At 69.1% G+C, this 56,348-nt stretch carries 53 protein-coding genes, 7 tRNA genes and 1 other RNA gene (1 of these 61 running past the window's edge); 49 read left to right on the forward strand and 12 right to left on the reverse strand.

The features are described from left to right. The first annotated feature begins 124 nt into the window (after window positions 1–124). The 19 genes from J2Z79_RS12530 to J2Z79_RS12620 all read left to right on the forward strand — a co-directional run bounded on the left by J2Z79_RS12530 (window position 125) and on the right by J2Z79_RS12620 (window position 12,171). A complete protein-coding gene (locus J2Z79_RS12530; protein ID WP_209467241.1) occupies window positions 125–520 on the forward strand; it encodes an ATP-binding protein DrrA1-3 family domain-containing protein in 396 nt (131 codons plus the stop codon). Then, window positions 517–1,275, forward strand: coding sequence for an ABC transporter permease (locus J2Z79_RS12535; RefSeq protein ID WP_209467242.1), 759 nt, complete (start codon window positions 517–519; stop codon window positions 1,273–1,275). Before J2Z79_RS12530 ends, J2Z79_RS12535 begins: the two co-directional genes overlap by 4 nt. A 194-nt stretch (window positions 1,276–1,469) precedes the next feature. Then, window positions 1,470–2,711 (forward strand): sporulation integral membrane protein YlbJ, encoded by a 1,242-nt coding sequence (gene ylbJ, locus J2Z79_RS12540; protein ID WP_209467243.1) that lies wholly within the window; start codon window positions 1,470–1,472, stop codon window positions 2,709–2,711. A 221-nt stretch (window positions 2,712–2,932) separates the two neighbouring features. Then, complete coding sequence (locus J2Z79_RS12545) at window positions 2,933–3,436, forward strand: inorganic diphosphatase (RefSeq protein ID WP_342589483.1); 504 nt, start codon at window positions 2,933–2,935, stop codon at window positions 3,434–3,436. Between the two features lie 138 nt (window positions 3,437–3,574). Then, window positions 3,575–6,187 carry a ribonuclease R gene (rnr, locus tag J2Z79_RS12550; protein ID WP_209467245.1) on the forward strand — a complete coding sequence of 871 codons (2,613 nt, stop codon included), beginning with the start codon at window positions 3,575–3,577 and terminating at the stop codon, window positions 6,185–6,187. Window positions 6,188–6,316: 129 nt separating this feature from the next. Further along, window positions 6,317–6,796 carry an SsrA-binding protein SmpB gene (smpB, locus tag J2Z79_RS12555; RefSeq protein ID WP_209467246.1) on the forward strand — a complete coding sequence of 160 codons (480 nt, stop codon included), beginning with the start codon at window positions 6,317–6,319 and terminating at the stop codon, window positions 6,794–6,796. 43 nt (window positions 6,797–6,839) lie between these two features. Next, window positions 6,840–7,217, forward strand: a transfer-messenger RNA (tmRNA) gene (gene ssrA / locus J2Z79_RS12560). A gap of 288 nt (window positions 7,218–7,505) precedes the next feature. After that, entirely contained in the window at window positions 7,506–7,961 is a 456-nt protein-coding gene (locus J2Z79_RS18945) for a MarR family winged helix-turn-helix transcriptional regulator (RefSeq protein ID WP_209467247.1), read from the forward strand. A 156-nt stretch (window positions 7,962–8,117) separates the two neighbouring features. Further along, complete coding sequence (murI, locus tag J2Z79_RS12570; protein WP_209467248.1) at window positions 8,118–8,930, forward strand: glutamate racemase; 813 nt, start codon at window positions 8,118–8,120, stop codon at window positions 8,928–8,930. A 30-nt stretch (window positions 8,931–8,960) separates the two neighbouring features. After that, complete coding sequence (gene rph, locus J2Z79_RS12575; protein WP_209467249.1) at window positions 8,961–9,728, forward strand: ribonuclease PH; 768 nt, start codon at window positions 8,961–8,963, stop codon at window positions 9,726–9,728. Continuing rightward, a complete protein-coding gene (gene rdgB / locus J2Z79_RS12580; protein ID WP_209467250.1) occupies window positions 9,697–10,290 on the forward strand; it encodes an RdgB/HAM1 family non-canonical purine NTP pyrophosphatase in 594 nt (197 codons plus the stop codon). The genes rph and rdgB overlap by 32 nt, the downstream gene beginning before the upstream one ends. 1 nt (window position 10,291) lies before the next feature. Further along, window positions 10,292–10,795: a YfcE family phosphodiesterase gene (locus J2Z79_RS12585; protein WP_209467251.1), complete on the forward strand. Its 504-nt coding sequence runs from the start codon at window positions 10,292–10,294 to the stop codon at window positions 10,793–10,795. Window positions 10,796–10,845: 50 nt separating this feature from the next. Continuing rightward, window positions 10,846–10,922 (forward strand) — tRNA-Pro (locus tag J2Z79_RS12590). A gap of 27 nt (window positions 10,923–10,949) precedes the next feature. Next, window positions 10,950–11,023, forward strand: a tRNA-Gly gene (locus J2Z79_RS12595). Window positions 11,024–11,153: 130 nt separating this feature from the next. After that, window positions 11,154–11,229 (forward strand) — tRNA-Arg (locus J2Z79_RS12600). A gap of 31 nt (window positions 11,230–11,260) precedes the next feature. Next, window positions 11,261–11,337, forward strand: a tRNA-His gene (locus tag J2Z79_RS12605). 5 nt (window positions 11,338–11,342) lie between these two features. Further along, window positions 11,343–11,418: transfer RNA gene (locus tag J2Z79_RS12610), tRNA-Gln, on the forward strand. 40 nt (window positions 11,419–11,458) lie between these two features. After that, window positions 11,459–11,533: transfer RNA gene (locus tag J2Z79_RS12615), tRNA-Lys, on the forward strand. A gap of 446 nt (window positions 11,534–11,979) precedes the next feature. Then, a complete protein-coding gene (locus J2Z79_RS12620; RefSeq protein WP_209467252.1) occupies window positions 11,980–12,171 on the forward strand; it encodes a DUF378 domain-containing protein in 192 nt (63 codons plus the stop codon). A 146-nt stretch (window positions 12,172–12,317) separates the two neighbouring features. Here J2Z79_RS12620 and J2Z79_RS12625 read toward each other — a convergent pair. After that, window positions 12,318–12,402: transfer RNA gene (locus J2Z79_RS12625), tRNA-Leu, on the reverse strand. 156 nt (window positions 12,403–12,558) lie between these two features. Here J2Z79_RS12625 and J2Z79_RS12630 point away from each other — a divergent pair. Next, window positions 12,559–13,824, forward strand: a complete 1,266-nt coding sequence (locus J2Z79_RS12630) for a nickel pincer cofactor-dependent isomerase, group 22 (RefSeq protein WP_209467253.1) — start codon at window positions 12,559–12,561, stop codon at window positions 13,822–13,824. Here J2Z79_RS12630 and J2Z79_RS12635 read toward each other — a convergent pair. Beyond that, the gene (locus J2Z79_RS12635; RefSeq protein WP_209467254.1) at window positions 13,821–15,026 is read right to left on the reverse strand and encodes a threonine synthase; all 1,206 of its coding nucleotides are present in this window, start codon (window positions 15,024–15,026) and stop codon (window positions 13,821–13,823) included. The two genes, J2Z79_RS12630 and J2Z79_RS12635, sit on opposite strands and share 4 nt — an antisense overlap. A 112-nt stretch (window positions 15,027–15,138) precedes the next feature. Then, window positions 15,139–15,462: a rhodanese-like domain-containing protein gene (locus J2Z79_RS12640; RefSeq protein ID WP_209467255.1), complete on the reverse strand. Its 324-nt coding sequence runs from the start codon at window positions 15,460–15,462 to the stop codon at window positions 15,139–15,141. A 143-nt stretch (window positions 15,463–15,605) separates the two neighbouring features. On the opposite strand from J2Z79_RS12640, the gene J2Z79_RS12645 reads away from it, so the two are divergent. After that, window positions 15,606–17,291, forward strand: coding sequence for an FAD-dependent oxidoreductase (locus J2Z79_RS12645; RefSeq protein ID WP_209467256.1), 1,686 nt, complete (start codon window positions 15,606–15,608; stop codon window positions 17,289–17,291). Between the two features lie 49 nt (window positions 17,292–17,340). On the opposite strand, the gene J2Z79_RS12650 is transcribed toward J2Z79_RS12645, so the two are convergent. Further along, window positions 17,341–17,997 (reverse strand): cytochrome b/b6 domain-containing protein, encoded by a 657-nt coding sequence (locus tag J2Z79_RS12650; RefSeq protein ID WP_209467257.1) that lies wholly within the window; start codon window positions 17,995–17,997, stop codon window positions 17,341–17,343. Next, window positions 17,998–19,005: a 4Fe-4S dicluster domain-containing protein gene (locus tag J2Z79_RS12655; protein ID WP_209467258.1), complete on the reverse strand. Its 1,008-nt coding sequence runs from the start codon at window positions 19,003–19,005 to the stop codon at window positions 17,998–18,000. A gap of 340 nt (window positions 19,006–19,345) precedes the next feature. Between J2Z79_RS12655 and tig the strand changes: the two genes are divergently transcribed. From tig to J2Z79_RS12690, 7 genes are all read left to right on the forward strand, one after another. Further along, complete coding sequence (gene tig, locus J2Z79_RS12660) at window positions 19,346–20,635, forward strand: trigger factor (RefSeq protein ID WP_209467259.1); 1,290 nt, start codon at window positions 19,346–19,348, stop codon at window positions 20,633–20,635. 44 nt (window positions 20,636–20,679) lie between these two features. Next, window positions 20,680–21,288: an ATP-dependent Clp protease proteolytic subunit gene (locus J2Z79_RS12665; RefSeq protein ID WP_209467260.1), complete on the forward strand. Its 609-nt coding sequence runs from the start codon at window positions 20,680–20,682 to the stop codon at window positions 21,286–21,288. Window positions 21,289–21,305: 17 nt separating this feature from the next. Next, window positions 21,306–22,580, forward strand: coding sequence for an ATP-dependent Clp protease ATP-binding subunit ClpX (gene clpX / locus J2Z79_RS12670; protein ID WP_209467261.1), 1,275 nt, complete (start codon window positions 21,306–21,308; stop codon window positions 22,578–22,580). Between the two features lie 225 nt (window positions 22,581–22,805). Then, complete coding sequence (lonB, locus tag J2Z79_RS12675; protein WP_209467262.1) at window positions 22,806–24,542, forward strand: ATP-dependent protease LonB; 1,737 nt, start codon at window positions 22,806–22,808, stop codon at window positions 24,540–24,542. A 220-nt stretch (window positions 24,543–24,762) separates the two neighbouring features. Then, window positions 24,763–27,171 carry an endopeptidase La gene (gene lon, locus J2Z79_RS12680; RefSeq protein WP_209467263.1) on the forward strand — a complete coding sequence of 803 codons (2,409 nt, stop codon included), beginning with the start codon at window positions 24,763–24,765 and terminating at the stop codon, window positions 27,169–27,171. A gap of 86 nt (window positions 27,172–27,257) precedes the next feature. After that, a complete protein-coding gene (locus J2Z79_RS12685; RefSeq protein WP_209467264.1) occupies window positions 27,258–27,944 on the forward strand; it encodes a GTP-binding protein in 687 nt (228 codons plus the stop codon). Window positions 27,945–28,051: 107 nt separating this feature from the next. Next, on the forward strand, window positions 28,052–29,554 hold the full coding sequence (locus J2Z79_RS12690) for a methyl-accepting chemotaxis protein (RefSeq protein WP_209467265.1): 1,503 nt from the start codon (window positions 28,052–28,054) through the stop codon (window positions 29,552–29,554). 47 nt (window positions 29,555–29,601) lie between these two features. Here J2Z79_RS12690 and J2Z79_RS12695 read toward each other — a convergent pair whose 3' ends face one another. Continuing rightward, window positions 29,602–30,510, reverse strand: a complete 909-nt coding sequence (locus J2Z79_RS12695) for a DMT family transporter (protein WP_209467266.1) — start codon at window positions 30,508–30,510, stop codon at window positions 29,602–29,604. Window positions 30,511–30,729: 219 nt separating this feature from the next. Between J2Z79_RS12695 and J2Z79_RS12700 the strand changes: the two genes are divergently transcribed. From J2Z79_RS12700 to minE, 13 genes are all read left to right on the forward strand, one after another. Continuing rightward, window positions 30,730–31,284 (forward strand): GNAT family N-acetyltransferase, encoded by a 555-nt coding sequence (locus J2Z79_RS12700; protein WP_209467267.1) that lies wholly within the window; start codon window positions 30,730–30,732, stop codon window positions 31,282–31,284. Window positions 31,285–31,633: 349 nt separating this feature from the next. Beyond that, window positions 31,634–34,363, forward strand: a complete 2,730-nt coding sequence (locus J2Z79_RS12705; protein ID WP_209467268.1) for a valine--tRNA ligase — start codon at window positions 31,634–31,636, stop codon at window positions 34,361–34,363. A gap of 8 nt (window positions 34,364–34,371) precedes the next feature. After that, entirely contained in the window at window positions 34,372–35,685 is a 1,314-nt protein-coding gene (locus tag J2Z79_RS12710) for a bifunctional folylpolyglutamate synthase/dihydrofolate synthase (RefSeq protein WP_245302711.1), read from the forward strand. Window positions 35,686–35,797: 112 nt separating this feature from the next. Further along, on the forward strand, window positions 35,798–36,643 hold the full coding sequence (locus tag J2Z79_RS12715) for an SPOR domain-containing protein (RefSeq protein WP_209467270.1): 846 nt from the start codon (window positions 35,798–35,800) through the stop codon (window positions 36,641–36,643). Between the two features lie 221 nt (window positions 36,644–36,864). Beyond that, on the forward strand, window positions 36,865–37,098 hold the full coding sequence (locus J2Z79_RS18950) for a DUF4321 domain-containing protein (protein ID WP_209467271.1): 234 nt from the start codon (window positions 36,865–36,867) through the stop codon (window positions 37,096–37,098). A 16-nt stretch (window positions 37,099–37,114) separates the two neighbouring features. Then, window positions 37,115–37,708: a Maf family protein gene (locus J2Z79_RS12725; RefSeq protein WP_209467272.1), complete on the forward strand. Its 594-nt coding sequence runs from the start codon at window positions 37,115–37,117 to the stop codon at window positions 37,706–37,708. A gap of 6 nt (window positions 37,709–37,714) precedes the next feature. Continuing rightward, window positions 37,715–38,419, forward strand: a complete 705-nt coding sequence (gene radC / locus J2Z79_RS12730; RefSeq protein ID WP_209467273.1) for a RadC family protein — start codon at window positions 37,715–37,717, stop codon at window positions 38,417–38,419. Window positions 38,420–38,467: 48 nt separating this feature from the next. Beyond that, window positions 38,468–39,487 carry a rod shape-determining protein gene (locus J2Z79_RS12735; RefSeq protein WP_209467274.1) on the forward strand — a complete coding sequence of 340 codons (1,020 nt, stop codon included), beginning with the start codon at window positions 38,468–38,470 and terminating at the stop codon, window positions 39,485–39,487. 25 nt (window positions 39,488–39,512) lie between these two features. Then, on the forward strand, window positions 39,513–40,373 hold the full coding sequence (gene mreC / locus J2Z79_RS12740) for a rod shape-determining protein MreC (protein ID WP_209467275.1): 861 nt from the start codon (window positions 39,513–39,515) through the stop codon (window positions 40,371–40,373). Beyond that, a complete protein-coding gene (gene mreD / locus J2Z79_RS12745) occupies window positions 40,370–40,885 on the forward strand; it encodes a rod shape-determining protein MreD (protein WP_209467276.1) in 516 nt (171 codons plus the stop codon). The genes mreC and mreD overlap by 4 nt, the downstream gene beginning before the upstream one ends. Before the next feature lie 144 nt (window positions 40,886–41,029). Continuing rightward, window positions 41,030–41,710, forward strand: coding sequence for a septum site-determining protein MinC (gene minC, locus J2Z79_RS12750; protein ID WP_280953717.1), 681 nt, complete (start codon window positions 41,030–41,032; stop codon window positions 41,708–41,710). Then, window positions 41,710–42,516, forward strand: coding sequence for a septum site-determining protein MinD (gene minD / locus J2Z79_RS12755; RefSeq protein ID WP_209467278.1), 807 nt, complete (start codon window positions 41,710–41,712; stop codon window positions 42,514–42,516). The genes minC and minD overlap by 1 nt, the downstream gene beginning before the upstream one ends. A gap of 15 nt (window positions 42,517–42,531) precedes the next feature. After that, window positions 42,532–42,804, forward strand: a complete 273-nt coding sequence (gene minE, locus J2Z79_RS12760) for a cell division topological specificity factor MinE (protein ID WP_209467279.1) — start codon at window positions 42,532–42,534, stop codon at window positions 42,802–42,804. 92 nt (window positions 42,805–42,896) lie between these two features. Here the strand turns inward: minE and pxpB are convergent, their stop codons facing one another. From pxpB to J2Z79_RS12790, 6 genes are all read right to left on the reverse strand, one after another. Continuing rightward, window positions 42,897–44,783, reverse strand: a complete 1,887-nt coding sequence (gene pxpB, locus J2Z79_RS12765; RefSeq protein ID WP_245302712.1) for a 5-oxoprolinase subunit PxpB — start codon at window positions 44,781–44,783, stop codon at window positions 42,897–42,899. A gap of 86 nt (window positions 44,784–44,869) precedes the next feature. Further along, window positions 44,870–45,391, reverse strand: coding sequence for a signal peptidase I (lepB, locus tag J2Z79_RS12770; protein ID WP_209467281.1), 522 nt, complete (start codon window positions 45,389–45,391; stop codon window positions 44,870–44,872). Between the two features lie 46 nt (window positions 45,392–45,437). After that, window positions 45,438–46,208 (reverse strand): ABC transporter ATP-binding protein, encoded by a 771-nt coding sequence (locus tag J2Z79_RS12775; RefSeq protein ID WP_209467282.1) that lies wholly within the window; start codon window positions 46,206–46,208, stop codon window positions 45,438–45,440. Further along, entirely contained in the window at window positions 46,205–46,903 is a 699-nt protein-coding gene (locus tag J2Z79_RS12780) for an ABC transporter permease (protein ID WP_209467283.1), read from the reverse strand. Before J2Z79_RS12780 ends, J2Z79_RS12775 begins: the two co-directional genes overlap by 4 nt. A 9-nt stretch (window positions 46,904–46,912) precedes the next feature. Beyond that, window positions 46,913–47,881 carry an ABC transporter substrate-binding protein gene (locus J2Z79_RS12785; RefSeq protein WP_209467284.1) on the reverse strand — a complete coding sequence of 323 codons (969 nt, stop codon included), beginning with the start codon at window positions 47,879–47,881 and terminating at the stop codon, window positions 46,913–46,915. A gap of 144 nt (window positions 47,882–48,025) precedes the next feature. Then, on the reverse strand, window positions 48,026–49,087 hold the full coding sequence (locus tag J2Z79_RS12790) for a substrate-binding domain-containing protein (RefSeq protein WP_209467285.1): 1,062 nt from the start codon (window positions 49,085–49,087) through the stop codon (window positions 48,026–48,028). A 158-nt stretch (window positions 49,088–49,245) separates the two neighbouring features. Between J2Z79_RS12790 and J2Z79_RS12795 the strand changes: the two genes are divergently transcribed. The 8 genes in view from J2Z79_RS12795 to J2Z79_RS12830 are tightly spaced (at most 17 nt apart) and all read left to right on the forward strand, a layout consistent with a single transcriptional unit that may run on beyond the window. After that, the gene (locus J2Z79_RS12795; protein WP_209467286.1) at window positions 49,246–49,767 is read left to right on the forward strand and encodes a hypothetical protein; all 522 of its coding nucleotides are present in this window, start codon (window positions 49,246–49,248) and stop codon (window positions 49,765–49,767) included. Then, window positions 49,736–51,244, forward strand: a complete 1,509-nt coding sequence (locus tag J2Z79_RS12800; RefSeq protein WP_209467287.1) for a CpaE/TadZ family protein — start codon at window positions 49,736–49,738, stop codon at window positions 51,242–51,244. Before J2Z79_RS12795 ends, J2Z79_RS12800 begins: the two co-directional genes overlap by 32 nt. Window positions 51,245–51,261: 17 nt before the next feature. Next, window positions 51,262–52,089, forward strand: a complete 828-nt coding sequence (cpaB, locus tag J2Z79_RS12805; RefSeq protein WP_209467288.1) for a Flp pilus assembly protein CpaB — start codon at window positions 51,262–51,264, stop codon at window positions 52,087–52,089. After that, window positions 52,071–52,865 (forward strand): CpaE/TadZ family protein, encoded by a 795-nt coding sequence (locus tag J2Z79_RS12810; protein WP_209467289.1) that lies wholly within the window; start codon window positions 52,071–52,073, stop codon window positions 52,863–52,865. The genes cpaB and J2Z79_RS12810 overlap by 19 nt, the downstream gene beginning before the upstream one ends. Beyond that, window positions 52,866–54,140: a TadA family conjugal transfer-associated ATPase gene (locus tag J2Z79_RS12815; protein ID WP_209467290.1), complete on the forward strand. Its 1,275-nt coding sequence runs from the start codon at window positions 52,866–52,868 to the stop codon at window positions 54,138–54,140. A gap of 3 nt (window positions 54,141–54,143) precedes the next feature. Beyond that, a complete protein-coding gene (locus tag J2Z79_RS19190; protein WP_209467291.1) occupies window positions 54,144–55,043 on the forward strand; it encodes a type II secretion system F family protein in 900 nt (299 codons plus the stop codon). A gap of 12 nt (window positions 55,044–55,055) precedes the next feature. Beyond that, window positions 55,056–55,919: a type II secretion system F family protein gene (locus tag J2Z79_RS19195; RefSeq protein WP_209467292.1), complete on the forward strand. Its 864-nt coding sequence runs from the start codon at window positions 55,056–55,058 to the stop codon at window positions 55,917–55,919. 3 nt (window positions 55,920–55,922) lie between these two features. Next, on the forward strand, window positions 55,923–56,348 hold the 5' portion of the coding sequence (locus tag J2Z79_RS12830) for a TadE/TadG family type IV pilus assembly protein (RefSeq protein WP_209467293.1). Its footprint extends 30 nt past the window's final position; 426 of the gene's 456 nt are visible here — the first part of the coding sequence; the start codon lies at window positions 55,923–55,925; its stop codon lies off the right edge, out of view.

Genomic DNA, 56,348 nt, shown 5'->3' on the forward strand with positions numbered 1-56,348 from the left:
AAACCGCAATGGAAACCAAATCGGCCCCGTAGGGTTGGCAGGTGGCTCACTATTTGATGATCAAAGTGGCTCCCAATCTCTTGATCAAACACAGACGTGGAACAGCATCCTCGAGGCCAGGCGGATGGGTGCGACGATCTTCCTGACAACTCAGGTGATGGAGGAGGCGGAGGCGCTCTGCAACCGGGTTGCGCTGCTGTTCAACGGCGAGCTCGCACTCGACAGCCCCCTGCACGAGCTGAAGGCGCGCCTCGGCATCACTCGGGTGGAGATGTCCGTCACGGGCCTCACGCCTGAAGCCGTCGAGGCGATCCTGGGCAGGTGGAAGGACGAGAACCTGATCGCAGAGGGAACGCAGAGCCTTCCGCGGGTGACGGTGCTCGTCAGGGGTGACCGGGCGCCGCTGCCGGAGCTGGTTCAGGCGGTCATGAACCAGGGGGGCCGGCTCACCCACATCGATATCCGCCCGCCCTCCCTGGAGGATATCTACCTGCACGTCGTAAAGGGGGGTCAGGCATGAGCCCCGTCCTGGTGGCGCTCCTGCGCGAGTGGCACGTCGGGCTGAAGTCCCCGCGGGCCATCATCAACCACCTGCTGTCGCCGGTCATATACCTCCTGATCTTCGCCCCCTCCATGGCCGCGACGCTGCCGGCCATCGCGTGGCGCGGCGAGTCGATGCCCTACCTGGCCTACGTCGTGCCGGGGCTGATGGCCGTGACCTCGGTCTCCATCGGCAACGGAGTGGGCGTCTCCATCTATATCGACAAGCTGACCGGCGAGCTCGAGATGCTGTTCGGCCTGCCGATTCACCGGTTCGTGCTCATCGTCGGCCTGTGCGGGAATGCCGCCCTCCGGGCCGGTGCGGTCGGTGCGATCATCTGGGGCATGGTCGCTTTCACCGCGCCGGAGATGCTTGGCGGCGGGCCTGCAGGCGTGGCGGGCAGCCTCCTGGTGGTCATGGTCTCCGCCGTGGCGTGGACGCTCCTGTCGGTCGTCCTGGCGTGCCGGATCCGCAGTCAGGAGAATTTCAACCTGGCGGTCAACCTGCTGGGTCTGCCGATCATGCTCACGTCGTCGGTCTTCTACAACCCGGCCCAGGGCCTGGCGGCGACGCGGTGGCTGGCGCAGGTGAACCCGCTCAGTTTCGCGTCGGATATCATCCGGATGCTCGCGGCCGGCCGCGCCCCGCTGTGGACGGACGTCCTGGGCCTGGCGCTGTTCCTCGTGGTCATGCTCTGTCTGGCCGTCCTCTCCATCAACACGGCCATCGAGTGACGCCCTGCGGCGGCCGCCATACCGCCCCGACTTGAGCCGGTCCGCAATCGGCTGGCGGCGCTGTTCTTTCCCGGGGAGCGCTGAAGCAGACCGTATGGCTGAAGCCCCCGGGGGCCGCATGGGAACCGCATCAGGCACATAAGTATGTGGCACGTCCCAGGTGGGACGTGCCACTCTGATTCCGGAGGTGCCCCATGCGAGGCAAGCTACCCACCCTGGCCCTGGCCGCGGCGGTGGTCATGCTGACCCTGTCACTGGTGATCTACCCCAAGGAGTCGCTCGAGGCGGCCAAGGACGGGATGAACCTCTTCTTCACGGTGGTCTTCCCTTCGCTGCTGCCCTTCTTCATCCTGAGCGAGATGATGCTGGGGCTCGGGGTGGTGCACTTCATCGGGGTTCTCTTCACGCCGCTGATGCGCCCCCTCTTCAACGTTCCGGGCGAGGGTGCGTTCGTGCTCTCCATGGGGCTCGCCGCGGGCTTCCCCATGGACGCGGTGATCACCGCCCGTTTCCGCAGGGGCAACATGTGCACCCGGGTCGAGGGTGAGCGCATGCTGGCCTTCTCCAACACCGCCGACCCCCTCTTCATCTGGGGGGCCGTGGCGGTGGGCATGTTCGGCATGCCCGCGCTCGGCGGCACGATGGCCCTGGCCCACTACATCGCCGCCCTCCTCGTGGGGCTGACTTTCCGCTTCTACGGCCTGAACGAGACCGAGTACACCCCTGAGCCCCGGCGAGAGGGAAGCATGCTGAGCCGGGCGGTGCAGGCGCTCATCAGGGCCCGCCGGGAGGACGGCCGGCCCGTGGGCCAGATGCTGGGCGATGCCATCACCGACTCCGTCAAGACCATGGCGCTCATCTGCGGCTACATCATCCTCTTCTCCACCATCGCCCGCATGATTGACGTGTCCGGCGTCTTCCCGTACCTCGCCGCGCCGTTCGAGTCGCTCTTCCGCCTGTTCGGCATCGACCCCGCCCTGGTCCGGGCCGCGGTGACGGGTCTGCTGGAGGTCGACCTTGGCACGCTCGCCGCCTCCCGGGCCACCGGTGCGCCGCTGGTGCAGCAGGTCGCCGTGGCGGGGGCGATCATCGGCTGGAGCGGGCTGTCCGTCCACGGCCAGGTGGCCAGCGTCCTGACGGGCACCGACATCCGCATGGGCCCGTACGTGGCCGCCCGGCTGCTGCACGCCGTGCTGGCGTTCATCGCCACGCTGGTCCTGCTCCCGACGGCGAGGATCCCCGGTCTCGGGATGGCCCGCGTGCTGCCCGCCCTGGGCGGCCTGCCGGACGGGCTCTGGCGGGTCTCCTTCCTGGATTATCTGGTGCGGGGTGCGGGCTGGTCTCTGGCCGTCCCGCTCGGCCTGGCGCTGGTCGGCGTGACCGCCGCCGCGCTGACCGGCGGGCTGCGCTGGGCGTACTTCTACGCGCGTCGGTGACGCGCTGGTCGGGCACGAGTTGGTTGGGTACATTGCTCGGCACCGAGTTCGTTGGACACCGGAGGGGCCGGGTACCGGGCTGGTCAGGCACAGGGGCAGGGGGGCATGCGAAGCAAGCCGTGGGAGCGCCCGCGCGCACCGGCGGCTTGCTTGCCGTTTGATGCCTTACTATAATGGCAACGTGGAACCAGGCTCCAAATGCTGCGAAAGGGGTCTTACCGGTGTCGCATGGTGAGGTTGAGGCGATTGTCGAGATCCCTGCAGGCAGCCAGAACAAGTACGAGCTTGACAAGGAGCGCGGCCTTCTCCGCCTGGACCGGGTGCTCTATTCCCCCGTCCACTACCCGGCGGACTACGGGTACATCGAGGGTACGCTGGAGGAGGATGGGGACCCGATCGACATCCTCATCCTGGTCTCCAATCCGACCCTGCCGGGCTGCATCGTGGATGCCCGCCTGATCGGCGTCCTGGAGATGGCCGACGACAAGGGGGTCGACAACAAGCTGCTCGGGGTTGCGTCCAGGGATCCCCGCTACGCGCACGTGACCGACCTGGACGGGGTGCCCCCGCACCGGCTGCGGGAGATCGAGCACTTCTTCAGGACGTACAAGGACCTTGAGGGGAAACAGACTGTCATCAACGGCTGGTTCGGCCGTGAAGCGGCCCTGGCCAGACTGAGGGCCGCACAGGAAAACTACGCCCGGGCCTCTGCGCGGAAGAGGTGACCGGGGCACAGCGGATGACAGGGTGCGGCGGCCGGGCTCCGGTGCGGGCAGGATCGCCGCCCTCGCATTCATGAGGCCCCTGAGTTTCGAGCACGATAGACGGTAACGCGGGCGCCCAGATGGCAAGGTGGTAATGACGTGAGAGAACAGATCGCAGAGTTCATCCGGGAGAAGGCGTACAAGCCGCTGGGCTTCACCGAGCTGGCGCAGGCGATGGGCATCCCGGAGAAGCAGCACGAGCAGCTGCGCAAGACCCTGGAACAGATGGAGCGCGCGGGCGAGGTGGTGCGAACGCGGACCGAGCGCTACGGCGCGCCCGAGCGGATGAACCTGGTGGTCGGGCGGCTTCAGGGGCACCCGCGGGGGTTCGGCTTCGTCGTCTCCGACCAGCCCGGCGTGGAGGACCTCTTCATCGGTCGGGAGGCGCTGAACGGCGCCTGGCACAACGACCGGGTCATCGCGCGCATCACCCCGCCCGCGCTGAGCGGCGGCCGCCGGGAGGGCGAGGTGATCCGGATCCTCGAGCGGGCGAACCCCCGGGTCGTGGGCACCTTCGAGGCGACCAAACACCTGGCCTACGTCGTGCCCGACGAGAAGCGCCTGCCGGAGGACATCTACGTCCCCAAGGGCATGACCAACGGCGCCAGGAGCGGCGAGAAGGTCGTCGTGCAGATCGTGCAGTGGCCCGACGCCCGGCGCGGCGCGGAGGGGCGCATCGTCGAGCGGCTGGGGATGAAGGGCGAGGTCGGCGTCGACATCGTGAGCGTCATCCGCAAGTACGGTCTTCCGGAGGCCTTCCCGGCCAACGTGCTGCGGGAGGCCGAGCAGGTGCCCGAGGAGGTCACGCCGGAGGCCGTCCAGGAGAGCAACCGGCGCGACCTGCGCTCCTGGACGATCGTCACCATCGACGGCGAGGACGCCAAGGACCTGGACGACGCGGTCAGCGTGGTCCGGCTCGGCAAGAGCCGCTGGCAGCTGGGCGTGCACATCGCGGACGTGGCCCACTACGTGGCCGAGGGCTCGGCGCTGGACCGGGAGGCCTACAGGCGGGGCACCTCCGTCTACCTCGCCGACCGGGTGGTGCCGATGCTGCCGCCCCGGCTCTCCAACGGCATCTGCTCGCTCAACCCGGGCGTCGACCGGCTCACCCTCTCGTGCGTGATGGAGATCGACGGGGAGGGGAAGGTGCGGTCCTACGAGATCTTCCCCTCGGTGATCCGCACCGCGGCGCGCCTCACCTACACGCGTGTCAACCAGATCCTGGGCGGCGAGCCCGGGGCCGAGAAGGGGCTGGAGGCGCTGGTGCCGCTCTGCCGCGAGATGGCCAGCCTGATGGCCGTTCTGCGCGAGCGGCGCATGCGGCGCGGCGCCCTGGACTTCGACCTGCCGGAGGCGAAGGTGCATCTGAACGACCGCGGCTGGCCCACGGAGGTCCGGCGCGTCGACCGCGGCACGGCGGAGCGCATCATCGAGGAGTTCATGCTCGTGGCCAACGAGACCGTGGCCGAGCACTGCACCACACGGGGCCTTCCGCTGCTCTTCCGCGTCCACGAGGCCCCGGCGGCGGACCGCATCGCCGGGCTGCGGGAGTTCCTGGGCCTGTTCGGCTACAACCTGCGGCTGCCGCGGGACGGCTCCGTCACCCCCGCAGACCTGCAGAAAGTGACTGAGTGGTGCCAGGGCCGCCCGGAGGAGGGCCTGATCGGCTCCGTGCTCCTGCGCACTATGCGCCAGGCCAGGTACAGCGAGGAGCCGGAGGGGCACTTCGGGCTCGCGACCGAGCACTACTGCCACTTCACCTCGCCGATCCGCCGCTACCCTGACCTGGTGGTGCACCGGGTGCTGCGGGCCCACCTCCTGCACCCGCGGGGGCTGCCCGGGAAGCTGCGGGCGCGGTGGGAACGGACGATGCCCGAGGCCGCCAGGCACTGCTCCGAGCGGGAGCGCGTCGCGATGGAGGCCGAGCGGGAGACCATCGAGCTGAAGAAGGCCGAGTTCATGTCCGACAAGATCGGCCAGCAGTTCCCCGGCGTGATCTCCGGCGTGACCCAGTGGGGGTTCTACGTGCAGCTGGAGAACACCGTGGAGGGCCTGGTGCACATCTCCACCCTCACCGACGACTACTACCACTTCTACAGCGAGCACTACGCGCTGATCGGCGAGCGCACCCGGCGCCGCTTCCGCCTGGGCGACCGGGTCGTGGTGCGGGTCCTGAAGGTGGATGTGGACAACCGGCAGATCGATTTCGCGCTGGATGCCGACACCGAGGTCCACACCGTGGTCGCCACGGGCCGCGCGGGGCGGCAGCGGGCCGCCCGCAAGGCGGCGGCCGCCGGCAGGCCCGAGCCCGAGCGGCCGAAGCGCAAGGGGCGGCGGAAGGCGTCGGGCAAGGCGAAGGCAGCCGAGTCCCGCGAGGCGCCTGCGGCCCGTGCTGAGGCGGCCGGTTCAGCCGAGACAGCGCTGAGGCGGCAGGAGCGGTCGGATCAGCCCGAGCGCGAGCACAAGGTGGTCAAGCTCCACGCCCAGGCGAAGGGCAGTGGCCGGTTCGACATGTGGGGCCTTCCTGTTCCCGAGCACAGGCTCCGGGCGCGGGATGCCGCGGATCCCACGGTGAACAACCCTTTCTCGCTGAGCCGGCCCGCGGCAGACGACGATGACGCCCCCCACGGCGAGGCCCAGCGGCCGGTCCGGCTGGCGCGCCGACCGCGGCGGCGGGCGGAGGCCCGCAAGCGGAACGGTGACAACGGGTGATGGCAGAGGCTCCCGGCTGCGTTTCAGACCGGGAGCCTTTTCCTGGGTGCGCTGACGAAGTGGAAAAATACGGAGCTTGACGTAACATGCGGTACGTGGCATAATTAAGCTTCCGGGCGGGGTGAGAACATGGCCAAGGGAAAGACCGGTGACGAGATTCAGCCGATCGCGGAGAACCGCAAGGCCCGCCACGACTATTTCGTGGAGGAGACCTACGAGGCCGGGATCGTTCTCGTCGGTTCCGAGGTCAAGTCCTGCCGCGCCGGACGGGTCAACCTGCGTGACAGCTACGCGCAGATCAAGGACGGCGAGATTTTCCTCCACAACTGCCACATCAGCCCGTTCGAGCAGGCCAACCGGTTCAACCACGAGCCGCTCCGGCCGCGCAAGTTGCTGATGCACAAGCGGGAGATCCAGCGCCTCTTCGGAAAGGTCCGTGAGAAGGGTTTCACGCTGGTCCCGCTGCGGTTATACTTTAAGAAAGGCAGAGTGAAGGTCGAGCTTGCGCTGGCGAAGGGCAAGCGCTCCTACGACAAGCGCGAGGACATCGCCGCCCGCGACGTGAAGCAGGAGATGGCCCGTGCCCTGCGGGGCAAGTACGACGACTGATCCTGTCCGGTTGGCACACGCTGGGGCGGCCCAGCCAACACACGGGGGCGAATCAGGTTCGACGGGGGAGGATTCATCCAGGACAGCGAGCCGAGGTGGCGGCAGGCCTCGTTAAACAGGCCGCAAGGCTTAAGTGCCAACGACGATCTTGCTCTCGCTGCGTAAGCAGCACGCGGCGTAACGCCGCGATCGCTCCTCCGGACTGTGGGCGCCGTGCGCCGGGGTTGTAGCGTCAAAGCAACGGGCTGTTCCTCCCGGGGTGACCGCGGACCCGGGAGGCGAGGAACCTGCTGCGGTTGGTCCGGGCTGCAGCCCGCCGTCAGGCGGCATCCCGGGCGAGACGCAAAGTGACGGCTGCGCTCGGAGACGTCCTGTTTGAAGCTCTTTCGGACGCGGGAGGCAGAGCCCGCCGCCTCCACCAGACATCAGCTGCGCTCCGTGGCCGAAGGCCGCGGGGCGCGTTTTCCTATGCGGACCCTGCGGGCTGCGCAACCTCGTTGGTGCAAACTTTCCACGACAACCTATTTAGATCATGTGAACCAAACTGAATAGGGGCACGTATTAGAGAATAGGGGGGATGAGCAGGAGAATGCGTTCCCCTCCGCCAACATTAGGACCATGGGCTTTTCAGGGCGCTTACGTTCCCGGAACCTGAAATCCCATGGTACATGAAGACCTTGGCGAAGGACTCCAGTGGGGGGGACAGGGTGTGCTTGCAAGGCCTTCGGTGAACCAGCAGGTGGCGGAGATCGATGAGCTCCTCAGAGAGGTGGGGGCACTCCTGCGGAAGCGGGGGCGCGATATCCTGGGGAACTTCGACATCACCAGCCCGCAGTTCGATGCGCTCCTGGTGCTGCGGGAGCACGGGGAGCTGACCATGGGTGAGCTGTGCGCCAAGATGTACCTCGCCTGCAGCACCGCGACCGATCTGATCGACCGCATGGAGCGAAACGGTCTGATCGAGCGGGTGCGCGATACCGCCGACCGCCGGGTGATCCGGCTGCGGGTCCTGCCGAAGGGCAGCGAACTGATCGAGCAGGTTCTCGAGGCTCGTCAGGCGTACCTTTCCACCGCCATGGCAGGCCTGGGCGCAAGCGACAAGGCGCGCATCATCCGAACGCTGGAGGAGCTCAGCGCGCTGCTGGCCCGAGACGTTCAGGGCTAGCGGCACGTAAAGGGGCAGGCGCCGCCCCCGGCGGGGCGGCGCCTGCCGCGCCTTCAACGGGAAACTCGTGGTATGGCGGCAGCGTCCAACCCGTACGATAGCGATGGCAGCTACAGATCCGCAGCGGGATGCAGCAGCACGAGAGGAGACCCCAGCATGACCGGCACCACCGAAGATACCGCAAGGCCCATCGGCTTCTTCGACTCAGGGGAGGGCGGGCTGACCGTCGCACGGGCGGTCGCCGAGCTGCTGCCCCACGAGAACTTGCTCTACGCCTGCGACACCGCGCACTTTCCCTACGGTCCCCGCCCGCTGGCCGAGGTGCGGTCCTTTTTCCTGCGTTTCATGGAATTCTTCGTCGAGCAGAACTGCAAACTGGTGATAGTGGCCTGCAACACGGCCACAGCGGCAGCCATCGACCTGCTGAAGGGCGCGGCGTTCCCGGTGCCCGCGCTGGGGGTCGTGCAGCCCGGCGCCGCCATGGCGGCCCGGGTCTCGACCACCGGCCGCATCGGAGTGGCGGCCACGCAGGGGACCTGCGACTCGGGCATCTACCCGAGCACGATCCGCGCGATTCGCCCGGACGCCCGGGTCATCCAGCAGGCCTGCCCCATCCTCGTCATCCGCGCCGAGGAGGGGGTCATCTCCGGGCCCGAGGTGCGGGCGGAGGTGGAGCGGTGCCTCGCGCCGATTCTCGCCGAGCAGGTCGACACGCTGGTGCTGGGCTGCACCCACTTCCCCCACATGGCGGCCGTGATCGCCGACGTGGTGGGCCCCGGGGTGCGGCTGGTGGACCCCGGCCAGGCCACCGCGGCGCAGGTTGCCGATCTCCTGGAGGCGCGCGGCCTCCGCAACCCGGGGCCCGCCCCCGGTGAGCGGCGGGCCTTCACCACGGGGGACCCGGAGCGCTTCCTCGAGGTCGCCAACCGGCTGTGGCCGGGGGGCGTGGGCGCTGCCGCACAGATCTGAGCCCAGACAGAGCAGGAGTGAGGCCACGGGATGCGGCAGGACGGTCGGATGCCCCATGAGATGCGCCCCATCACCATCACGCGCAACTACAACATGCACGCCGAGGGCTCGGTGCTGATCGAGGTGGGACATACCCGCGTGATCTGCACGGTCACGGTGGAGGACCGGGTCCCGCCCTTCCTGAAGGGAAGAGGAGAAGGCTGGATCACCGCCGAATATGGCATGTTGCCCCGCGCAACGGGGCAGCGGGCCGGCCGTGAGGCCGCACGCGGCAGGCAGGGCGGCCGCACGATGGAGATCCAGCGGCTGATCGGCCGGTCCCTGCGCTCCGTCGTCGACCTCAAGGCGCTGGGCGAGCGGACGCTGCTGATCGACTGCGACGTGATCCAGGCCGACGGCGGCACCCGCACCGCGGCGATCACCGGAGCCTTCGTCGCCCTGGTGGATGCGGTGGACGGGCTGCGCCGGGCCGGGCTGATCGCCAGACTGCCCGTCAGCGACTACCTGGCGGCGACGTCGGTGGGCGTGGTCGACGGCGTGCCGCTCCTGGACCTGGCGTACGGCGAGGACTCGCGGGCCGCGGTCGACCTGAACCTGGTGATGACCGGGTCCGGCGGGATTGTGGAGATTCAGGGCACGGGCGAGGAGCGGCCGTTCAGCCGCCGGCAGCTGGACGAGCTGCTGGCTCTGGCCGAGAGCGGGATCCGGCAGCTGGTGGCGGCGCAGCGCCACAGCCTCGGTGCCCTGGGAGCGGAGGTCGGTTCCCTTGTCGGACAGGCGGTTGGTGCTGGCCAGTAAGAACCCGGGGAAGCTGCGGGAGTTCCGCGACCTCCTGGCCGGTCGGTCGATCGAGGTGATCGGGCTCGACCCCGATGCGCCCGAGGTGGCCGAGACGGGTACTACCTTCGAGCAGAACGCGCTGATCAAGGCCCGCGCCGCTGCGGCGGCCACGGGCCTTCCCGCGCTGGCGGAGGATTCGGGCATCGTGGTGGACGCGCTGGGCGGCGAGCCGGGGGTCCGCTCGGCCCGCTGGGTTCCGGGAAGCGACGAGGACCGGCTACGGGCCTTGCTGGCCCGCATGGAGGGCGTGCCGGCGGAGCTGCGGACCGCCCGGTACGTGTCGGTGATCGCGGTCGTGCTCCCCTCGGGGCGGGAGGAACTGTTCCGGGGCGAGTGGGAGGGCCGGCTGACCGAGGCGCCCCGGGGCACGGGCGGCTTCGGCTATGACCCGATCTTCGAGCTGCCGGACGGCCGGACGGCGGCCGAGCTGACGCTGCAGGAGAAGAACGCCGTCAGCCACCGGGCCCGGGCGCTCGCCCGGTGCCTGGAGCGGCTTCCGGCGCTGCTGGAGGAGGGCTAGCGTGCTGCGGATCGGTGTGGTCAGCGACAGTCACCGCCGGTTTGCGTACGTGCCGGACATGCGGGAGAAGTGCGGTCGGCTGGACTGGCTCCTGCACGCGGGCGACCACCTCTCCGATGCCCCCCGCATCGCCGCCGACCTTGGGGTTGACCCGTCGCGGGTGAGGGCGGTGGCGGGGAACTGCGACTTCCCCGAGACGGAGCCCGACGAGCTGCTGCTGGAGCTGGAACAGGTGCGGATCCTGATGGTCCACGGGCACCGCCACGGGGTGAAGTCCGGGCCGCAGCGGGTGCTCTACCGGGCGCAGGAAGCCGGCGCCCGGGTGGCGATCTTCGGCCACTCGCACGTGTCGTTCCTGGAGGACGTCGGGGGCGTGCTGCTGCTCAACCCGGGCTCTTTGAGCCTGCCCCGGCGCCCGGGCGATCTGCCCTCCTGCGCCGTCCTGGAACTGGCCGGCGGAGAGGTCCGCGCCCGCCTGCAGTTTCTGGGCGAAGACAGCATTTAGCTTTTGACAGCAGGCCGGGCGATACGCTATACTCTCTTGTGCGGGATGACCGGGGTGTGGCGCAGTCTGGTAGCGCGCCTGCTTTGGGAGCAGGATGTCGCAGGTTCAAATCCTGTCACCCCGACCAACCGGGCAGGGGCCGATCCATCAAACTGCGGGTGTAGCTTAGTGGTAAAGCTCCAGCCTTCCAAGCTGGCTACGAGGGTTCGATTCCCTTCACCCGCTCCAGACGGTTCGTTTTGAGGACGAACAACCTTCGTCCTCTTTTGCTCTTGACTGGAAGTCGGCCCCTGCCCTGCCGCCAGGGCGCGCCTTGTGCCCCGGTTTGCCCTGTGCTAAACTAACCTGTGCTGTAGACGCGCCTGTAGCTCAGGGGATAGAGCAACCGCCTTCTAAGCGGTTGGCCGCAGGTTCGAATCCTGCCAGGCGCACCAGCATTCCTCCGGTTCCGGCCGCGTTCACACGCTGACCGTAGCTCAGTTGGTTAGAGCGCCAGATTGTGGCTCTGGAGGTCGCCGGTTCGACTCCGGTCGGTCAGCCCACACCTTGGGGCGTAGCCAAGTTGGTAAGGCACGGGACTTTGACTCCCGCATGCGTAGGTTCGAGTCCTGCCGCCCCAGCCAGCACGGCAGGCTCCCGCCCCGACGGGGGTCTGCGATTGTCGGGCCATTAGCTCAGTGGTAGAGCATCCGCCTTTTAAGCGGGGTGTCGTTGGTTCGAATCCAACATGGCCCACCATCATCCACGTGGCCCCGGGACTGCCGACGCAGTCCTGGGGCCACGTGCGCTGTAGATGCAGCAGAGCTCCAGGTACGCCGTGTCGAGACCGGCGTGAAACAGCCTGCTCTATCGGAGGAGGCCGCCGAGCCGCCGGCGGAGTCCTGAGGCTGCGCCCTCGGTAGGAAAGGTGGCAGCAGGACGCGGTATGATGAATCCGGCCTTCCTTCTCTGCACGATCGTCCCGTGGCAGGCGCTGCTGCAGCGGAGAGTGCGCAGACACTGTGACTTGCCAGCCGCGAGGAGGGGAGGGCAGCGATGGCAGTTCGCGTTGATGGCGCGTCATCCGATAGCCTGTCCGGGTGCGGCTTGTGTCGAGCCGCGCACTGGCCCAACAGCAGGGACAGGAATAGCCCGCCGACGCTCCTGCGCACCCTAGGGGCAGATGCAGAAGGGGGCGCAGAAGGATGTTCATCGCGAGACTCCTGGTCGTGATCGGCGCGCTGAACTGGGGGCTGATCGGGTTGTTCGGTTTTGACCTGGTGGCCTTCCTGTTCGGCGGGCAGATGTCGCTGATCTCCCGGATCGTATACACCCTCGTCGGCATCGCCGGCGTGGCCATGATCGCGGACTTCGCCACGACTCGCCAGCGGACCTGAGAGAGCATGCGCGCACGCCTCCGGGCTTTCCGGAGGCGTGCCGCCGCGCAGGGGGCCGTTCGGGCACAGCGGGCTCCCTAATCAGCGATGGCCCAGCCGATCGCCGATGATCGGTTGGGCCATCCCCATAGGCCGCGAACTCTGGATGGTGCGAGAGAGGGGACTTGAACCCCTACGCCTTGCGGCACAAGATCCTAAGTCTTGCGTGTCTGCCAATTCCACCACTCTCGCATGCGCTGCACATGATATGTTACCCCAGCCGGGCCGTTTGTGTAAAGCGCAAGCGCTGCACGGGAAGCGCTTCCGCCCGTGCCATAGGGTCGACTCCTGCCGTCAGGTGCGTATACTCCTTCGACCCGTGCGTGATCGACAGGAGGGGGAAGCGCGATGACCGACGGCGTCGACCTGCCGCTGATGATTCCCGTCGTGCAGCACTTCGCCGCGCCTGAGGTGGCCGACGTGGAGGCGGCCATGCGTGCGGCCCTCGACGGGCTGCGCCTGCGGTCGGTGGTCGGGCCCGGCATGCGCGTGGCCATCACCGCGGGGAGCCGGGGCATCCGGAACATCCCGCTGATCCTGCGCACAGCCGCAGGGTACCTCAAGGAGTTGGGCGCCGAGCCGGTGGTGGTTGCCGCCATGGGCAGCCACGGCGGCGGCACGGCCGAGGGGCAGCTGGCCGTCCTGCGGAGCCTCGGCGTGACCCCCGAGGCTGTAGGGTGCGCGGTGCACGGCGGGGTCGAGGTGGTGGAGCTGGGGCGGACCGGGGAGGGTCGCCCGGTCTACTTCGATGCGTTCGCAGCCGCGTGCGACGGTGTGCTGGTGATCAACCGGATCAAGCCGCACACCTCCTTCCGCGGACGGCTGGAGAGCGGCCTAGTGAAGATGATGGTGGTCGGCCTGGGCAAGCCGGCCGGCGCGGCGCAGTTCCACGCGTGCGCCCCGGAGCGGCTCTCCGACGCCCTGGCCGAGATGGGCCGGGTGATCCTGCAGCGGGCGCCCATCCTGGGCGGCATCGCCGTGTTGGAGAACGCCCGGGAGGAGACGGCCGACCTCGTGCCGGTCGGGCGCGACGAGCTGATCGAGCGCGAGATGGCCCTGCTGGAGCGCGCCAGGGCGCTGCTGCCCCGCCTGCCCGTCCGGGCGCTGGACCTGCTGATCGTGGAGGAGATGGGCAAGGACATCGCCGGTACGGGCATGGACACCAACGTGATCGGCCGAGTCGGCATCTTCGGCGTGCCGGACGGCGATCCGGCCGTCCGGCGCATCGTCGTGCTGGATCTGACCGAGGCCTCCCACGGCAACGCCAACGGCATGGGGCTGGCCGATTTCATCACCCGACGGTTCCAGCGCAAGATCGACTTCCCAACCACCTACCTCAACACGCTCACGGCGACCTTCGTGCAGCGGGCCCGGATGCCGATCGTGTGCGAGACCGACCGGGATGCGATCGCCACAGCGCTCAGGACGCTTGGCAGGCCCGCCCCGGACCGGGTGCGGGCGATGCGCATCCGGAACACCCTCATGCTGGAGCGGCTCTGGGTCTCCCCGGCGGTATGGGCGGAGATCGGGGGCTCGCCCGGCCTTACCGCCGCCGGCCCGCCCGGTCCGATGCGGTTCGACCCGGAGGGGCGGCTGCTCCCGGAACCGGCCTAGATCGTCGCGTCCTTCTCCAGCACCGGCAGCTCGGGCCGCAGGATGTCCGGGTACTTGATCCCGGCGCCGGTGTTGAGCAGCACGACCCGGTCCTCCGGCTGCAGCCACCCCTGCTCCCGCAGCCTCCGGGCGGCGCCGACCAGGGAGGCACCCTCGGGGCAGATGAAGAGGCCCTCGGTCCGGCTGATCTGCTGCAGGCCCCAGAGGGTATCCTCGTCCGGCACGGCGACGCAGGTGCCGCCGGTGGCGCGCACGGCCTCGAGCACGAGGAAGTCGCCCAGGGCCTTCGGCACGCGGATCCCCTGCGCCACGGTCTCGGCACCCTCCCACCTTTCGGAGGCTTCCCTGCCCTCGTGGAACGCCTTGACGATCGGTGCGCAGCCGGCGGCCTGCACGGCCACCAGACGGGGCATCCGGGCACCTTCCGGCAGCCAGCCCATCGCCATCATCTCGCGGATTGCCTTGTAGATGCCGATGATGCCCACCCCGCCGCCGGTGGGGTAGAGGATCGCATCGGGCAGCCTCCAGCCCAGCTGCTCGGCGATCTCGTAGCCCATGGTCTTCTTGCCCTCGATGCGGTACGGCTCCTTGAGGGTGGCTGCCTCGAACCAGCCGTGCGCCTTCGCCGACCGGGCGACGATGGCGCCGGCGTCGGTGATCTGGCCGCGCACCATGTAGGCGCGGGCCCCCACGGCCACCGCCTCCAGCACGCTCATCGCCGGGGCGTCGACCGGCATGACCAGGGTGACCTCGATGCCGGCCCGGGCGCCGTAGGCGGACCAGGCGCCGCCGGCGTTGCCGTTGGTCGGCATGGCGACCTTTCGGATGCCCAACTCCCTCGCCCGGCTCATCCCCACGGCCGAGCCGCGGGCCTTGAAGGTGCCGGTGGGGTTCACGCCCTCATCCTTCAGCATGAGGTTGGGCAGGCCCAGGGACTCGCCCAACCGCCGGACGGAGAGCAGCGGGGTCATGCCCTCGCCCAGCGTGACGACGTGCTCGTCGCTGCGGACGGGGAGGACCTCCCGGTACCGCCAGAGGCTGGAGACCCGGCCGGCGAGGTCCGCCGGGCGCACCGCCGCCGCGGCGGCCTTCAGGTCGTAGCGGACGAGCAGCGGTCCGCAGCACGCACACAGGTTCATGATCTGATCCGCGTCGTAGGTCCTGCCACAGCGGGCGCATTCCAGGTGGGTCATGTAGGTCATCGCGCGTCGCCTCCATGCCAGCAGGTTGGGAAAGGGCAACCTGTGCCACCTTCCGCATGCACCTGTCTTCGCCCTCGCCGTGCGGCATCCCTACACCCGCTTCCCTCCCGCGCTAGCGGGCCACCTTTCCCCGCCAGGCCACCATGCCGCCCTCGACGTTCTTCACGTTGGTGAAGCCCAGGCGGCTCAGGTACTGGCAGGCCATCGCCGATCGGCTTGCGGTGCGGCAGATCACCAGGATCTCGTCGTCCCTGTTCAGCTCGGCCGCCCAGGTGCGGATCTGCCCCAGCGGCTTCAGCACCGCACCGGGTACGTGCCCCTCCGCGTACTCCCAGGGCTCCCGCACGTCGATGATCGTCGGCTTCTCCCCCCGCTCGAGGCGGGCCTGCAGCTCGGCTGTGGTGATTGAGGCCATCTTCGGTCTGAATCCAAACATCCGCCATCGCTCCTCACGCTCATGATGCGCTCTACGCACTCCATAATACCCCTACCGGTATCGGTAACGCAAGGGGGTTGAAATACCTTACCGGGTATGGTGTAGTATAAGGGAACGTACTTGCAGCCAAGGGGGAGTAATCCATGTCCCAGCGCAAGATCGTGATCGTCGGCGGGGTGGCGGGCGGGGCCACGGCCGCGGCCCGTGCCCGGCGCACCGACGAGCACGCCGAGATCGTCCTGTTCGAGAAGGGCCCCTACATCTCGTTCGCCAACTGCGGGCTGCCATATTACGTGGGCGGTGAGATCGGCGACCGGTCGGCTCTGCTGCTGCAGACGCCCGAGAGCTTCCGCGCCCGCTTCGGTGTGGATGTGCGGGTGAACCACGAGGTCCTCGCCATCGATCGGGCTGCGAAGGCGGTAGCGGTGCGGAACCTCGAGACAGGCGCGGTCAGCACGGAGACGTACACGGCCCTGATCCTGGCCCCGGGGTCGATCCCGATCCGGCCGCCCCTGCCGGGCATCGACCTGCCCAACGTCTTTATGGTCCGCACCGTGCCGGATGCCGTGGCCATCCGGGCGTTCGTGGAGGAGCGGCAGGCCTCCCGGGCCGTGGTGGTGGGCGCGGGCTTCATCGGGCTGGAGATGGTGGAGAACCTGGTGAACCTGGGCCTCGGCGTCACGCTGGTGGAGAAGGCCGACCAGGTGCTGCCGCCGCTGGACCCGGAGATGGCGGCGTTTGTGCAGTCCACCCTGGAACAGATGGGGGTCGAGGTGATCACCGGCGACGGCATCGCCGCCTTCGAGGGCGCCGAGCGGGCGACGGCCGTCCGGCTGGAGAGCGGGCGGACCGTCGAGGGCGACCTCTTCGTCCTGGGCCTTGGCGTCCGGCCCGACACCCGCCTCGCCCGGGAGGCCGGCCTCGCCATCGGGCCGACGGGCGGCATCCAGGTGAACGAGCGCATGCAGACCAGCGACCCTGCGATCTACGCCGCCGGCGACGCCGTGGAGACGGTCCACCTGGTCACAGGCCGGCCTGCCCTCATTCCCCTGGCGGGTCCGGCCAACAAGCAGGGCCGGGTGGCCGGCGCCAACGCCGCGGGCGACTCGCTCACGTTCCCGGGGGCGATCGGAACCGCGATCGTGCGGGCGGGCAGTGTGGTGGCCGCGACCACCGGGCTCTCGGAGAAGGCGGCCCGGCGGGAAGGCCTGCAGGTCTACACCAGCTACACCCTCTCCGGCGACCACGCCGATTACTACCCTGGCGTACATGAACTGCTCACCAAGCTGGTGGTGGAGGAGGGGACGGGACGGGTGCTCGGCGCCCAGGTCGTGGGCGAGGCCGGTGTCGACAAGCGGACCGACGTGTACGCGACGGCCATCCTGGGCGGGATGACCGTGGAGCAGCTGGCCAACCTGGACCTGGCCTACGCGCCCCCGTTCGGGTCGGCCAAGGACCCGGCGGTCGTCGCGGGCATGGTGGCGCAGAACATCCGGCGGGGAACGCTGCGCACCATCACACCCGACCGGCTGCTGGAGCGGCTGGAGGCCGGCGAGGGCCTGCAGGTGGTCGACGTGCGGAACCCATACGAGTTCGACATGGGCGCCGTGCCCGGCGCCGTGAACATCCCGGTGGATGAGCTGCGCCGCCGCATCGGCGAGTTGGACCCGGCGCGGGAGACCGTGGTCTACGACCGCACGGGTGCGACGGCCTACGTGGCCGCCCGGATGCTGATGCAGCGGGGGTTCAGCGTATCCAGCCTCACCGGCGGCTATGCGCTGTTCCCGGCCGCCGAGGCGGTTCGGATGCAGCAGCTGACGCAGGGCTAGGCTCGCACCACAAGGCAGACCGGCCCCCAGGCGGGGGGCCGGTCTGCTGCTATTCGGCCGGCGGCGGGTTCCAGAGCGGGTGCCGGTGCCGGGCGTACTCCGCATCGACGGTGCCGGTGAAGATCGACTTGACCAGCGGTCGGTTAGGGCGGAGGAGGAAGGCTGCCAGGTGGGCCGCGATCCCCAGGATGATCAGCCCAGTGCCGATGTTGTGCAGGGCGGTGTTCCACTTGAGGAGCACATACGGGAGTGTGACGCCCGGCAGGTTCTTGATGACTTTGACAAGGCCAGTGAGGATCAGAAGGAGCGTCGTCCCGGCAATAAAGGCGTAGGCCAGCCGCTGCTCGGCCAGAAACTTGCCGGAGGGCGGCTCGGGTCTGCCGGTAAGCATGGCGGCGATGATCTGGACTGACTCCTTCAGGTCGCCCCGCCGAGGCAGAAGGCCGAGCCTCCCCGTGCGCAGGTTGAAGAGGATATGGTAGGCGGCCACGCCGATCAGGATGGCCGCACCGATGTAGTGCAGGCGCAGCGTGGTGCCGTAGTCGGCCGACCACGCCATGCCCGGCAGGTCCGCTACCTTGTAGCGCTTGTACATGGGCATCTGGCCGATGCCGCTGAAGATCAGCAGGAAGATGGAGAGCGCCACGCCCCAGTGAACCACGCGGTCGGAGAGGGTGTGCCGCCGCACTTGAGGCCGCCTGGCCATCTACGCGTCACCTCCCTTCGTCATCACCCGGGCCGCGCCGGCCACCGCGGCTGCCACGCCGGCGACCGGTGCGATGAGCATGGAGAGGGCGAGGCCGGCCGGGGTATCCAGCATGTTACCCACGCCCACCGGCATGCCTGGACGACCGGGTCGGGTGTCGTTCTCCTCAGCCTTGCGCTTGCGGATGGCCGCGTCGATCAGCTCGAACGGAACCTTAGATACATAATAAGTAGAGGTGCCTCCGTTTTCGGTCTCACCGTAGATGTAGCCGCCGATCTCCTCCGCCCTGCGGTGGGCCAGTGCCCGCATCTCCTCCCGGGGGCCGAAGGTGATGGCTCCGCGCGGGCAGGCCGCAGCGCACGCCGGCGGCTCACCGGCCTCCACCAGGTCTGCGCAGCCGTCGCACTTGTACATGGCTCCGCCTCCGACGTACTGGGGCGCGATGCTGAGGTAGGGGCCAACCCCGGCCTGCCGCTGCGGAATGCCCCAGGGGCACACGTCGCGGCACTTGGCGCCGCCCATGCAGGAGGACTGATGGATTTCCACCAGTCCGGAAGCATGCTGCTCAACGGCGGAAAACGGGCAGAGGTTCATGCAGGTGGGGTTCTCGCAGTGCATGCACCTGCGCGGCACGGATACCTCCTGCGTCTCGCCGTCCACCTCCACGGTTACCGTTTCCACATAGGTCCAGTTGTAAGGGGTGAGCCGGTTGATCACCCCGCGCTGCCGAGACCAGTCCTCGTGCTTCTTCTGGGGCCAATAATCCATGATGGGCTGCCGCGGCTCGGGGAACCGCCCTACGTTTCTGGCCCGGCAGGCCGCGACGCAGCGGGGCACCTCCTCGCCCCTGCAGCCATCGCAGCGGGTGAGATCGATGACCGACCCCAAGGGAACCGTCCCCGCCCCCGCTGAACCAGCCCTGGCGGGCAGGCCGTACAGGAGGCCGGCGCCCACCGCGCCGGCTGTCACGGAGCGCCTGAGGAAGCTTCGCCGTGATAAGGCTGCCATCCGAATTCCTCCTCGCGTCTTTGATACCAATACCCGTATGGGTATCATCAGGCCAAGTCTACCCTCCTTCGCCGCAGGGCTGCAATCCGCCCGGGACCGGACTGTACAGATTTGGCACGAAAGTGCTACGCCGGCGTCGGGCCGTCGTCCACCAGCGCCGCCCGGCGGCGCCCCGCCGAACCTCGTCTTCCCCGCGGTGCGTCTTATAGGTTGGACGGTTCGTTGTCCCTGTGCCCTGGGCGTGGTATAATACCCAAGTTGCAGCCGTGTAACCTGGCTGGATGAACGTATATGGCCAGCCCGTTCCGGCCATATACTGAACGATCAAGGGGGAGACCAGATGAAGGCTACCTGGGACAAGTTGGAGAAAAACTGGATGCAGTTTGAAGTAGAGGTGGATGCCTCGGAGTTCTCCAAGTCGATCGAGGCTGCGTTCAGGAAGATGAACCAGCAGGTGACCATTCCCGGTTTCCGCCGGGGCAAGGCGCCGCGGGCGATCTTTGAGCGCATGTACGGCAAGGAGGCGCTTGTCCAGGAAGCGGTGGAGCAGCTTCTCCCCCGGGCCTATGGCCAGGCGGTGGAGCAGGGGCAGGTGGAGCCCATCGCCCAGCCTGAGATTGAACTGGTACAGGCAGAAGAGGGCCGGCCCTTCATCTTCAAGGGGAAGGTGCAGGTGCTTCCCGAGGTTACGCTCGGCCGGCTGTCTGGCTTTGGCATTGAGAAGACCGTGCCCGAGGTGGCCGACGAGCAGGTCGAGGAGCAGCTGAATGCGCTGCGCGAGCGCCTGGCCACCCTCGTCACCGACGAGGCGGGCGAGGTCGTGAACGGCAGCTTCGTCGTCATCGACTTCGAGGGCTTCATCGACGGCGAGCCCTTCGAGGGCGGCAAGGGCGAGGGCTACACCCTCGAGATCGGCTCCGGCACCTTCATTCCCGGCTTCGAGGAGGGGCTGCTGGGCGCCAAGGCCGGCGAGACCCGCGACGTGAACGTCACGTTCCCCGAGGAGTACCACGCCGAGCACCTCGCCGGCAAGCCGGCCGTCTTCAAGGTGACGGTGCAGGAGGTCAAGAAGAAGGAGCTGCCCGAGCTGAACGACGAGTTCGCGCAGCAGGTCAGCCCGTTCAAGACCGTGGAGGAACTTCGGGGCGATATCAAGAATCGTCTCACTGAGGCCGCGCAGCAGAACGCCGAGCGCGAGTTCCGCAACAAGATCGTTGAGGCCGTCACCAACGACGCCGCGGTGGAAGTGCCTGAGGTCATGGTCAGCGACAAGGTGCACGACATGATCCACGACTTCGAGCACCAACTGGCCCAGCAGGGCTTCACCCTCGAGATGTGGCACCGGGTGACGGGCAAGACCCACGAGGACCTGCACAAGGAGTTCGGGCCCCGGGCGGAGCAGGCCGTCAAGACCGATCTCGTGCTGGCCGCCGTGGCGAAGCGCGAGGGGCTGACGGTCTCCGAGGCCGAGATCGAGGCCGAGTTCGACCGGCTGCTGGCCATGTATCCGAGGCAGAAGGCCGATATCGAGCGGCTCCGCAAGAACGCCGGCTACCGGGCCCGCATGCGCGAGGACCTGCTGGCCCAGAAGGCAGTTGAGCACCTGGTAGCGCTTAACACCGCTGCCTGATCCGGCCAGTTCCGGAATAATTGACGGGTGGAGGAGGTTAGACTATGAGCTACCTGATTCCGTACGTCATCGAGCAGACCAACCGCGGTGAGCGCTCCTACGACATCTACAGCCGGCTGCTGAAAGACCGCATCATCTTCCTCGGGACGCCGATCGATGATCAGGTGGCGAACGTGGTCATCGCACAACTCCTCTTCCTGGAAAGCGATGACCCCGACAAGGAGATCAACCTCTACATCAACTCGCCCGGCGGTTCGGTGAGCGCCGGCCTGGGCATCTACGACGCGATGCAGCACATCAAGTCGCCGGTGAATACAACTGTCGTGGGGATGGCGGCCTCCATGGGCGCCCTGCTCCTGGCGGCCGGGACGGGCAAGCGCTATGCCTTGCCCAACGGACGGGTGATGATCCACCAGCCCCACCTCGAAGGGGTGGGCGGACAGGTTACCGACATTGAGATCACCGCGCGGGAGGCTATCAAGACCAAGCGCATCATGGCGGAGATCCTCGCCAAGCACACCGGTCAGTCCGTGGAGCGGATCCTGGCAGACACCGAGCGCGACCGCTGGATGTCTGCCGAGGAGGCGAAGGATTACGGCTTGGTCGACGAGGTGCTGCACCCCAGGGATAAGGCGAGCCGCTCCGCACGCTAACGAAGAGGGGTGGGGGAATGTTCAAGTTCACCGGTGAGGACAAGGGCCAACTGAAGTGCTCGTTCTGCGGCAAGTTTCAGGACCAGGTGAAGAGGCTTGTCGCAGGACCGGGTGTTTATATCTGCGACGAATGCATTGAGCTCTGCAACGAGATCATTGAAGAGGAGCTCAGTGAAGAGGTCGACTTCGAACTCAAGGACGTGCCGAAGCCAGCCGAGATCAAGGCGGTCCTCGATCAGTACGTGATCGGCCAGGAACGCGCCAAGCGCACGCTGGCGGTGGCCGTCTACAACCACTACAAGCGCATCAACCTGGGGAACAAAATGGACGACGTTGAACTCCAGAAGTCCAACATCGTCATGCTTGGTCCCACGGGTTCCGGCAAGACCCTGCTGGCCCAGACCCTGGCCAAGATCCTGAACGTTCCCTTCGCCATCGCGGATGCGACCTCGCTCACCGAGGCCGGCTACGTCGGCGAGGATGTGGAGAACATCCTGCTCAAGCTGATCCAGGCGGCCGACTACGACATCGAGAAGGCGGAGCGCGGCATCGTCTATATCGACGAGGTCGATAAGATCGCCCGCAAGTCCGAGAACCCGTCCATCACCCGCGACGTTTCGGGTGAGGGCGTGCAGCAGGCCCTGCTCAAGATCCTGGAGGGAACCATCGCCTCCGTGCCCCCGCAGGGCGGCCGGAAGCATCCGCACCAGGAGTTCATCCAGATCAACACGACCAACATCCTCTTCATCTGCGGCGGCGCCTTCGACGGCATCGACAAGATCATCGCCAGCCGCGTCGGCCGGCGCGGCCTGGGCTTCGGCGCCGAGATCCGCTCGAAGAAGGAGCAGAACGTCGGCGAGCTGCTCAAGCAGATCCTGCCGGAGGACCTCCTGAAGTTCGGGCTGATCCCGGAGTTCGTCGGCCGCCTGCCGGTCATCGTCACGCTGGACGCGCTGGATGAGGACGCCCTGGTGCGCATCCTCCGGGAGCCCAAGAACGCCCTGGTGAAGCAGTACCAGAAGCTCCTGCAGATGGATAACATCGATCTGGAGTTCAAGGAGGACGCCATCCGGGCGATCGCCTCTGAGGCGATGCGCCGGAACACCGGTGCCCGCGGCCTCCGGGCGATCATCGAGGACATCATGACGGACGTGATGTACGAGGTTCCCTCCCGCACCGACGTCACCAAGTGCATCATCACCAAGGACGTGGTGCTGAAGAAGGAGGAGCCGCTCCTCGTGACGACCACGGAGGGCAAGGCCCGGCGCACCAAGAAGGAAGAATCCGCCTGACGCCCGCAAGACGAGCGCCCCGGTGGTCCATGCGACCACCGGGGCCTTTTGCTGGCCCGAGCCCCGACCGATTCCCATGCCTACAGCGAATCTCCTTCAAGTGCGGAACGTTCATCCAGCATTTGAGCCTATCCAGCGGCGGCATACTATCCGAAGCAGCAGCGCAAGCGCGCAGCATGGCGCGGGTGAACGTGTCAACACGGCGTTGGAGGAGGGATTCGCAGCATGGCCCTGGGCAGCATTCTGACCCTCATTCACGTGCTCTTCGCCATCGTGATCGGCCTCTACTTCTGGAACCTGCTCCGGAGCCAGCAGGGGAACCGGCTCGCGGTGGAGCGCGAGTCCCGCAAGGAGATGGACAAACTGCGGCGGCTGCGGGCCATCAGCCTCACGGAGCCGTTGTCGGAGCGCATCCGCCCCACCAGCTTCGACGAGATCGTCGGTCAGCAGGAGGGGCTGAAGGCGCTGCGGGCGGCGCTGTGCGGGCCCAACCCCCAGCACGTCATCATCTACGGCCCGCCTGGGGTGGGCAAGACGGCGGCCGCGCGCTTGGTGCTCGAGGAGGCCAAGCGGAACCCGGCCTCTCCCTTCAAGCGCGACGCGGCCTTCGTGGAGCTGGATGCCACGACGGCCCGCTTCGATGAGCGGGGCATCGCCGACCCGCTGATCGGTTCCGTGCACGACCCCATCTACCAGGGGGCGGGGCCGCTGGGCGTGGCCGGCATCCCGCAGCCCAAGCCTGGGGCGGTCACCCGGGCCCACGGCGGCGTGCTCTTCCTCGACGAGATCGGCGAGCTCCACCCCGTGCAGCTGAACAAGCTCCTCAAGGTGCTGGAGGACCGCAAGGTTCACCTGGAATCTGCCTACTACAGCCCCGAAGATCCCAACATCCCGTCGCACATCAAGGACATCTTCGAGAACGGCCTGCCGGCGGACTTCCGCCTGGTGGGGGCGACCACACGCCTGCCCCACGAGATCCCGGCCGCCATCCGGTCTCGCTGCATGGAGATCTTCTTCCGGCCGCTCCTGCCCGACGAGGTGGCCCAGGTGGCCCGGCGCGCGGCCGCGAAGATCGGCTTCGAGCTGGAGCCCGGCGCCGAGGAGGTGATCAAGCGGTACGCGACCAACGGCCGGGAGGCGGTCAACATCGTGCAGATCGCGGCCGGCGTGCTCTCGGGCACCTCCCGGCGGACCATCCCCCGCGCCGAGGTGGAGTGGGTGATTAACTCGGGCCAGCTGCAGCCCCGCCCCGACCGGCGCGTGCCCAGCAAGCCGCTGGTGGGCTGCGTGAACGGCCTGGCGGTGAGCGGCCCCAACATGGGCCACCTGCTGGAGCTGGAGGCGGACGTGCGCCCGGCCAAGGCGCCCGGACAGGGCGTGGTGACGGTGACGGGCGTGGTGGACGAGGAGGAGCTGGGCGGCTACGGCCGCACCATGCGCCGCAAGTCCATGGCCAAGGGTTCGGTGGAGAACGTGCTCACGGTCCTGAAGCAGTACCTGGACGTCGACCCGCGCGACTACGACATCCACGTGAACTTCCCCGGCGGCGTTCCCGTCGACGGCCCCAGCGCCGGCGTGGCCATCGCAGCGGCGATCTACAGCGCTTTCACCGGCCGGCCGGTCGACAACCGCACGGCGATGACGGGCGAGGTCTCCATCCGGGGGCTCGTGAAGCCCGTGGGCGGCGTCGTCGCCAAGGTGGAGGCGGCCCGCCAGGCCGGGTGCACCCGGGTGCTGATCCCGCAGGAGAACTGGCAGGAGGCGTTTGCCGACCTGCCCGGCCTCACCGTGGTGCCGGTGTCGTGCCTGGACGAGGTCTTCGCCATGGCCTTCGACATCCAGGAGGAGCCCGTGCTGTCCGCGGAGCAAGAGGCGGAGGTCCGAACGGAGTCCAGGCCGGCTCCCGTGTTCGAACTGCCCCTGCCGCAGCCGGCGGTCTCGCTCTCGGGCGGCGAGCGGTAGACCGGCGGGGCGGGGGCAGCCCCGTCCTCGCCCCGCATACTCGGTATTGCGCGTGCGAAAGCTATCTCCCGTTCGACTTCCACCCGCTTGAGGCGCACCTCCCAGAGATTCCGAACGTCTTAATGTAACACGTGCAACTGCTCGCCGGAGGAAATCGGGTGGCTGGTGCGGGTGGATATGGTAGAATCGGAACGCAAGGTACTGCCAGGAGGTGAGACCGGTGGCCAGGAAACGTTCGGAGCAGTTGCTGAACTTGCCGCTCCTGCCGCTGAAGGGGCAGATCGTCTTCCCGACCATGATCGTCCCGCTGGAGGTTGGCCGCGAGAAGTCCATGCGGGCCGTCGAGCAGGCGATGAACGAGGGCCGGCGTATGGTTCTCGCCATGCAGAAGGATGCCAAGAACGAAACGCCCGGGCCCGATGACATCTACCTGGTGGGCACGGTTGTCGAGATCAAGCAGGTGGTCCGGGTCCCCGGCGGTACGTTCAAGGTCGTGTTTGAGGGCGTGTCCCGGGCGCGGATCGACCATTACGTCTCTGAGGAGCCCTACATGCGGGTGGCCGTGGTCGAGGTGCCGGATGAGGTGACCCGGAGCGCCGAGGCCGAGGCCCTCATGCGTATGGTGATCAACCAGTACGAGCGGTATATCAAGTCTTCGAAGAAGGTTCCGCCTGAGTCGCTGATCACGGCGGTGCAGGTGGAGGAGCCCGGCCGGCTTGCCGACACGGTTGTGGCCTACCTGGCCAATCTGGAGCTGAAGGACAAGCAGGCGGTCCTCGAGGCCTTCGACGTGGTGGAACGGCTCGAGCGCGTCTCCGACATCCTGACGCGCGAGATGGAGGTCCTGGACCTCGAGCGGAAGATCAACGTGCGCGTCCGCAAGCAGATGGAGAAGACGCAGCGCGAGTACTACCTGCGCGAGCAGATCAAGGCCATCCAGAAGGAGCTTGGCGAGCGCGACGACAAGGGGACCGAGGCCGAGATCTTCCGCCAGAAGATCGAGGAGCTGGGCCTGCCCGACGAGGTGAAGGAGAAGGCCCTGCGCGAGGTCGACCGGCTCGAGAAGATGCCCCCGATGGCCGCGGAGGCCGTCGTGGTCCGCAACTACCTCGACTGGATCACCAGCCTGCCGTGGTCCACCACCACCGAGGACCAGGTGGACCTCAAGCGGGCGGAGGAGATCCTCGAGAGCGAGCACTACGGCCTGAAGAAGCCCAAGGACCGCATTCTCGAGTACCTGGCCGTGCGCAAACTCGTCTCCAAGATGAAGGGGCCCATCCTCTGCCTGGCCGGCCCGCCCGGCGTGGGCAAGACCTCGCTGGCCAAGAGCGTGGCCAACGCGCTGGGCCGGAAGTTCGTGCGCATGTCCCTCGGCGGCGTGCGGGATGAGGCCGAGATCCGGGGGCACCGGCGGACGTACGTGGGCGCCCTGCCCGGCCGCATCATCCAGGGCATGCGCCAGGCCGGCTCCAAGAACCCCGTCTTCCTGCTGGACGAGATCGACAAGATGTCCTCCGACTTCCGGGGCGACCCCGCGTCCGCTCTGCTGGAGGTGCTGGACCCCGAGCAGAACCACGCCTTCGTGGACCACTACCTCGAGGCGCCCTTCGACCTCTCCGGCGTGCTCTTCATCACCACGGCCAACGTGGTGTGGAACATCCCGCGGCCGCTCCTGGACCGCATGGAGCTGATCTCCCTCTCGGGCTACACCGAGGACGAGAAGGTGGAGATCGCCAAGCGGCACCTGCTGCCCAAGCAGCGGCGGGACCACGGGCTGAGCGAGGCGAACCTGGAGGTCTCGGAGAACGTCCTGCGCAGCATCGTGCGGGAGCACACCCGGGAGGCCGGCGTCCGCAACCTGGAGCGGCAGCTGGCGACCATCTGCCGCAAGGCGGCCCGGGAGATCGCCACCGGCAACGCGGAGGCGGTGCGGGTCACCACGCAGAACCTGCACACCTACCTGGGTGCGCCCCGGTACCAGTGGGGCAAGCGGGCCAAGGAGGACCAGGTGGGCGTGGCCACCGGCATGGTCTACACCGAGGTGGGCGGCGACATCCTGCCCATCGAGGTCTCGCTCATGAAGGGCAAGGGCTCCCTCATCCTCACCGGCAAGCTGGGCGAGGTGATGAAGGAGTCGGCGCAGGCCGGCCTCTCCTACATTCGGAGCCGCGCCCGCGACCTTGGGCTGGAGGAGGACTTCCACTCCAAGTACGACATCCACATCCACGTGCCCGAGGGCGCGGTGCCCAAGGAGGGGCCGTCCGCCGGGATCGCCATGGCCACGGCCGTCGTCTCCGCCCTGACCCACCGGCCGGTGCGGGCCGACGTGGCGATGACGGGCGAGATCACCCTCCGGGGGCGGGTGCTGCCGATCGGCGGCGTGAAGGAGAAGCTGCTCGGCGCCCACCGGGCCGGGATCACGCAGATCATCCTGCCACGCGAGAACGAGAAGGACCTGGAGGAGGTTCCCGGCAACGTCCGGAAGAAGCTGCAGGTGCACCTGGTCGACCACATGGACGAGGTGCTGCGGGTGGCCCTGCTGGAGGCGAAGGAGAGCGACGACCAGATTCTCCCGCCGCCCGACCCGCTGGGGGTGGAGGGCTCGCATCCCGCCAGTCCGGTGGTCTGACGTTCAGGACGGGAGGAACCGCCTGGTTCCTCCCGTCGATTCCTGCCTGTCGGGCACCTGCCCGGCGGCCGTCGAGGAGGGGTATATTGGCCGTTTTCGCCGAGTTCGTCCTGAGCGTCGCGTCGCCGGCTCAGTTGCCCGGCGACGGGCTGCCCGAGCTCGCCCTGGTGGGCCGGTCCAACGTGGGCAAGTCGTCGCTGATCAACGCGCTGGTGCAGAACCGCAAGCTGGCCCGGACATCCAACACGCCGGGGCGCACGCAGACGCTGAACTACTACCGCATCTGGCCGGAGGGGAAGCCGCGGTTCGGGGAGGCCGTTCCCCGTCCGCCCGGCCCGGACCGGTTCGCCCTCACCGGCACCGCCCGGGAGGCTGCGCTGAAGGCGGGCGCGTTCTACCTGGTGGACATGCCGGGCTACGGCTTCGCCCGGGTCTCGGAGGCGCAGCGGCGGCAGTGGGGCCAGCTGATCGAGAACTACCTGCTGAAGCGGGAGACCCTCCGCGGGGTCGTCCAGGTCGTCGACCTGCGGCATCCGCCCAGCAAGGACGACGTCGCGATGCGCGAGTGGCTGCGCCACCACGGCAGGACGGCGCTCTGCGTCGCCACCAAGGCCGACAAGGTCGGGCGCCCGCTGTGGCCGCGACACCTGAAGGTGATCGCCCAGGACCTCGCCCTGGATCCGGGGGCGGAGCCGCTCATCGTCTTCTCCGCAGAGACCGGTGCCGGCCGGGAAGAAGTATGGCGCTGGATCATCGAAAAGATGAAACAGTAGGGACTGTACTGATTATCCACCGAAAGTATTCCCTTGCATGACTCCTTTATGCTACATTGTGGCTGTACTGTAATCCGCCAACCGGATTATGCGCGGAGGGGAATAACATGCGCCTGTCTCACCTGCTGAATCCGCTGCAGTGGAACTTCGGTCCCCGGACGGTCGCCACGCTGGTCACCTGGGCGTTTCTCCCGGTTGGCCTGGTGACCTACGTGGCCAGCGAGCGGCTGCGGAACACGGCTGGGGCGGCGGGGCTGAGCGCGGACCAGCTGAGCCTGCTGCAGTCCGAACTCCTGACCGCCTTTGCCTTGGTCATGGTTCCGGTCTTCGTGGTGGTCATCCTCGCTTCGCTCCTGTTCGCCTGGGTGGTCGTGCAGCCGCTGAAGCGGCTTCAGCAGGCGATGAACCGCGTGGCCGCAGGCGACCTGTCCGTCACCTCCCTCCGGGTTGCGAGCCGGGACGAGGTGGGGCAGGCCACCGCCGCGTTCAACACAATGGCCACGCAGTTGGCGGGGATGGTGCGCACCATCGCCCAGACGGCCTCCGATCTCGACAGGGCGGCCGGCGGGCTCGACGCGAGCGCCCGGGAGACCGGCGAGGCCACCGAGTCCGCAGCCAGGCAGATCGAGTCCGTGCGGGCGATCGCCGAGCAGCAGGCGCGCCAGGCGGCCGACGGGGCCCGGGCGATCCGCGAGGTGGAGGACGCCGCCAGCCAGGTGGCCGCGGCCGCCCAGTCGCAGGCCGAGGAGGTCGACCGCGCGGCTTCCACCGTCCGGCAGATGGCGCAGGCGATCGAGCAGGTGGCGGAGAGCGCCGGCGTCGTCGCCGAGGCGGCCGGCCGGACCCGGGAGGCCGCCGAGCATGGCGGCCAGGCGGTCCGGCTGTCGCAGGAGGGCATGAACCAGGTGCGCACCCGCGTGCTGGACGCCTCCAACCAGGTCCGGGAACTGAGCCAGTCGCTGCACCAGGTTGACGAGATCCTGCAGCTGATCACGGAGATCGCCGGCCAGACCGACCTGCTGGCGCTGAACGCGGCCATCGAGGCCGCCCGCGTCGGCGAACACGGCAAGGGCTTCGCCGTCGTCGCCGGCGAGGTGCGCCGCCTGGCCGAGCGGGTGCGGACGGCCGCCGCCGAGATCGCCGGCCGGGTCGAGGGGCTGCGGCAGAGCGCAGCCGACGTGGTCGGCGCCATGGAGGCGGGTACCGAGGAGGTGGAGCGGGGCGTCAAGCTCTCGGAAGAGGCGGGGGCGGCCCTGGAGCGCATCCTCGCTGCCGTGGCCGAGACGCTGGCCGAGGCGCAGTCCATCTCGGCCGCTTCCGAGGAGATCGCGGCGGCCAGCCAGGATGTGGTCAACGCCACCGTACAGCTGTCGGCAATCGCGGAGGAGAACGCCGCGACCGCCGAGCAGATGCTGGCCAGCGCCCGGGCGGTCACCAACATGATCAGCGACGTCGAGGCGCACGCCCAGACGAGCTACAGCGCCACGGAGGCGATGGCGGCCTCCTCCGTCCAGGTCCAGTCCGCTGTCGAGCGGCTGGCGGGCCTGGCCAAGCAGGCGGCAGACATGGCCAACGGCCTGCGCCGGCAGGCGGAGCAGTTCCGCTTCTAAGCACGAAACTGGATAAAAACCGGCGGGGGGCGGAAGCCCCCCGCACGCTATTTTTGCTCAGCCGCCTCCAGCGGCTTCGGCTGATTCCTGCGCCCGATGGGCAGCTCCGCCAGCAGCATGCCGGCGACGATCAGTGCGGCCCCCACGTAACCCCGGGGCTCCAGCGTCTCCCCGGCCAGCAGGTAGGCGAAGATGGCGCCCCAGACGGGTTCGGCGGCGAAGATCAGCGCGGTGTGCGTCGCGGTGGTGTAGGGCTGGAGGAGGTTCTGGAGGAGGAAGGCCGCAGCGGTGGCCAGCAGGCCGCAGATGACGGTCGCAGCCGCGACGTGGGCGGGCGGTCCCCACCAGAGTACGCCCTCCACGCCCGGGCCGACGGTGCCCCGCTCCCACAGGTGCAACGCGCCCGCCATCACGCCCGCGGTCCCCAGCTGGATCACCGCCAGCGCGGTGGGGTCGTGCCGGCCGGCGAAGCGGCTCACGCCGGCCACGTGCAGGCCGAAGCCCAGGGCGCCCATCAGCACCAGCAGGTCGCCGCGGGTGGGCAGCAGGTCGTCGTTCAGGGAGAGCAGAGCGAGGCCGGCCAGGGCGGTGCCCACGCCGAGCCAGGCCCCCGGCGACGGCGGCCGCCGTAGCCAGACCACCGAGAGCACGGGCACGATCACGACCGAAAGCCCGGTGATGAACGCTGCCTTCGCGCTGGTGGTGTAGGCGAGGCCGAAGGTCTGGAACGCGTATCCGGCGAAGACGAAGGCGCCCAGCAGCGCACCGGCCCGCCAGGTGGCGGCCGGCCGCCCGATCAGGCGCCGGCGGAAGAGCGCCCCCAGCAGCGCCGCGGCCATCAGGAAGCGCACCGCGAGGAACCAGTAGGTGGGAACGCCGCCCTCCGCCAGGTCGGTGGCGTTCTTGACGAGGGGGAACGTGGCACCCCACACGGCGGTCACTGCCAGCAGAGCCAAGTCTGCCTGCCAAGTGCGGATCCGCAACCCGGTCACTCCCACAGTGTCATAGTTAATATCGTTAATCCTAGCAAATGACGCGGCCTGCGTCCATTGCCGGCGCGGCTTACAGCGGCGCCGCTCGCACATTTTCCCTGAAGGTAGCCCGCCGTCGTCCGTCGAAAACACAGCCCGTTACGAGATAAACAGTCTAGACAGCAAGGGCGTGCTAGAACAGCGATGGCAACGACGGACGACTATTTGACGGGTCCGTCCTCGGTGCGGCTGCGGCCGGTCGAGCAGGGAGACCTGGAGCTGCTGCTCCGCTGGGACGAAGATCCGGTTATCGCCGCCCTGATGGGCAGGCGGTTCGAGAACACCAGCCCTGCAGAGTGGTTCAGCGCCCAGCGGCGGATGCGCTCCTATCGCATATGGATCATCGAGCGCGGGGAGCAGCCGGTCGGCGAGGTGGAGCTGGCCCAGGTGAACCACCGGACGCGTTCGGCGGAAGTGCGGATATGCGTCGGCGAGCGGGAACTGTGGGGGCAGGGGATCGGCACGACGGCCATGACCCGCGCCCTCGACGAGGCTTTTGGCCCCATGGCGCTGGATGAGGTATACCTGCGCGTGTTCGCGAACAACGGGCGGGCCATCGCCCTGTATGACCGGCTGGGCTTCCAGCCGGCTGGCGTGCTCAGGCCGAGCCGCCGCCGGAACGACCCGGCGCCGGTGCTGCTCATGCGGCTGACGCGCCACCGCTGGCAGAGCCACCGGAAGAGCGGCCGCGCCAGCTGAGCGGGCCGGGAAGGCGGCAGTGTTGACAACCGGGCAAGCCCGGCATATCATCATTGCATATCCATCATTGCCAGAGGCGTGGAAGCGGAGGAGTAACCGGCACACCGCCCTCAGCGAGGGAGCCCCGCCGGGTGAAAGGGTTCCCGGGTCAGGCGCCGGCGAAGTCGCCGTCGAAGCCGCATCCCCGAACCGGGCGCCGCGCTTTCGGGCCCGCTCAAGGGATGCCGGGTCAAGCCCGTTACAGCGAGAGAGTGCCCCCGTGCGCGGGGGAAATAAGGTGGTACCGCGAGCCCCGGCTCGTCCTTATGGGACGAGGCCGGGGCTTTGATTCTGAGGAGGGAGGATCCGGATGTCGGAGGAGCAGAAACTGGGCACAGCCGAGCTGCCGCCGCGGTATGACCCCAAGCAGGTCGAGGACGAGTACTACCAATACTGGATGGACGGCGGCTTCTACCACGCGCCCGTGATCGAGGGCCGCCAGCCCTACACCATCGTGATCCCGCCGCCCAACGTCACCGGCACGCTGCACCTGGGCCATGCCCTCAACAACACGATGATCGACATCCTGATCCGCTGGAAGCGGATGCAGGGCCATCCCACGCTCTACCTGCCAGGTACCGACCACGCCGGGCTGGCCACCCAGATCCGGGTGGAGGAGGACCTGCGCAAGTCCGGCGGGCCCACCCGCCACGAGCTGGGGCGCGAGGCCTTCGTCGCGAAGGTCTGGGACTGGAAGGAGCGGTACCACGCCACCATCACCAGCCAGCTGCGCAAGCTGGGCGTGTCGGTGGACTGGGACCGCGAGGCCTTCACAATGGACGAGCGGCTCTCCCGGGCCGTGCGAGCCTTCTTCGTGCAGCTCTACAAGAAGGGGCTCATCTACCAGGGCACCCGCATTACCCACTGGTGCCCCAAGGACCAGACGGCGCTCTCGGACATCGAGGTGGACTACGAGGAGCGGGACGGCCACATGTGGCACTTCCGCTACCCGCTGGCCGACGGAACGGGCGACATCGTCATCGCCACCACGCGGCCGGAGACGATGCTGGGCGACACGGCCGTGGCCGTCAACCCCGAGGACGAGCGCTACAAGCACCTGGTGGGCAAGATGCTGCGCCATCCGGCCACCGGGCGGGAGATCCCGATCATCGCCGACAGCTACGTCGACAAGGAGTTCGGCACGGGTTGCGTGAAGATCACGCCGTTCCACGACCCCAACGACTTCGAGATCGGCCTGCGCCACAACCTGGAGATGCCGCAGGTCATCGGCCCGAGGGGCGAGATGACCGAGGCCGCGGGCAAGTACGCCGGGCTCGACCGCTACGAGTGCCGGAAGCGCATCGTGGCCGACGCCGAGGCCGAGGGCTGGCTGGTCAAGGTCGAGGACCACAAGCACGCCGTGGGCTGCTGCGCCCGCTGCGGCACCGTCATCGAGCCGCTGATCTCCCGGCAGTGGTACGTGAAGATGAAGCCGCTGGCCGAGCCCGCCGCGAAGGCCGTGGAGTCCGGGCAGATCAAGATCGTGCCCGAGCGCTTCACCAAGGTCTACCTGCACTGGATGGAGAATATCCAGGACTGGTGCATTTCCCGGCAGATCTGGTGGGGCCACCGCATTCCCGTCTGGTACTGCGACGACTGCGGCCACCTCACCGTGGCCGAAACCGACCCGACGCAGTGCGAGAAGTGCGGGTTGGCGAACATCCGCCAGGACGAGGACGCGCTGGACACCTGGTTCTCGTCGGCCCTCTGGCCCTTCTCCACGCTGGGCTGGCCCGACGAGACCAGGGACCTCGGCTACTTCTTCCCGACCGACGTGCTGGTCACCGGCTACGACATCCTCTTCTTCTGGGTCGCCCGCATGATCTTCAGCAGCCTGGAGCTGACGGGCAAGATCCCGTTCCACACCGTGGTACTGCACGGCCTCGTGCGCGACGCCCAGGGGCGGAAGATGTCCAAGTCGCTGGGCAACGGCGTCGACCCGATCGACGTGATCAACCAGTACGGCACCGACGCGCTGCGGTTCATGCTGGTCACCGGCTCCAGCCCGGGCAACGACATCCGCTTCCAGACCGAGCGGGTGGAGAACGCCCGCAACTTCGCCAACAAGCTCTGGAACGCCAGCCGGTTCGTGCTGATGAACCTGGCCGACTGGGAGCCCGCCGAGGACGCCGACCTGCAGTACGACCTGGCTGACCGCTGGATCCGCCACCGCTTCAACGAGGCGGCGAGGGCGGTGAACGCCCTGCTGGCGGAGTACCAGTACGGCGAGGCGGCCCGCACGATCTACGACTTCATCTGGAGCGAGTTCTGCGACTGGTATATCGAACTGGTGAAGCCCCGCCTCTACAACCAGGAGGATCCGACCCGGGCGGCGGCGCAGGAGACCCTTGCCCTGGTGCTCGAGGCCACGCTGCGGCTGCTCCACCCGTTCATGCCGTATATCACCGAGGCGATCTGGCAGCGGCTGCCGGCGCAGTCGCAGCCCGTCGAGATCGCCCCGGAGATCGCCCGCCAGGCCGGCCGGAGCGAACTGCCGCCCTCCATCTCCGTCACGGGCTACCCGACCCCGCTGGGCGGCTGGGACGACGCCGAGGCGGCGGGCCGCATGGGGCTGATCATCGACACCATCCGGGCCCTGCGCTCCATCCGGGCCGAGTTCCGCCTGGGCGAACACACGAAGATCAACGCCATCGTCATGGCCACCTCCGACCAGGCCCTGTCGGTGCTCGAGGAGGGGCGGGCCTTCATCGAGAGCCTGGGCAAGACGGCGGAGCTGACGATCCAGCCGGTGGCGGACGCCAAGCCGCAGAACGCCGCCACGGCTGTGCTCGCCGGCGCCGAGGTCTACGTGCCCGTCGGCGGGCTGATCGACGTCGACAAGGAGATCGAGCGCATCAGCAAGGAGCTGAAGACCACCGAGGCCGACCTGACCAAGCTCCTGGGCAAGCTGGCGAACGAGGGCTTCCTGGCCAAGGCGCGGCCGGAGGTCATCGCCAAGACCCGCGAGGAGGCGGCCGCCCTGGCCGAGAAGAAGGGCGCCCTGGAGGCCCGCCTGGAGATGCTGCGCAAGCTGCAATGAAGAACGACATGACTTACGCTGCGGCCCTGGCCTTTCTGGCGGGGCTGCAGCGCTTCGGGATGAAGCCTGGCCTGGAGCGGACGGCTGCCCTGCTGGAACGGCTCGGGCGGCCCGAACGCCGGGTCGGGCGGGTGGTGCACATCACCGGTACCAGCGGCAAGGGCTCGGTGGCGGCGATGGTGGAGGCGGGCCTGAGGGCCTCCGGGCGCCGGGTCGGCCTCTTCACCTCGCCTCCCCTGGAGCGGTTTACCGAGCGGATGCAGCTGAACCGGGCCGAGATCGCGGAGGACGAGGTGGGCCGCCTGGCAGCGGCCATCGCCCCCCACGCGAAGGCGCTGTCGGCCGGCGGTGAGGACTCGCCGACCGAGTTCGAGGTCATCACCGCCATGGCGCTGGCCTGGTTCGCCGATCAGGGCGTGGACGACCTGGTGCTGGAGGCGGGCATGGGCGGCCGGTTCGACGCCACCACCGCGGTGGAGCGGGTTGCCGCCACGGCCATCACCAACGTCGCGCTCGACCACACCCGGTGGCTGGGCGACACCCACGAGGCGATCGCCTGGGACAAGGCCGGGATCATCCGTCCCGGGGTCCCGTGCGTAACCGGCACCGACCACCCCGGCGCCCTCGCGGTGATCGAGCGGGTGGCCCGGGAGCAGGGCGCACCGCTGATCCGGGTGACGCCCGAGGACAGCCGGGTCGTGACGACCGGCCCGGACGGCCAGGTGGTGGACCTGCGCGGGGCGCGCGGCTGGTACCGGGACGTCCGCCTCAGCCTGCTGGGGGCGCACCAGGCGGCCAACGCCGCAGTGGCCCTGCGGCTGCTGGAGCTGCTGGACGTGGACGAGGGCGCGATCCGGAGCGGGCTGGCCGAGGTGGTCTGGCCGGGCCGGATGGAGCTGGTGCGGGCGCCCGGCGGGCGGCTGGTGCTGCTGGACGGGGCGCACAACCCGGCCAAGTGCGCCGCCCTCGCCCGGGCGGTCCGGGACGTCTTCCCGGGCCGGCGCGTCCACCTGCTGCTGGGCGTCCTGGCCGACAAGGACGTGGAGCGGACCGTGGCGCCGCTGCTCCCGCTGGCGGAGCAGATCTGGGCCGTCGCGCCGGAGAGCCCCCGCGCCCTGCCGGCGGAGGAGCTGGCCGGCGTCTGCGCCGGGCTGGGCCGCTCTGCCCGGGTCGTCCCCGCGATCGCCGAGGCGCTTCCGGCCGCCCTGGCGGCGGCCGGCCCGGACGACCTGTTGGTGGTCACCGGCTCCTTCTACACGGTGGGACCGGCCCGGCGCATTCTTGTCCGCAGGCAGGTTATACAAGCCCTCCCCCCCGCATAGGCATGGTGGGGAAAACGACCCGCACAGGCGAGCGGTCAGGGGCCGACACCATGGGCCGCCCCGAACCGTAAGCTCCACCGGCGGGCGAACCACCCAAGCGGGAGGGGACACCATGCATCGGTTTGGTCGATCCGTGCAGAGGAAAACGAATGACCGGTGGGGCGGCGTGTTTATCCTGGCCGTCGTGCTGGCCGTGGTGGGTGCCTGGCAGCTCGGCGGCGTCCTGGGGAACCTCCTGGGCGAGGAGAAGCCCGCCGCCATGGAACCGGTGCCGGGGATGGAGGACGTGACGAGCCTGCCCGAAGCGCCGGTGCCGACTACCCGGATGGCCCAGACGTTCCAGGTCCACTTCGTCCAGGTCGGCGCGTTCCGCTCTGAGGGGGCCGCCCGCCAGTTCGTCCAGGAGCTGGCGAAGCAAGATCTGGTTGCGGCGACCACCCCGCGCAACGAGCAGGGGCTCGTGAAGGTCTACGCCGGCCCGTTCATGACGGGCGAGGAGGCGGCTGAGGTCCAGTCCATCATGGCCGAGACCGGCGTCGCCAAGAACGCCTTCACCGTCGCCATGGAGGTCGCGTACGCCCCCGATGCCGTCATGGCGATGACCGGCTCGGTCAACCCCGACCTCCAGGCGGGTCTCGACACCCTGAACAACTACCTGTTCGAGGCCGGCGCCTGGTTCGCCAAGCGCTCGGCCGGTGAGCCGGCCGACGGCGGTGCGCTGGCCAGCCTGGGCCAGGAGATGAGGCGGCTGGCCACCAAGCTGGCGGCCGCCGAGGAGAGCCCGGCCATCACCCGGTTCCTGGGCCTGGCCGACGTGGCCTCCGTGAACGCTGCGGACATCGAGGTGGCGGCCACCGCCAGCCCCGGCAGCGAGGAGTTCCAGCGGGCGATGAACGGCTACGTCAGCCTGCTGGAGCAGTACCGCAACTTCTACACCGAGGGCGGCTCGGGTGAGTAGCATGACCCGGGGGACCATCACCATGGGATGGTCCCCCCTTCCGCGTCTCCGTGGAGCGCCCAGCCACCACTTGTGGAAGAGATTGCCAATTCGGTACGGCTGTGCTATCCTGAGCACAGGGCCATGCACCGCACGAAGGAATCTGGAAGGGAAACCCCGAAACTTTGGCTATTCGATATCCGTCATATGTAAAGCCGCGCGGCGGTGAAGGGGGCAGTTCCGTGAGTCGCGGTTGGTTGGCCTTCATGTGGGCCGTGATCGGCGCGGTGGTCGGGCAGCTGCTCGGCGCAGCCCTGGCCGGTCAGGTGCCCTTCCTGAACTACCATCTCCCGCTGGGAATGGCACCGGCGACGCTCGACCTGAACTTTCTAGTGGTGACCTTCGGGATTTCGTTCAAGCTAACGATAGCAGGCGCAATCGGGCTGGTCCTGGCCCTGTGGCTGGCCCTGCGCTGATCTGGGGTGTCCGCCGATGCAGATCGTCCTGGCCTCGACTTCGCCCCGCCGGCAGGAGCTGCTCCGCCAGGTGGGGATTCCCTTCGTCATCGACGCTCCTGACGTGGACGAGCACGTCCTGGAGCCGCTCCCGCCCGGGCGCCTCGTGGAGCAGCTGGCCCTGCGCAAGGCGCGGGCGGTGGCCCGGCGGCGCCCGGGAAGCATCGTGCTGGGCGCCGACACCATCGTCGTCGTCGACGGCGAGGTGCTGGGCAAGCCGGCCGACCGGGCGGACGCGGTCGCCATGCTCGAGCGGCTGTCGGGGCGCAGCCACCAGGTGTTGACCGGTGTCGCCGTCGTCCGCGACGGCCGCGAGCTGGTGGCGCACGAGGAGACCGTCGTCCGGTTTGCTTCCCTCACGCGGGAGCAGGTGGAATGGTACGTCGCGACCGGAGAGCCGATGGACAAGGCCGGGGCCTACGGCATCCAGGGCCGCGCCGCCGCGCTGATCTCCGGGATCTCCGGCGATTACTACAACGTGGTCGGGCTTCCCCTGTACCGCACCGTCCAGATGCTGTCGCAGTTCGGCCATCCCATCTTCACGGGAGGAGCCCGCAGAAGGGAGACCTGAGATCCTGTGACCGCATCCCTCAAGAGACTTCCCGCGGCGGACCGGCCGCGGGAGCGGCTGCTCCGCCTGGGCCCCGAACAGCTCTCCGACGTGGAGCTGCTGGCCATCCTGCTGGGAACGGGTTCCAAGGGGCAATCGGTCATTGAAGTCGCCCGGGATCTGCTGCATCATTGTGAGGCGCAGTATCCCGGAGGAGGGCTGCGGGCCCTGCTGCATCTGCTGGATGTGGACAAGAAGGAGCTCGTGAAGGGGCTGGGCCCGGCCAAGGTCTGCACGATCCTCGCGGGGCTGCACCTGGGGCTGCGGGCCAGCGCGGCGCCGCTGAAGCAGGTGGACCTGTCCAACCCCAGGGCCGTCTACGAGTACATCGCGCCCCGCATGGCGCACCTCACCCGGGAGCAGTTTCACGTGATCCTGCTGTCGGCCAAGAACCACGTGATCGCCGTCGAATGTGTTTCTGAGGGAACGCTGACTGCCTCCCTCGTGCACCCGCGCGAGGTGTTTAAGACCGCCATCCGCCGCAGCGCCCACGCGGTGATTCTCGCCCACAACCACCCCAGCGGCGACCCCACGCCCAGCCGGGAGGATCGGGAGATCACCCGCCGCCTCGTGCAGGCGGGCCGCCTGATCGGAATCGAGGTGCTGGACCACCTGGTGGTGGGCCAGGGGCGGTACATCAGCTTCCGGGAGCGCGGGCTTCTCACTGGGTAACAGGCCGGATCTCATCATGCCGCTCGCAGAAGAAAGGGGAACAGTGCGGTGTCCTTCTGGCAGTTTTTCGCACGTGACATCGGGATCGACCTCGGTACCGCGAACACCCTCGTATACGTAAAAGGCCGCGGCATTGTGATCGACGAGCCTTCCGTGGTCGCGGTCGACCGCGACCAGAAGAGCCCGCTGGCCGTGGGGCTCGAGGCCAAGCAGATGCTGGGCCGCACCCCCGGCAACATCGTCGCCATCCGGCCGATGAAGGACGGCGTCATCGCCGACTTCGACACCACCCAGACGATGCTCAAGTACTTCATCGGCAAGGCCGCCAGCCGCCGGGCGCCCTTCCGCCCGCGGATCATCATCTCCATCCCCTCCGGCGTAACGGGCGTGGAGCGGCGGGCCGTGCAGGACGCCGCGCTGCAGGCCGGCGCGCGGGAGGCCCACGTCATCGAGGAGCCCATGGCCGCTGCCATCGGCGCCGGACTGCCCGTCGAGGAGCCCACCGGATCGATGGTGGTCGACATCGGCGGCGGCACCACCGAGGTGGCCATCATCTCGCTGGGCGGCCTCGTCACGGCCAAGTCGATCCGCGTGGCCGGCGACGAGCTGGATGAGGCCATCGTCCAATATGTGAAGCGCACCTACAACCTGCTGATCGGCGAGCGCACCGGCGAGGAGATCAAGATGGCCATCGGTTCCGCTTACCCCACGGGTCAGGAGGAGTCGATGGAGATCCGCGGGCGCGACCTCGTCACCGGGCTGCCCAGGACGCTGCGGGTCACCTCCGAGGAGATCCGCAAGGCGCTGAGCGAGCCCGTCTCCACGATTCTTGACGCCATCAAGATCACCCTGGAGAACACGCCGCCCGAGCTGGCGGCCGACATCATGGACCGCGGCATCGTGATGACCGGCGGCGGGGCGCTCCTGAAGGGGCTGGACCTCCTGATCTCCAAGGAGACCGGCATGCCCGTCCACGTGGCCGACGAGCCGCTGCTCTGCGTTGTGAAGGGCTGCGGGAAGTGCCTTGACAACCTCGATATTCTAAAGCGGGTGGCGCGCAACTCCTAGCTGAGGCGCCGGCCGCCCGGAGGGCGTGAAGCTGTCACCCATGTATCGTAAGCACCTACGCCTCCTCGGCGTGGCCCTGGGCGCGCTGGTCGTGCTCTTTATTGTAATGGCCCTGACCGCGCGCGAGCGAACGGCGATCACCCCTATCGAGAAGGGCATCGCTACGCTGCTGTACCCATTCCAGGTCGCCACCGACTGGGTGGGCGACCAGGCCCGGGGCATAGCCGATTCCGTCCGCGAGCTGACCCGGCTGCGCGCCGAAAACGCCTCCCTGCGGCAGCAGGTGGAGGCGATGGCGCAGGACCGGGCTCGCATCGCGCAACTGGAACAGGAGAACCAGCTGCTGCGCAGCGAACTCGGCCTCAAGGAGCGCACGCCGTACCCGATGCTGACGGCCGAGGTCATCAGCCGCTCCAGCCAGAACTGGTACCAGACGATCATCATCGACCAGGGCAGCCGCGACGGCGTCCGCCAGGGAATGGCGGTGGTCAACTGGCAGGGGCTGGTGGGGAAGGTCGCCTACACCACCCCGTACACGTCCACAGTCCAGCTGGTGAGCGACGCCGGTTTCGGGCAGCCCGGCTTCGGCGCCGGCGCCAAGCTGCCCAACGGCGAGCAGGGGCTCCTGGAGGCCGTCGACGGCGGCTACCTGCGCATGCGGTTCTGGTCGACCGACCCGTCGGTGGAGGTGGGGCAGCCCGTCTTCACCTCGGGGCAGGGCATCCTGCCGGCTGACCTGTTCGTCGGCTGGGTGGAGAGCGTGGAGGCCGGCTCCTCCTTCGTCAAGTACGCGCGGGTCCGCCCTGCGGTGGACGTGCACAAGCTGGAAGTGGTGCAGGTCGTCCTCACCCAGTCCAACGCGGACAGGGGGTCGAACGCGCCATGAGGTACTGGGCGCTCTCCGGCATCGTGCTCGCGGCCTACCTGGTGCAGACCGTGCTGGGCCCCTACCTGGCGATCGGCGGCGTGATCCCCAACGTCGTCCTGGTTGTCGCGGTCACCTGCGGCCTGCTGTTCGGCTGGCAGGTGGGTCTGGCTGCCGGCTTCGCCGGCGGCCTGCTCATTGATCTGACCCTCGGGATCCTGATCGGCAGCCACGCACTGGCCCTGGGCACGGTGGGCTTTCTGGCAGGGCTCATCGAGCCGCACGTCTTCAAAGACAACCCGGTGCTGGCCGCGCTGGGGGGCGTGCTGGGCTCGCTGCTCGGCCAGTCGTTCCTCGCCCTGTTCCTCTTCGTCTTCGGACACGGAGTCTTCCTGGCCGAGTTCCGCAGCACGCTCCTGCGCTCGCTGGTCTACGACACGCTGCTCTGCCTGCTCGTCTACTGGCGCATCCACCGGCGCTACAACTACCTGAAGCCGGATCCCCGCGGCACCATCGTCCTGCGGCGCCGCTGACGCGCGGAAAGTGCCATTATACTGGTCCCCGCAATGTCGGATGCAGCCGCCTCCGACATTATTTGTAAGTCCAAGGAGGAGATTTGGCAGCGGGGCAGAACTAGAGAAAGAGGATAAATCTACCGCCAGGGTCGTGAAGAGAGGATGCGACAGGACATCGCCATTCGCGGTACGACCAGGAGTGGGCTCGTGCTGCTGCTGCCGGACGAAGGGGATTTCGACACGGTGCTGACCCGCCTCGCAGAGCGGTTGGCCAACAGCGGTCGCTTCTTCGCCGGCGGCAGGGTGACGGCCCACGTGGGTAACCGCCAGCTATCGCAAGAAGACCGGGAAAAGCTCACCGAGACCCTGCAGCGGGCAGGGATGGTGCTCCTCACCGTCAAGGAGGGGGGAGATCCGGTGGCTGAGGCTCGCCGGGAAGCCGGGCCCGCTCCGGCGCAGTCATCCCCGGAAACCGCGCTGGTGATCACCCGCACCCTGCGCTCCGGGCAGGAGGTTCGCCACGAGGGCGACGTGATCATCCTCGGCGACGTCAACCCGGGCGCTGTGGTGGTGGCCAGCGGTCACATCGTGGTGATGGGTGCCCTGCGCGGCGTGGCACATGCCGGATGCACGGGCAACCGGGACGCCATTGTCGCGGCGACCAAGCTCCGTCCCACACAGCTGCGCATCGCAGAGGTGATCGGGCGAGCGCCCGACGGCGATGCGCCGCAATCCTACCCTGAGGTGGCGCGAATCCGGGGCGAGTACATCGTGGTGGAGGCATCCGCGGATAGGCGCCAGGCGAGTGCGCTGGATGCGGTCGGCGCGAAGGAGGATCGTTGATGGGACAGGTCATCGTGGTGACTTCGGGCAAAGGCGGCGTGGGTAAGACGACGACCACGGCCAATCTTGGCACGGCCCTGGCTCAGCAGGGCAACAAGGTCGTGCTGGTGGATGCCGATATCGGCCTGCGCAACCTCGACGTGGTGATGGGGCTGGAGAACCGCATCGTCTACGACCTCGTGGACGTTGTGGAGGGCAACGCACGGCTGAAGCAGGCGCTCATCAAGGACAAGCGCATCGAGAACCTCTACCTGCTGGCGGCTGCCCAGACCCGCGAGAAGAAGGACGTGACGGCAGAGCAGATGCGCGACCTCTCGGAGCAGCTGGCCCGGGAGTTCGACTTCGTGCTGATCGACTGCCCCGCGGGCATCGAAGACGGCTTCAAGAACGCCATCGCCGGCGCGCAGAAGGCCATCATCGTGGCCAACCCCGAGGTCTCCTCGGTCCGTGACGCCGACCGCGTCATTGGCCTGTGGGATGCCCAGGATGGCGACAAGAGCCCTGCGATGCTCATCGTCAACCGCGTGCGGCCGCGGATGGTCGCCCGCGGCGACATGCTCGAGATCGACGACATGCTGGAGATGCTGGCTGTCGACCTGCTGGGCGTCGTGCCGGAAGACGACCACATCATCGTCTCCACCAACCGGGGCGAGCCTGCGGTCTACTCCAGGGACAGCAAGGCGGGCAAGGCGTTCCAGAACATCGCCCGGCGGCTGATGGGCGAGTCGGTGCCCATCATGGACCTGGAGGCGGACGAATCCCTCTGGGCCAGGTTCAAGCGTATCGTGGGGCTCGGCCGGAGCTAGAAGGGGGGGCGTGGCATGCTGGATCTCATTTCCCGGGTCTTCGGACGCGATCATTCGAGCGCGGACGTCGCCAGGGAGCGGCTGCGTCTTGTGCTCGTCCACGACCGGACGAACGTTTCGCCGCAGTTCCTGGAGTCGCTCAAGGAGGAGCTGATCGCGGTCATCTCCCGCTACATGGAGATCGACGAAGAGGGTATGGACGTCACCCTTCAGACGGCCGAGAACCAGGTAGCCCTGGTCGCGAACATCCCCGTTCGCCGCATGAAACGAGCCGCCGTGAACCGGTAGCCCATATGCAGAGGATAACCACCGGATCGCTCCGGTGGTTTTTTCATCTTGCGTATCCGGTATCCGTATCCGGGCGCTGTGGGGGCTGCTCGTCAGCCGCCCACCTCTTCGACCTCACAGAGGAACTCGATCCCGTCGATGGTGATGCGGTAGCGCCGCACCGGCGTCGCGGTTCCGTGACGGGCGGCGGGCTGCGCCGCCGGATGAGCGGAGGCTGGGGTCGGCGGTTTGGTGTCCGGCTGCGGGTCGATCGTCAGCACCTCCGGCGGCGACGGCCGGAGGGCGGTTCCCATCCCCTTCTCCAGGTAGCGCCGGATCTGGCCCAGGCGGCGGCGCTCCTGCCAGGCGATGGCGTGGCCCTCGGCGGTCTCGACCCGCTGGAAGCGGATCCGGTCGCCCTCCTTCAGCTGAGCCGCCGCCCACAGGTCCGTGAAGACCGCGACGGCGACTTTGGGGTAGCCGCCCAGCGTCTGCCGGTTGCCGAGCAGGAGGATCGGCTGGCCGCTGGGCACCACCTGCACCGCCCCGGGCGGGATGGGCTCCGAGAGCATCTCCGCCGGCCCCTCCGGCAGCACCGCCGGCCCGATCAGCCGCAGCCCCTGCCGGTTGGCCTGCGGCCCGACCAGGAAGGTGGCGCCGAAGAGCGCGGCGCGGTCCGCCTCGGACAGGTGGTCGGCCTGCGGCCCCAGCGTGGCCCGGATCACGGCGCTGCCCTCGAACGCCGGGAGGGCGTCGGGGGGCAGGCTGCGCCCCGCCAGGTCCGCCGGGGGATGGAGCGGCAGTCCCAGCGGCAGCCAGTCGCCCGCGGCGAGCGGACGGCCCAGCGGGCCGATGTGGCCGAAGAGATCCTCGGAGAGGCTGCCCAGCACGGGCGGGAGGTCGAAGCCGCCTGCGACGCAGAGGTAGGCCCGGCAGCCGGCGGTCACCGTGCCCATGCGCAGCCGGTCGCCGGGGGACGCCAAAACGGAGGTCCAGCCCGGGACAGGCCTGGGCGATCCGCCGTCGGCGGGGATCAGCTCGGCCGGGATCGACGCCCCCGTGATGGCGAAGGCCGCGGGGCCGGTGAACTCCACCTCCGGGCCGGAGATCGCGATCTCCAGCGCCGCGGTGCGGGCGCGGTTGCCCAGCAGCCAGTTGCCGATCATCAGCGACTGCTGGTCGACGGCCCCGGCCACCGGCACGCCGTAGGCCGTGTAGCCCCGCCGGCCCAGGTCCTGAATGGTGGTCTGCAGCCCCGGCTGGATCACGCGCAGCCCGGTGCGCCCCGGCTCGAAAGGCACGGCCCCGGCGCGCACCGGACCGGGCTCCTGCGCCGCCGCTTCGAACGCTTCCGGGCCGGCGGGCACGAAGCGCACCCGGTCGCCCGGCTGGAGCAGGGCGGGCGGCGTGCGGTCGGGGTCGAACAGCCGGACCGGCGTGCGGCCGATCAGGCGCCAGCCGCCGGGCGAGGCAGCGGGGTAGATGCCCGTCTGCGCCCCGCCGATGCCCACGGAACCGCCGGGCACGCGCACCCGGGGGTCGCTGAGCCGCGGCACCGAAAGGGCCGGATCCAGCTCGCCCAGGTAGGGGAACCCCGGGCTGAAGCCCAGGCAGTAGACGCGGTACAGCCGCCCCGAGTGCCGGGCGACGACCTCGTGGGCGGCGAGCCCGGTGTGGGCTGCCACCGCCTCCAGGTCGGGCCCGTACTCGCCGCCGTAGACGACTGGGATCTCCACCTCCCGTCCGTCCTCGCCGGCGGCCGCGGCGCCGGCGGCGGCCTCCTCCACCAGGGCGGTCAGGTGCTCCAGCCGGATCCGGACGGGGTCGTACTCGAGCATCACGGCGTGGAACCCGGGCGTCACCTCGACGACGGCCGGGTGGACGCCCCGCAGGGCGCGGGCCAGCCCGTGCACGCGCCGGTTCGTGGCGTCGTCCAGGTGGTCGCCCAGGTAGCAGAGCAGGGCGCGGTCGCCGCAGGGGACCAGTCGCAGGCCTTCCAACGCCATCACCTTCACCTAGTCTTAGTAGCAGGTTCTAATATAATTCACGGCAGGGTGGGAAACACCCTGCCGTATCTGCAAGGAAATCACCTGATGGGTCCGATGCGGTCGAAAGGCCAGATGCGGTAGACGGCCCGTGCGAAGATGCGGTCCCGGTTCAGGAGCCCCCATTCGTGGCTGTCGTTGGAGAGGTTCCGGTTGTCCCCCAGCACCACGTACTCGTCCTCGGCCAGCGTGACCGGGCCGAAGCGGTAGCGCGGCGCCTCCGCGATGTACGGCTCGACAAGCGGCTCACCGTCGATGAAGACCTGCCCGTCCCGCACCTCCACCGTCTCTCCCGGCAGGCCGATCACCCGCTTGATGTAGGGGTAGGGCGACTGGATGGGCGGCGGCGGGTCGAAGACGACGATGTCGCCGCGCCTGATCGTGCCGAAGCGCAGGAAGAGCTTGTCGGTCCAGAAGCGGTCGCCGACCAGGATCGTGGGCTCCATGGAGCCCGACGGAACCTCGCGCACCTGCCCGACGAAGGTGATGATCACGAGCCAGAGCAGCACGCCATAGGCGATGTCCTTGAGCAGGGTGATCCAGGGACGCCATTTCTCTGCCATCCGGTTGCCTCCCGATCGATCGCGTCCCCCTAAGGTTCCACTCCGATCAAGGGGCTTCCTGCTTCGGACGGGAATCCAGCGTGCGCACCAGGTCGTGCGCCACCTGCACCAGGTCGCGCACCAGGGGGGTGGCGGGCTCGTTGAAGACCTCCGCCGGCGTGCCGATCTGGAGCAGCTTGCCCTCCGCGAGCACGGCGACCCGGTCGGCCAGCGGCGGGATCTCGGTGAAGTCGTGGGTGACGAAGAGCGCCGCGGTGCCCGATGCCGTCAGGATCCGCCTCAGGTCCTTCAGCAGGTGCGAGCGCGCCAGCACGTCCAGCGAGGCCATCGGCTCGTCCAGGTAGACCAGGCGGGGCGAGGTGGCCAGGGCCCTGGCGATGGAGACCCGCTGTGCCTCGCCGCCCGAGAGCTGGCGGGAGGAGCGGCCGGCCAGGTGGCCGATGCGCAGCTGGTCCAGGATCTCCAGCGCGACCTGCCGCCGCCGGGCGGCCGGCACGCCGCGGAGACGCAGCCCCAGTGCGACGTTCTGCAGCACCGTGCCCGTCAGGAGCAGGGACTCCTGGAATACCACAGCCATCTGCCGCCGCAGCGCCAGCGCCTCCTGCGGCAGCGCCACCTGGCGGCCCTCCCAGCGGTAGGAGCCGAAGGAGGCCGGGTGCAGCAGCGCCAGGGCGTGCAGCAGGCTCGACTTGCCGGAGCCGTTGGGGCCGATGACCGCCAGCACCTCGCCGGGCTGGATGGCCAGGTGGGGGATGTCGACGACGGTGCGGCCGCCCCGGACCACCCGCACGTCGGTCACCTCGAGCAGCGCCGTCATCGCGGTCGACCCCCTTGCTGGAGCCGGGTGAGGGCGTAGGTGACGAACCAGATCAGCAGCATGAGGATGATGGAGAGCGCGATCGCGATCTCGAAGTTGCCCTTGCTGACCTCCATCACCGTGGCGGTGGTCAGGACCCGGGTCCGCCCCAGGATGTTGCCGCCCACCATCGTGGAGGCGCCCACCTCGGAGATGACGCCGCCGAACCCGGCGATGACCGCCGCCAGCAGCGAAAGGCGGGCCTCGCGGATCAGCAGCCAGAAGAGCTGCGAGCGGGAGGCGCCGAGTGCGGTGATCTGGTCCTGCAGCTTCGGGTTGAGCTGGCCGATGCCGGCCAGGGTGAAGCCGGTCACCAGGGGCAGGGCGATGATGAACTGGGCGATGATCATCGCGGTAGGCGTGTAGATGAGCCTCAGCTTGCCGAGCGGGCCGGAGCGCCAGAGCAGGAGCGACACCACAAGCCCCGCAACCACGGGGGGTGTGCCCATGCCGGCGTTGACCAGGCTGATCATGAAGTTGCGCCCGGGGAAGCGGGCCAGTGCCAGCAGTACGCCCAGGGGAACGCCCACGATGACGCTGAGCAGGGTCGCCGTACCGGCGACCCTGAGCGTCAGCAGCGTAACCCGCACCAGTTCCGCATCACCGGACGAAAGCATCCGAAGGGCCTCTACGATGCCTTGTCCGATCATCTCCAAGCTGCATACCTACTTTCCGCCAGTCAGGTCTTCCTCGACCTTCCCGCCATCCGGGAAGAAGAGCGGCTCGCCGTACTTGTCCACACCGAAGTTCTTGATGATCTCCTGCGTTTCCTCTGTCAGGAGGAAGTCGGCGAACGCCCGGGCGCCCTCGCCGTTGACCATCGGGAACTTGTCGGGGTTGACCTGCATCACGTGGTAGATGTTCAGGAGCGGGGCGTCGCCCTCCGAAACGATGACGAGGTCGATGTTCTTCTTCTGCGCCAGGTAGGTGCCGCGGTCGGTCAGGGTGTAGCCCAGCTTCTCGTTGGCCACGTTGATCGTGGCGCCCATGCCCTGCCCGGTCTCCTGGTACCAGTCGCTCCCCTTCGGGTCGATGCCGGCTTCCTTCCACAGGGAGAGCTCCTTCTTGTGGGTGCCGGAGTCGTCGCCGCGGGAGACGAAGATCGCACCGGCGTCGGCGATGTTCTTGAGGGCCTCGGCGGCGGTGGTGGTCTCCTTCACGCCGGCCGGGTCATCGGCGGGGCCGATGATGATGAAGTCGTTGTGCATCACGAGCCGGCGGTTGATCGCCACGCCGCTCTCCACCAGCGGCTTCTCCGAGTCCGGAGCGTGGACCAGGAGCACGTCGGCCTCGCCGTTCTCGCCCATCTTCAGGGCCTGGCCGGTGCCGACGGCGATGGTCTTCACGATGTAGCCTGTCTGCTCCTCAAAGATGGGGATCAGCACGTCCAGCAGGCCGGTGTCCTGCGTCGAGGTCGTGGTGGCGAGGATGATCTCCGGGTTCTCCGGGGCGGCCGGCTGCTCGGGGGCCGCGGGCTCCGGCGTCTGCTGGGTCTGCTCGGTCTGCTGCTGTTGCTGCGCGGGCGGCTGCGCGTTCTGCTCCTGTCCGCCGGTCCGCTGCTGCCCGGCCCCGCCGCACCCGGCCACGAGGGCCATAATGGCTGCCAGGACCACAATCCGATGGAACCGTTTCATGGCGTGAGTCCCCCTTGTCCTGATGCGCTGTGTTCGGCGCTACACAACGGCGACCGAAGGGGCGGCGGCCCGGAGGCCGCCGTTATGTCTGCTTTGAGCATAGCGCATGGCCGGGTGGTTGGCAACCCAGTTCAAGCCTTAACTCTAGGGTACGTGGAATAATGGCGTGCCAAACGCTTCCGTCCCAAATGATTCCACGACCCTCCGCCCGCCGGGGCCCGTGGCCCATTCGCAGAAGTGCTTAGCACCCTGGTGGTTGACGGCCGGGAAGAGGTCCGGGTTGACGGGGATCAGGTTGAAGCGGTTGACCAGGATGGGGTCGTCGCTGAAGAGGCCGGTGAAGCCCTCGGGGCAGGCCCTGGCCAGCGTGGCGGAGTCGGTCAGCGTGTAGGCGCCGGTCGCCGCGGCGTGGCGGATCGTCGCGATGTTCCCCTGGCCGCCCAGCGGCCAGGGCTGGTACCAGGGACCGCTTGGCGCGATGCCCGCGGCCTCCCAGAGCGCGAGCTCCCGCATGTTCGTCCCCGAGCGGTCGTTGCGGCTGACGAAGGGGAAGCCCCCCTCGGCGATCCGGCGCATCGCGTCGGCGGCCGAGGGCGCCGTCCGGACCCCCGCCGGGTCGGCGACCGGGCCGCAGATCACGAACGTGTCCCAGGCCAGCGGGTAGCGCCCGGTGCCGAAGCCCTCCGCCAGGAACTGCTCCTCCAGGTCCGGGGCGTGGACGAGGACCAGGTCCACCCGCCCGGCCCGGGCAAGCTCCAGGGCCTGTCCGCTCCCGGCGGCGATGTAGCGCACCCAGTTGCCGGTCTCCCGCCGGTACGCGGCCACCAGGGCGTCCACCAGCCCGACCTCCACGGGACCGATGGTGGACGACATGAGCAGCGGCCGGCTCTCCGGCGCCAGGATGGGGCTGGGGCCCATGATGGACTGCGTCTCCCGCGTCAGCAGGCGGTAGCGGCGCAGCAGGTCCCGGGCGGCGGAGGTGAGCTCCGCGCCCCCGCCGGATGCGCCTCCGACCTTCCGGATCAGCAGCGGGGTGCCGATCTCCTCCTCGGCCCGGCGGATCAGGCCCCAGGCGTAGCGATAGGAGTATCCCAGTGCCTCCGTGGCCTTCCGCAGCGACCCCGACTCCGACACGGCGGCGAGGATGGCGCAGAGGCGCTCGAACTGATCGTCGCCATCCAGGAGGCGGCGGTAGTCCGTGGTCATCGTCTCACCTCTCTTCCATATCGAGATTCGTACCAGGCCGGCCAGGCTCCTGTTGCGAATTTCGCAACGGTCAAACTGCCATAACCCCCTTGCACGCGCGGGTGGTCAACTGGTAAAATACGGGCAGGAAATAACTGGTTCGACTGGGAGGAACCGGAATGGCAGTGCTGTCCACAACCTGGGAGCCGCCAGGCTCGCGGTGCGGCGCGGTCATCTGGACCCGCGCCTGGCGCATCGTCACCTACGGCGACACCATCCCCCAGGCTGCCCGGCTCTACGTGGCCCTCGGCCCGGAGTCGCTGGCGGAAGGATACGAGCTCCTGTTCCCGCTCCTGGAGGAGCGGCAGATCTGCCACCGGCACGTCCGCTCGCCCGAGCTGCTCCGGGCGATGGAGGGCCTCGCCGCCTGGGCCGGCAAGTCGGTGGTGCTCGACCCGCCGGAGTCGGTGGACGGCGAGGCGCTGGCCTGGGAGCTGGACGAGCGGCTCTCCGGGCGCGGCCTCACCGGTCCCACGCTGATCGCCGGGGCCCAGCCGCTGGGCGGGCGCACCGGCCTCGTCTTCCTGCGGCGCCAGGAGCCCCGCGGCGAGCAGGGAAGCGGGGCCCGGGGCTGGCTGGCCCGGCTGCTGGGAGAGGGGAGGACGCCGCATGAGCCCCGCAGCGCTGGCATGCACGGGTGATCCCCTCCTCGACCAGCTGCTGGCCGAGTGCAGCAGCTTCACCCTCGTGCCGCTCCACTGCGAGCGCGCCGCGGACGCGCTGCCCGAGCTGGAGGCGAGGCGGCCGGCGCTGGTCTTCGTCAGCCCCGCGCTGGGCGACGTCAGGCCGCTGCTTCGGGTTGAAGGCGTCCGAATCTGCTGGCTCGCCGAGGGCCCCGGTCCCGATCCACCCGAGGGGGTGGAGGCGCTTCGGGCAGAGCGCCTCTCCCCGCAGCTGATCGACGCCTGGGTTCGCCGCCCCCGGGACGCGGCGCCGGCCAGCGGGCTCCCCTCGCCGCCGCCGCTCCCCCGGGCGCAGGACGGCCCTGGCGCACCGCCTCCGGCGCCCGCCAGGGACAAGCCTCAGAAGCTTGTTCAGTCAGCACCGCTGCCCGCAGGGCAGACGCCGCCCGACGCCGGCGGGCCAGCGCCACCGGCAGTGCTGCAGCCAGCCTGGAAGCGGGCGCCCGGCGCGGCCGTGCCCCCTCCGGCGCGGCGGGAGCCGCCGGTACCCCGGCAGGGGCCGACCACACCGCAGGCACCGACCGCGGGCGGGGCCGCACCCGCACAGCCCGTGCGCAGGCTGCCGCAGCCCTCCGCTCCGGGCGGTGTGCAGACTCCTGCGCCCCGACCGGTCATCCGCGTTGTGCGGCAGCAGGTGGTGGCGCTCTGGGGCGGCAAGCCCGGCGGGGGCCGGTCGACCCTCGCCGTGGCGCTGGCCGACCTCCTGGCCCGCTCGGGCGAACTGCGGGTCTGTACCGTCGACCTCAACCCGTACAACTCCTCGCTGGCCGCCCTGATGGGCCGGGAGCAGGAGGTGTCGAGCTGGGTGCAGCTCGGCGAGGCCTTCGACCGGGGGCAGCCTCTGCCCGCCGACGGGCTCCGGTGGGTGACCTCCAACTGGGCCCTCGTCAGCGGGCCCGACGGCCGGCCGGACCTGGTCTCCCGGCTGAGTCCGGAGTCCGTCGCATGGCTGGTGGACGGGCTCCGCAGTCAGTTCGATTATATCATTCTCGACGCGGAGGCGCGGCCCGGTCCGATCCGGGAGGCCGCGGCCCGCCTGGCGCACCTGGTCCTGGTCACCGTCGCCTGCGACTACCCCGACGTGCTGGACACGGCCCGCGGATTCGAGGCCGCGGTGGAGCAGGGGTGGCTGGACCGCAGCCGGTGCCGACTGGTGCTGAGCCGGTGGCTGGACAACCCCTATCTGACGCCCGGGGAGGTGGCCGACTGCTTCGGGCTGCCCGTCAGCGCCATCCTGCCCCACAGCCCGGAGGCGGTGCTCCACGCCGTCGGGCAGGGGCATCCGGTCACCCGGTCGCAGGCGAAGGATGCGGAGCCCGTGCGGCAGGCCGTTGCGCAGCTGCTGGGGGTCGTGGCTCCCGCAGTGGCAGCTGCCGGGTCGGCGGACGGGCGCGCCGGAGCCGGCAGCCCGTGGCTGGGCTGGCTCAGCCGATAGTCGTGGGAGGGTGAGAGATGCGTGGCAACGCCGGGCGCCTCGCACTCGCAGGCGCCTTCATCTGCGCCCTGCTGGCAGCCTGGTTCAACATCCGGTTCCTGGAGATGCAGCAGGAGCGCATCGAGGTGCTCACCGTTACGCAGGAGGTGGAGCCCTACACGGCCGTCGGCCCGGAGGTGGTGCGGGTGACCGCCCTGCCCCGCGATGCCGTCCCGGCCGATGCCGTCACCGACCCCGGTGCCCTCTCGGGTCGCTACACCCGTGCACTCCTGATCCCCGGCACCGTGCTGCGAGAGGCGCACCTGGTGCCGGCGGGCGGGTCCAGCCTAGCCGCCAGGCTCGCGGCAGCGCCCTCGCCTGACGTACGGGCAATGGCCCTTCGGGTAGATGAGGCCACCGGCGTGGCGGGCACCCTGCGGGAGGGGGATCCGGTGGATGTGCTCGTGGCCATCCACGCCGACGCGGCCGAGGCCGGAGAGTCCGGGGCCGGCAGGGCGGTCCGGGGGACGCTGGCGCGGGTGATCGCCCAGCGCGTGCCGGTCCTCTTCGTACAGCGGGACGACCTGGGCGGCCCCGCGGCCGTCGTCCTGCAGGTCACCCCGCGCACCGCTGAGGAGATCGCGTTTGCCCAGGCCAACGGGATGGTCTGGCTCCTGACCAGCCCTTACGGCGACGAGGGCGAGCCGGTGGCGACGACCGGCGTCGACCGCGCGGTCTTCTTCGAGCGCTACGGCATCGGTGAAGAGTTGGAGAATCGCCAGGCTGGGGCTGAGGCCCAATCGGTGGCCGGGGCGCCCGTGGCAGGAGTTGTGGGGGGTGACTCAGCGTGGCGGAAGGGCTGGTGATCGCCCTCTGGAGCCCAAAGGGCGGCGTCGGCAAGACGCTGCTCTCCGTGGCCGTCGCGCTGCGGCTCAGCGAGCGGCAGCGGACGGTCATCATCGACGGCAACGCGGACAACCCCGATCTGGTCACGCTCTTTCAGTCCGCCGGCACGCCCAACATCAGCACCTGGCCCGGCCGCGTGCCCCCGGAGGAGGTGGAGAACCACCTGGTCCGCTGGACCAGCCGCCTCTTCATCCTGCCGGGTCCCACCCGCTTCGTCGACGAGGCGGTGCTCTCGGGCGACGCGATGGAGGCCGCCATCCGTTCCCTGGCCGGCGCGGGCATGCACGTGGTCGTCGACCTGCCAGCGGGCCTCAGGGACTCCACCCTGGTGGCGCTGGATCTGGCCGACTGGATCCTGTTCCCCGTCACGCCCGACCTGCTGGCCCTGACCCCCCTGAAGCGGGTGGCCCGGGAGCTGGAGCTTCTGAAGCTGCCCGCCGGGAAGTTCCGGGTGATCGTCAACCGCGACGTGGAGAGCCGGGAGATCACCGTGGCCGACATCCGGGAGCTGAGCCCGTTCCCCGTACTCGGGTCGGTCCCCTCGTGCCGGCAGGCCGCGCAGGCGGTCAACCGCGGCGACCTGCAGGCCGCCCTGGCCGCCTCCTCCCCGATCGGCGGGGCGGTGGCGGGCCTGCTCCGGGGGATCCTGGAGGTGGCGGAGGAGCCGAAGCCGGCGCCGGCCGTGCCCGGGCTGCTGGCCAGGCTCTGGCCCATCGCCGGCAGGGAGGGGGTCTAAATGGCCAGCCGCACGCTGCTTCAGCGGCGCGTTGGCGCTGCGCTGGTGCGCGACCCCGCCGCGCAGGTTCAGTACGAACGCCTGCGGGACTTCGTCCGGGACCAGCTGCTGACTGAGATCAGCGGCGACCTGCTGCTCCGGCCGACGGACAGTTCCCTCCGGCTGCTGGCCCGGGAGCGCATCACCGCCCTGCTGGAGCGCGAGGGCTCCGTTCCCGCCGCGGTGCGGGAGGCGATGGTCACCCGGCTGGTCCAGGACCTGGTGGGGTTCGGCATCCTTCAGCCCCTGATGGACGACCCGGAGGTCACCGAGATCCTCGTCAACCGCTACGACGACATCTGGGTCGAGCGGCACGGACGGCTGGAGCGTGTGGCGGGCCTGACCTTCGAAAGTGACCAGGCCGTGCGCCATCTGGCCGAGCGCATCGCCCAGCCCATCCGGCGGCGCATCGATGAGCGGCACCCGATTCTCGACGCCCGCCTAGCCGATGGCAGCCGGGTCTGCGCCACCCTGTCGCCGCCGGCGCTGGACGGCTGCGCCATGGCCATCCGGAAGTTCAACCCGCGGATGCTCGACTGCCGGACCCTGGTCGAGACCGGCGCCCTCACGCCCGAGGCGGCCGACTTCCTCCGGCGTGCGGTGCGGGCCCGGTGCAACCTGCTGGTGACGGGCAGCACCTCCAGCGGGAAGACGACGGTGCTGAACGCCCTCTCGGGGTACATCCCGCCTGAGGAGCGTGTGATCACCATCGAGGACGCGGCGGAGCTCCAGCTGCAGCAGCCCCACGTGCTGCGCTACGAGACGCGGACCGGCAACGCCGAGGGCCAGGGAGCCATCACGATCCGTGACCTGGTGCGCACCGCGCTCCGGCTCCGGCCCGACCGGATCATCGTGGGCGAGGTGCGGGGGCCGGAGGCGCTGGACATGGTCCAGGCGTGCAACACGGGCCACGACGGCAGCTGCTCCACCCTGCACGCCAACAGCGCGCTGGACGGCCTCGCACGGCTCGAGACCATGGTGCTCATGGCCGACAGTGGGCTGCCCATCCGGGCCATCCGCCAGCAGGTCGCCTCGGCCTTCGAACTGGTCATCCACTGCGCCCGCCTGCGCTCGGGCCAGCGCCGTCTGGTGGAGATCGCGGAGGTCGGCCTCGAGGGCGAGGAGACGTACCGGCTCCGGCCGCTCTTCGTCTGGAACGCCGCCCGGGATCGCCTCGAACCGACCGGGCTCCGCCCGGAGCGGGTTGTCCGTCGCTACCTGTGGGAGGAGGCGTAGACCGTGCACTACCTCGCCGCACTCTTCACCTTCCTCTCCGTAGCGCTGTCGCTGGGCGGGTTGGTGGGGATGCTCCGGCGGCGGTCCCGCCTGGCCGAGCGGCTGCTCGCCGAGCGGGAGCCGCATGGCCCGGAGGCCGCGGCCCTGGCCGACTCGCCCGGCTTCTTGGACCGGCTGGAGAAAGAGGCCAGGCAGGCGGGTTTGACCTTGACGCGCCGCCACCTCCTGCTGGCGATCTCGTCCAGCGCAGGCCTCGCCCTCCTGATGGGATGGGCCGGCGAGGTGACCGGCGCGGCGGCCTGCCTGCTGCTGGGTCTGGTCGGGCCGCTGCTGCTGATCCGGCACCGGGCGCGCACGCGCGCTGCCCGGTTCGCACAGCAGCTCCCGGAGACGCTGCTGCTGATGGCCAACGTCATCCGCGCCGGCGGCACGCTGTATCAGGCCGTGCAGACCGTCGTGCAGCAGGCGCCGGAGCCGATGCGCGCCGAGTTTGTGCGGGTGGAGCGGGCCATGCAGCTGCAGATGCCGCCGGGAGACGCCCTGGCGCTGATTCAGGACCGCCTGGGGCTGCACGAGTTCACCAGCGTGGTGATCGCCTGCAAGGTGGCCGGTGAGGCCGGCGCCGACCTGGACGTGGTGCTGGAGTCCATCGCCCGGGAGTTGGTGGAGGAGCGCCAGTTTCTGCGGGCGATGGAGACGGCCAGTGCGGAGGGAAAGGCCAGCGCCCGGATGGTCACGGCGGTCCCGCTGGCGGTGATGGCCTTCGTCAACTACCGGAACCCGGATTACTTCGGCGACGCCCTGCGGGACCCCACGGGCCGCATGGTGATCCTGGGCAGCCTGGGCGCCATCGCCCTGGGCTGGCTGCTCATCCGGCGGATCACGGACGTTCGCAACTGGTAGGAGGGAGGACCTGTGGCCGCCACCTGGACCTTCCTTGCGGTGCTCCTGTTCGGCCTGGGCGTCTGCGACCTCGCGACGGCCCGGCGACGCCGACTGCGCGCGATGGTCGAGCGGGCGGGGACCGTCTTCCCCGATCCCCCCGGCGCCGGCCAGCTGCTCGGCTGGCTCAAGCGGCACGCGGCGCCGCGGGTGCCGCTGATCCCCGGCATGGGCTCGCTCGAAGAGCTGCGGCAGCTCCTCATCTGGGCCGGTCGGCCGGGAGGGCTCGGGGCCGAGGAGTTCTACTTCCTCCAGCTGGTGCTGGCCCTTGCACTCGCCCTGCTCCTGATGGGCGCCTACGGCTGGGCCGGCGCCGCGGGGGGATTCCTCCTGGGGCTCTGGCTGCCGCGGGCGTGGCTCCGGCGGCGGGTGAGCGAGATCACGCTGCGCCTCCGGCGGGAGCTGCCGCAGTTCGTCCACCTGCTGGCCACCTGCCTCGAGTCCGGCCTCGGCCTGACGGAGGCCATCCGGCGGGTGGCCGCGGAGAGCCCGGGGCTCCTGGCCGCCGAGATGCTGCACACCGTGCACGAGATGGCGGCCGGGAAGCCGGCGCAGAGGGCGTGGCGCGACCTGATGGACAGGCACGAGTCCCCCGAACTGAAGGAGGTCGTCTCCGCGCTGCTCCAGAGCCACCAGTGGGGCGTCTCCATCGCAGCGCAGCTGCGCTTCACCATGCGGGCCATCCGCCAGCGCAAGCAGCAGCAGGCGCAGCAGAAGGCCCAGGAGGCTTCGGTCCGCATGCGCCTGCCCATGGTCCTGTTCATCCTGATGCCGACCATCGCCATCATCCTCGGCCCAGCCGTGCTCCGGCTGCTCAGCCAGTTCGCGGAGGGATGAGTTGTGGTGCGTCGCCTTCTGCGCGGCCAGCGCGGCAGCCAGATGGTGGAGTTCGCGCTGCTCGCTCCGATCCTGCTTTACCTGGTGCTCTGCATCCCGGTGTTCGGGATGTTCGTCCACAGCTGGATGGTCGTCTCGGGCGCGGCCCGCGCCGGCGCCCGGGCCGCCAGCCTGCTCACGGTGCAGGGAAGCCGGGAGGCGGTGGCCCGGAAGGCCGCCGACCGGAACGTCTACTTGGCCCGGCAGGGTGAGGACGGGGTCGTCTACTTTGATCCGCTGCGGGATGTCGCGGTGCAGACCAGCGGTGGATACGTCACCGTCCGGGTCACCTACCATCAGCCCTCGTTCCTTCCGCTCCTCAGCGGCCTGCTGGGCGGTTCCGGGGCTGCCGGGGGCGACACCGTCCCGCTGACCGCCGCTGCCACCTTC

The organism is Symbiobacterium terraclitae, from assembly GCF_017874315.1.
GTDB lineage: Bacteria > Bacillota > Sulfobacillia > Symbiobacteriales > Symbiobacteriaceae > Symbiobacterium > Symbiobacterium terraclitae.

Bases quoted from the DNA above. Each gene is read 5' to 3' on its own strand.
- J2Z79_RS12785 (WP_209467284.1), bottom strand. From the start codon at position 47,881: ATGAAACGGTTCCATCGGATTGTGGTCCTGGCAGCCATTATGGCCCTC.
- minC (WP_280953717.1), top strand. From the start codon at position 41,030: ATGCGACAGGACATCGCCATTCGCGGTACGACCAGGAGTGGGCTCGTG.
- J2Z79_RS12800 (WP_209467287.1), top strand. From the start codon at position 49,736: ATGAGCCCCGCAGCGCTGGCATGCACGGGTGATCCCCTCCTCGACCAG.
- J2Z79_RS12630 (WP_209467253.1), top strand. From the start codon at position 12,559: ATGACCGACGGCGTCGACCTGCCGCTGATGATTCCCGTCGTGCAGCAC.
- J2Z79_RS12645 (WP_209467256.1), top strand. From the start codon at position 15,606: ATGTCCCAGCGCAAGATCGTGATCGTCGGCGGGGTGGCGGGCGGGGCC.
- J2Z79_RS12775 (WP_209467282.1), bottom strand. From the start codon at position 46,208: ATGACGGCGCTGCTCGAGGTGACCGACGTGCGGGTGGTCCGGGGCGGC.
- ylbJ (WP_209467243.1), top strand. From the start codon at position 1,470: ATGCGAGGCAAGCTACCCACCCTGGCCCTGGCCGCGGCGGTGGTCATG.
- cpaB (WP_209467288.1), top strand. From the start codon at position 51,262: ATGCGTGGCAACGCCGGGCGCCTCGCACTCGCAGGCGCCTTCATCTGC.
- J2Z79_RS12530 (WP_209467241.1), top strand. From the start codon at position 125: ATGGGTGCGACGATCTTCCTGACAACTCAGGTGATGGAGGAGGCGGAG.
- J2Z79_RS12815 (WP_209467290.1), top strand. From the start codon at position 52,866: ATGGCCAGCCGCACGCTGCTTCAGCGGCGCGTTGGCGCTGCGCTGGTG.
- J2Z79_RS12640 (WP_209467255.1), bottom strand. From the start codon at position 15,462: ATGTTTGGATTCAGACCGAAGATGGCCTCAATCACCACAGCCGAGCTG.
- J2Z79_RS12705 (WP_209467268.1), top strand. From the start codon at position 31,634: ATGTCGGAGGAGCAGAAACTGGGCACAGCCGAGCTGCCGCCGCGGTAT.
- tig (WP_209467259.1), top strand. From the start codon at position 19,346: ATGAAGGCTACCTGGGACAAGTTGGAGAAAAACTGGATGCAGTTTGAA.
- J2Z79_RS12710 (WP_245302711.1), top strand. From the start codon at position 34,372: ATGACTTACGCTGCGGCCCTGGCCTTTCTGGCGGGGCTGCAGCGCTTC.
- J2Z79_RS12690 (WP_209467265.1), top strand. From the start codon at position 28,052: ATGCGCCTGTCTCACCTGCTGAATCCGCTGCAGTGGAACTTCGGTCCC.
- J2Z79_RS12795 (WP_209467286.1), top strand. From the start codon at position 49,246: ATGGCAGTGCTGTCCACAACCTGGGAGCCGCCAGGCTCGCGGTGCGGC.
- J2Z79_RS12665 (WP_209467260.1), top strand. From the start codon at position 20,680: ATGAGCTACCTGATTCCGTACGTCATCGAGCAGACCAACCGCGGTGAG.
- lepB (WP_209467281.1), bottom strand. From the start codon at position 45,391: ATGGCAGAGAAATGGCGTCCCTGGATCACCCTGCTCAAGGACATCGCC.
- J2Z79_RS12790 (WP_209467285.1), bottom strand. From the start codon at position 49,087: ATGACCACGGACTACCGCCGCCTCCTGGATGGCGACGATCAGTTCGAG.
- J2Z79_RS12655 (WP_209467258.1), bottom strand. From the start codon at position 19,005: ATGGCAGCCTTATCACGGCGAAGCTTCCTCAGGCGCTCCGTGACAGCC.
- J2Z79_RS12620 (WP_209467252.1), top strand. From the start codon at position 11,980: ATGTTCATCGCGAGACTCCTGGTCGTGATCGGCGCGCTGAACTGGGGG.
- minE (WP_209467279.1), top strand. From the start codon at position 42,532: ATGCTGGATCTCATTTCCCGGGTCTTCGGACGCGATCATTCGAGCGCG.
- J2Z79_RS12700 (WP_209467267.1), top strand. From the start codon at position 30,730: ATGGCAACGACGGACGACTATTTGACGGGTCCGTCCTCGGTGCGGCTG.
- J2Z79_RS12715 (WP_209467270.1), top strand. From the start codon at position 35,798: ATGCATCGGTTTGGTCGATCCGTGCAGAGGAAAACGAATGACCGGTGG.
- mreD (WP_209467276.1), top strand. From the start codon at position 40,370: ATGAGGTACTGGGCGCTCTCCGGCATCGTGCTCGCGGCCTACCTGGTG.
- lonB (WP_209467262.1), top strand. From the start codon at position 22,806: ATGGCCCTGGGCAGCATTCTGACCCTCATTCACGTGCTCTTCGCCATC.
- J2Z79_RS12535 (WP_209467242.1), top strand. From the start codon at position 517: ATGAGCCCCGTCCTGGTGGCGCTCCTGCGCGAGTGGCACGTCGGGCTG.
- J2Z79_RS12650 (WP_209467257.1), bottom strand. From the start codon at position 17,997: ATGGCCAGGCGGCCTCAAGTGCGGCGGCACACCCTCTCCGACCGCGTG.
- smpB (WP_209467246.1), top strand. From the start codon at position 6,317: ATGGCCAAGGGAAAGACCGGTGACGAGATTCAGCCGATCGCGGAGAAC.
- J2Z79_RS12725 (WP_209467272.1), top strand. From the start codon at position 37,115: ATGCAGATCGTCCTGGCCTCGACTTCGCCCCGCCGGCAGGAGCTGCTC.
- rph (WP_209467249.1), top strand. From the start codon at position 8,961: ATGCGGCAGGACGGTCGGATGCCCCATGAGATGCGCCCCATCACCATC.
- J2Z79_RS12635 (WP_209467254.1), bottom strand. From the start codon at position 15,026: ATGACCTACATGACCCACCTGGAATGCGCCCGCTGTGGCAGGACCTAC.
- murI (WP_209467248.1), top strand. From the start codon at position 8,118: ATGACCGGCACCACCGAAGATACCGCAAGGCCCATCGGCTTCTTCGAC.
- minD (WP_209467278.1), top strand. From the start codon at position 41,710: ATGGGACAGGTCATCGTGGTGACTTCGGGCAAAGGCGGCGTGGGTAAG.
- clpX (WP_209467261.1), top strand. From the start codon at position 21,306: ATGTTCAAGTTCACCGGTGAGGACAAGGGCCAACTGAAGTGCTCGTTC.